The organism is Qipengyuania psychrotolerans, from assembly GCF_019711355.1.
Taxonomy (GTDB): Bacteria; Pseudomonadota; Alphaproteobacteria; order Sphingomonadales; family Sphingomonadaceae; genus Qipengyuania; species Qipengyuania psychrotolerans.
In genome coordinates this window covers 342972-400522 of sequence record NZ_CP081297.1, presented here as the reverse complement: position 1 = coordinate 400522, position 57551 = coordinate 342972, and the positions used below count along the sequence as shown (strand labels likewise).

Annotated in this window: 50 protein-coding genes, 1 pseudogene and 2 riboswitches (2 of these 53 cut by a window edge); of the genes and pseudogenes, 25 read left to right on the top strand and 26 right to left on the bottom strand. The window is 60.4% G+C overall.

Annotation, left to right across the window (positions count from 1 at the left end):
- The 3 genes from K3166_RS01930 to K3166_RS01920 form a co-directional block, all read left to right on the top strand.
- Window positions 1-148: the end of a PspA/IM30 family protein gene (locus tag K3166_RS01930; RefSeq protein ID WP_221423032.1), read on the top strand. 515 nt of this gene lie to the left of the window's left edge; the window shows 148 of its 663 coding nt (coding positions 516-663); its start codon lies off the left edge, out of view; its stop codon occupies window positions 146-148.
- Window positions 149-275: 127 nt separating this feature from the next.
- Window positions 276-1001, top strand: coding sequence for a CPBP family intramembrane glutamic endopeptidase (locus K3166_RS01925; RefSeq protein WP_221423031.1), 726 nt, complete (start codon window positions 276-278; stop codon window positions 999-1001).
- 156 nt (window positions 1002-1157) lie between these two features.
- Window positions 1158-2336, top strand: coding sequence for a sensor histidine kinase (locus K3166_RS01920; RefSeq protein ID WP_221423030.1), 1179 nt, complete (start codon window positions 1158-1160; stop codon window positions 2334-2336).
- A gap of 91 nt (window positions 2337-2427) precedes the next feature.
- On the opposite strand, the gene nusG is transcribed toward K3166_RS01920, so the two are convergent.
- Window positions 2428-2964 carry a transcription termination/antitermination protein NusG gene (nusG, locus tag K3166_RS01915; RefSeq protein WP_221423029.1) on the bottom strand — a complete coding sequence of 179 codons (537 nt, stop codon included), beginning with the start codon at window positions 2962-2964 and terminating at the stop codon, window positions 2428-2430.
- 47 nt (window positions 2965-3011) lie between these two features.
- Window positions 3012-3218: a preprotein translocase subunit SecE gene (secE, locus tag K3166_RS01910; RefSeq protein WP_221423028.1), complete on the bottom strand. Its 207-nt coding sequence runs from the start codon at window positions 3216-3218 to the stop codon at window positions 3012-3014.
- Window positions 3219-3457: 239 nt separating this feature from the next.
- Between secE and K3166_RS01905 the strand changes: the two genes are divergently transcribed.
- Window positions 3458-4981, top strand: coding sequence for an alanine/glycine:cation symporter family protein (locus K3166_RS01905; protein WP_221423027.1), 1524 nt, complete (start codon window positions 3458-3460; stop codon window positions 4979-4981).
- Between the two features lie 399 nt (window positions 4982-5380).
- Here the strand turns inward: K3166_RS01905 and K3166_RS01900 are convergent, their stop codons facing one another.
- Both K3166_RS01900 and K3166_RS01895 read right to left on the bottom strand, forming a co-directional pair.
- On the bottom strand, window positions 5381-7201 hold the full coding sequence (locus K3166_RS01900; RefSeq protein WP_221423026.1) for a DUF885 domain-containing protein: 1821 nt from the start codon (window positions 7199-7201) through the stop codon (window positions 5381-5383).
- Window positions 7202-7309: 108 nt separating this feature from the next.
- The gene (locus tag K3166_RS01895) at window positions 7310-8584 is read right to left on the bottom strand and encodes a metal-dependent hydrolase family protein (RefSeq protein ID WP_221423025.1); all 1275 of its coding nucleotides are present in this window, start codon (window positions 8582-8584) and stop codon (window positions 7310-7312) included.
- 121 nt (window positions 8585-8705) lie between these two features.
- Here K3166_RS01895 and K3166_RS01890 point away from each other — a divergent pair, with 121 nt between their 5' ends.
- Complete coding sequence (locus K3166_RS01890; RefSeq protein ID WP_247714691.1) at window positions 8706-10766, top strand: S9 family peptidase; 2061 nt, start codon at window positions 8706-8708, stop codon at window positions 10764-10766.
- A gap of 150 nt (window positions 10767-10916) precedes the next feature.
- Here the strand turns inward: K3166_RS01890 and K3166_RS01885 are convergent, their stop codons facing one another.
- The gene (locus tag K3166_RS01885) at window positions 10917-11783 is read right to left on the bottom strand and encodes a MipA/OmpV family protein (RefSeq protein WP_247714690.1); all 867 of its coding nucleotides are present in this window, start codon (window positions 11781-11783) and stop codon (window positions 10917-10919) included.
- Between the two features lie 138 nt (window positions 11784-11921).
- On the opposite strand from K3166_RS01885, the gene crtY reads away from it, so the two are divergent.
- From crtY to K3166_RS01855, 6 genes are all read left to right on the top strand, one after another.
- A complete protein-coding gene (gene crtY, locus K3166_RS01880) occupies window positions 11922-13106 on the top strand; it encodes a lycopene beta-cyclase CrtY (RefSeq protein WP_221423023.1) in 1185 nt (394 codons plus the stop codon).
- Entirely contained in the window at window positions 13103-14644 is a 1542-nt protein-coding gene (locus K3166_RS01875; protein ID WP_221423022.1) for a phytoene desaturase, read from the top strand. The genes crtY and K3166_RS01875 overlap by 4 nt, the downstream gene beginning before the upstream one ends.
- Window positions 14641-15222 (top strand): LOG family protein, encoded by a 582-nt coding sequence (locus tag K3166_RS01870; protein ID WP_221423021.1) that lies wholly within the window; start codon window positions 14641-14643, stop codon window positions 15220-15222. Before K3166_RS01875 ends, K3166_RS01870 begins: the two co-directional genes overlap by 4 nt.
- Before the next feature lie 14 nt (window positions 15223-15236).
- Window positions 15237-16238, top strand: a complete 1002-nt coding sequence (locus K3166_RS01865; protein ID WP_247714689.1) for a phytoene/squalene synthase family protein — start codon at window positions 15237-15239, stop codon at window positions 16236-16238.
- Between the two features lie 36 nt (window positions 16239-16274).
- Window positions 16275-18164, top strand: coding sequence for an acetyl-CoA carboxylase biotin carboxylase subunit (locus K3166_RS01860; protein ID WP_221423020.1), 1890 nt, complete (start codon window positions 16275-16277; stop codon window positions 18162-18164).
- A 112-nt stretch (window positions 18165-18276) separates the two neighbouring features.
- The gene (locus K3166_RS01855) at window positions 18277-19827 is read left to right on the top strand and encodes an acyl-CoA carboxylase subunit beta (RefSeq protein ID WP_221423019.1); all 1551 of its coding nucleotides are present in this window, start codon (window positions 18277-18279) and stop codon (window positions 19825-19827) included.
- Here K3166_RS01855 and K3166_RS01850 read toward each other — a convergent pair.
- Entirely contained in the window at window positions 19824-21089 is a 1266-nt protein-coding gene (locus K3166_RS01850) for a multidrug effflux MFS transporter (protein ID WP_221423018.1), read from the bottom strand. The genes K3166_RS01855 and K3166_RS01850 overlap by 4 nt on opposite strands.
- A 64-nt stretch (window positions 21090-21153) precedes the next feature.
- Between K3166_RS01850 and dinB the strand changes: the two genes are divergently transcribed.
- Complete coding sequence (gene dinB, locus K3166_RS01845; protein WP_221423017.1) at window positions 21154-22272, top strand: DNA polymerase IV; 1119 nt, start codon at window positions 21154-21156, stop codon at window positions 22270-22272.
- On the opposite strand, the gene K3166_RS01840 is transcribed toward dinB, so the two are convergent.
- From K3166_RS01840 to K3166_RS01820, 5 genes are all read right to left on the bottom strand, one after another.
- Window positions 22269-22739, bottom strand: a complete 471-nt coding sequence (locus tag K3166_RS01840) for an NUDIX domain-containing protein (protein ID WP_221423016.1) — start codon at window positions 22737-22739, stop codon at window positions 22269-22271. The two genes, dinB and K3166_RS01840, sit on opposite strands and share 4 nt — an antisense overlap.
- Entirely contained in the window at window positions 22727-23347 is a 621-nt protein-coding gene (locus tag K3166_RS01835; RefSeq protein WP_221423015.1) for a 6-phosphogluconolactonase, read from the bottom strand. Before K3166_RS01835 ends, K3166_RS01840 begins: the two co-directional genes overlap by 13 nt.
- 74 nt (window positions 23348-23421) lie before the next feature.
- Window positions 23422-23883 (bottom strand): Dps family protein, encoded by a 462-nt coding sequence (locus tag K3166_RS01830; RefSeq protein ID WP_221423014.1) that lies wholly within the window; start codon window positions 23881-23883, stop codon window positions 23422-23424.
- Between the two features lie 105 nt (window positions 23884-23988).
- Complete coding sequence (locus tag K3166_RS01825; RefSeq protein WP_221423013.1) at window positions 23989-24546, bottom strand: hypothetical protein; 558 nt, start codon at window positions 24544-24546, stop codon at window positions 23989-23991.
- A 10-nt stretch (window positions 24547-24556) separates the two neighbouring features.
- Complete coding sequence (locus K3166_RS01820; protein WP_221423012.1) at window positions 24557-25873, bottom strand: alkaline phosphatase PhoX; 1317 nt, start codon at window positions 25871-25873, stop codon at window positions 24557-24559.
- Window positions 25874-25950: 77 nt separating this feature from the next.
- On the opposite strand from K3166_RS01820, the gene K3166_RS01815 reads away from it, so the two are divergent.
- From K3166_RS01815 to K3166_RS01785, 7 genes are all read left to right on the top strand, one after another.
- A complete protein-coding gene (locus tag K3166_RS01815) occupies window positions 25951-26745 on the top strand; it encodes an SDR family oxidoreductase (protein ID WP_221423011.1) in 795 nt (264 codons plus the stop codon).
- Window positions 26746-26909: 164 nt separating this feature from the next.
- Window positions 26910-28124 (top strand): DUF819 family protein, encoded by a 1215-nt coding sequence (locus K3166_RS01810; RefSeq protein ID WP_221423010.1) that lies wholly within the window; start codon window positions 26910-26912, stop codon window positions 28122-28124.
- Between the two features lie 101 nt (window positions 28125-28225).
- Complete coding sequence (locus tag K3166_RS01805) at window positions 28226-29722, top strand: CoA-acylating methylmalonate-semialdehyde dehydrogenase (protein WP_221423009.1); 1497 nt, start codon at window positions 28226-28228, stop codon at window positions 29720-29722.
- A 28-nt stretch (window positions 29723-29750) separates the two neighbouring features.
- Window positions 29751-30251: a hypothetical protein gene (locus K3166_RS01800; protein ID WP_221423008.1), complete on the top strand. Its 501-nt coding sequence runs from the start codon at window positions 29751-29753 to the stop codon at window positions 30249-30251.
- Complete coding sequence (locus tag K3166_RS01795; protein WP_221423007.1) at window positions 30248-30550, top strand: I78 family peptidase inhibitor; 303 nt, start codon at window positions 30248-30250, stop codon at window positions 30548-30550. Before K3166_RS01800 ends, K3166_RS01795 begins: the two co-directional genes overlap by 4 nt.
- Window positions 30547-30936, top strand: a complete 390-nt coding sequence (locus K3166_RS01790) for a RidA family protein (protein ID WP_221423006.1) — start codon at window positions 30547-30549, stop codon at window positions 30934-30936. The genes K3166_RS01795 and K3166_RS01790 overlap by 4 nt, the downstream gene beginning before the upstream one ends.
- A gap of 49 nt (window positions 30937-30985) precedes the next feature.
- Window positions 30986-32131 (top strand): acyl-CoA dehydrogenase family protein, encoded by a 1146-nt coding sequence (locus K3166_RS01785; protein ID WP_221423005.1) that lies wholly within the window; start codon window positions 30986-30988, stop codon window positions 32129-32131.
- A gap of 43 nt (window positions 32132-32174) precedes the next feature.
- Here K3166_RS01785 and K3166_RS01780 read toward each other — a convergent pair whose 3' ends face one another.
- Together K3166_RS01780 and K3166_RS13545 are read right to left on the bottom strand one after the other, a co-directional pair.
- Entirely contained in the window at window positions 32175-36755 is a 4581-nt protein-coding gene (locus tag K3166_RS01780; RefSeq protein WP_247714688.1) for a calcium-binding protein, read from the bottom strand.
- A 12-nt stretch (window positions 36756-36767) separates the two neighbouring features.
- Window positions 36768-36875 (bottom strand): annotated as a pseudogene (locus K3166_RS13545) (hypothetical protein); the annotation flags it as partial.
- 193 nt (window positions 36876-37068) lie between these two features.
- Here K3166_RS13545 and K3166_RS01775 point away from each other — a divergent pair.
- From K3166_RS01775 to mmsB, 4 genes are read left to right on the top strand one after another with little or no spacing between them, the layout of a single operon-like run.
- Window positions 37069-38115, top strand: a complete 1047-nt coding sequence (locus K3166_RS01775; protein WP_221423003.1) for an enoyl-CoA hydratase/isomerase family protein — start codon at window positions 37069-37071, stop codon at window positions 38113-38115.
- A complete protein-coding gene (locus K3166_RS01770) occupies window positions 38112-38894 on the top strand; it encodes an enoyl-CoA hydratase-related protein (RefSeq protein ID WP_221423002.1) in 783 nt (260 codons plus the stop codon). The genes K3166_RS01775 and K3166_RS01770 overlap by 4 nt, the downstream gene beginning before the upstream one ends.
- The gene (locus K3166_RS01765; RefSeq protein WP_221423001.1) at window positions 38879-39139 is read left to right on the top strand and encodes a hypothetical protein; all 261 of its coding nucleotides are present in this window, start codon (window positions 38879-38881) and stop codon (window positions 39137-39139) included. The genes K3166_RS01770 and K3166_RS01765 overlap by 16 nt, the downstream gene beginning before the upstream one ends.
- Window positions 39140-39152: 13 nt before the next feature.
- The gene (mmsB, locus tag K3166_RS01760; protein ID WP_221423000.1) at window positions 39153-40019 is read left to right on the top strand and encodes a 3-hydroxyisobutyrate dehydrogenase; all 867 of its coding nucleotides are present in this window, start codon (window positions 39153-39155) and stop codon (window positions 40017-40019) included.
- Here the strand turns inward: mmsB and K3166_RS01755 are convergent.
- Window positions 40006-40740, bottom strand: coding sequence for an Nmad3 family putative nucleotide modification protein (locus K3166_RS01755; RefSeq protein WP_221422999.1), 735 nt, complete (start codon window positions 40738-40740; stop codon window positions 40006-40008). The genes mmsB and K3166_RS01755 overlap by 14 nt on opposite strands.
- Before the next feature lie 64 nt (window positions 40741-40804).
- Between K3166_RS01755 and K3166_RS01750 the strand changes: the two genes are divergently transcribed.
- Window positions 40805-41620, top strand: coding sequence for an NTP transferase domain-containing protein (locus K3166_RS01750; RefSeq protein ID WP_247714687.1), 816 nt, complete (start codon window positions 40805-40807; stop codon window positions 41618-41620).
- A 4-nt stretch (window positions 41621-41624) separates the two neighbouring features.
- Here the strand turns inward: K3166_RS01750 and gcvPB are convergent, their stop codons facing one another.
- The 9 genes from gcvPB to K3166_RS01710 all read right to left on the bottom strand — a co-directional run bounded on the left by gcvPB (window position 41625) and on the right by K3166_RS01710 (window position 53273).
- Window positions 41625-43232 (bottom strand): aminomethyl-transferring glycine dehydrogenase subunit GcvPB, encoded by a 1608-nt coding sequence (gcvPB, locus tag K3166_RS01745; protein WP_221422998.1) that lies wholly within the window; start codon window positions 43230-43232, stop codon window positions 41625-41627.
- Window positions 43229-44590 (bottom strand): aminomethyl-transferring glycine dehydrogenase subunit GcvPA, encoded by a 1362-nt coding sequence (gcvPA, locus tag K3166_RS01740; RefSeq protein WP_221422997.1) that lies wholly within the window; start codon window positions 44588-44590, stop codon window positions 43229-43231. Before gcvPA ends, gcvPB begins: the two co-directional genes overlap by 4 nt.
- Window positions 44591-44625: 35 nt before the next feature.
- The gene (gcvH, locus tag K3166_RS01735) at window positions 44626-44997 is read right to left on the bottom strand and encodes a glycine cleavage system protein GcvH (protein WP_221423911.1); all 372 of its coding nucleotides are present in this window, start codon (window positions 44995-44997) and stop codon (window positions 44626-44628) included.
- 5 nt (window positions 44998-45002) lie between these two features.
- Window positions 45003-46175, bottom strand: a complete 1173-nt coding sequence (gcvT, locus tag K3166_RS01730; protein WP_221422996.1) for a glycine cleavage system aminomethyltransferase GcvT — start codon at window positions 46173-46175, stop codon at window positions 45003-45005.
- Between the two features lie 53 nt (window positions 46176-46228).
- Window positions 46229-46333: riboswitch (glycine riboswitch) on the bottom strand.
- A riboswitch (glycine riboswitch) is annotated at window positions 46334-46429 on the bottom strand.
- 84 nt (window positions 46430-46513) lie between these two features.
- A complete protein-coding gene (locus K3166_RS01725; protein ID WP_221422995.1) occupies window positions 46514-47698 on the bottom strand; it encodes a serine hydrolase domain-containing protein in 1185 nt (394 codons plus the stop codon).
- Window positions 47699-47729: 31 nt separating this feature from the next.
- Window positions 47730-50354: a methionine synthase gene (gene metH / locus K3166_RS01720; protein ID WP_247714686.1), complete on the bottom strand. Its 2625-nt coding sequence runs from the start codon at window positions 50352-50354 to the stop codon at window positions 47730-47732.
- Window positions 50354-51394 carry a homocysteine S-methyltransferase family protein gene (locus K3166_RS13420; RefSeq protein ID WP_247714685.1) on the bottom strand — a complete coding sequence of 347 codons (1041 nt, stop codon included), beginning with the start codon at window positions 51392-51394 and terminating at the stop codon, window positions 50354-50356. Before K3166_RS13420 ends, metH begins: the two co-directional genes overlap by 1 nt.
- Window positions 51391-52296 carry a methylenetetrahydrofolate reductase gene (gene metF, locus K3166_RS01715; RefSeq protein WP_221423910.1) on the bottom strand — a complete coding sequence of 302 codons (906 nt, stop codon included), beginning with the start codon at window positions 52294-52296 and terminating at the stop codon, window positions 51391-51393. Before metF ends, K3166_RS13420 begins: the two co-directional genes overlap by 4 nt.
- Window positions 52297-52313: 17 nt before the next feature.
- Window positions 52314-53273 (bottom strand): ArsR/SmtB family transcription factor, encoded by a 960-nt coding sequence (locus K3166_RS01710; protein ID WP_221422993.1) that lies wholly within the window; start codon window positions 53271-53273, stop codon window positions 52314-52316.
- 321 nt (window positions 53274-53594) lie between these two features.
- Here K3166_RS01710 and K3166_RS01705 point away from each other — a divergent pair, with 321 nt between their 5' ends.
- Window positions 53595-55568 (top strand): glycoside hydrolase family 3 C-terminal domain-containing protein, encoded by a 1974-nt coding sequence (locus K3166_RS01705; RefSeq protein WP_221422992.1) that lies wholly within the window; start codon window positions 53595-53597, stop codon window positions 55566-55568.
- A gap of 1 nt (window position 55569) precedes the next feature.
- On the opposite strand, the gene K3166_RS01700 is transcribed toward K3166_RS01705, so the two are convergent.
- The 3 genes in view from K3166_RS01700 to K3166_RS01690 are tightly spaced (each overlapping or abutting the next) and all read right to left on the bottom strand, a layout consistent with a single transcriptional unit that may run on beyond the window.
- Window positions 55570-56559 carry a DUF2891 domain-containing protein gene (locus tag K3166_RS01700; protein ID WP_221422991.1) on the bottom strand — a complete coding sequence of 330 codons (990 nt, stop codon included), beginning with the start codon at window positions 56557-56559 and terminating at the stop codon, window positions 55570-55572.
- A complete protein-coding gene (locus K3166_RS01695; RefSeq protein WP_221422990.1) occupies window positions 56550-57500 on the bottom strand; it encodes a DUF979 domain-containing protein in 951 nt (316 codons plus the stop codon). The genes K3166_RS01700 and K3166_RS01695 overlap by 10 nt, the downstream gene beginning before the upstream one ends.
- Window positions 57497-57551 carry the end of a DUF969 domain-containing protein gene (locus K3166_RS01690; protein WP_221422989.1) on the bottom strand. Its footprint extends 617 nt past the window's final position, so only the last 55 of its 672 coding nucleotides appear in the window; the start codon falls outside the window, past its right edge; the stop codon is at window positions 57497-57499. Before K3166_RS01690 ends, K3166_RS01695 begins: the two co-directional genes overlap by 4 nt.

The following is a 57551-nucleotide window of genomic DNA, read 5'->3' as shown; positions in this document are numbered from 1 at the left end:
GCGCACCGATTTCGCGGCTGATGACCAGGATTTCCGTAGCCGCAATGCCTCGGTCGATCGCGAGATCGAGGAAATGAGCCGGGACCGCGCTGTCGACGAAGAACTTGCCGCGATGCGCGAAACAGGCACTGCGAAGAGAACGGCCTGAACCCTTCCGATTTCTGCGGCCACTATCCACCGAATCCCCTGCAAGAACTGGGGATTGGATCCTGCTTTGACTTGATGGCCTCTCATTCGCGGGCAATGCCGGTCACCTGCATTGGAGGGTTCGCGGAATGACTACTGAAAAGCTCGGCTCGCTTGGATGGGTCCGCTTCATCATCCAGTTCGTCCTGGTGATGCTGGTCTATTTCGCGGTCTCGATCGCGGTTGTTGTCATGTTCGGGATGACATCTGCAGGCCTTTTAGGCTCGGTCGCGGGCAGCATGGCCGCCGCCTTACTGCTCGCATGGTTCTGGCTCCGAAGAGATGGACATGTGGCCGAAGCGTGGAACCTGCGGGCGCCGGACAGCTGGGCGCGAACACTCTTGCTGGCTGCACTTGCCGCTGGCCTGATCATCGCCTGGTTCCAGATCGGCGCATGGATCGCCGGGCAACTCGGGATTTCAGCACCCGATGTTGTCGCGGTGATGGACTTCGTGACGGAAAGCCCGCTCAGCCTCTTGCTCTGGATCGTGGTTGTCGCGATTTTTGCAGCCGGGTTCGGAGAAGAGTTGCTGTGGCGCGGCTTTCTGTTCGACCGTCTCCAGCGGCTTCGCGGCATTGGCGACAAGACCTGGCTGGTGATCGTCGTCCAGGCCGTGCTGTTTGGCCTGCCCCATGCCTATCAGGGTTTGGGCGGGATGCTCATCACCGGCGTCGTCGGTCTGGGCCTTGGCTGGTTGAGAGTGCGCTGCGGCGGCAATCTGTGGGCCTGTATCATCGCTCATGCCGCAGTCGATGTGCTGATGATGAGCGTCGCCTACGCAGATAAGGTTGGCGCGCTGCCCGGCGCCGGATGAAATGACTTCTAGATTTGTAAACCGCTGGCGGTCTTGAGAGGACGCCTGTAAAGGCGCACGCCTGCAACAAATCGATGGGGTGGGCCGTCGGACCAGTTCAGCACTTTTAAAGTTTGAACGAGCTGCTGCGCGTGAGCTCACGCACATGGAGGGTCTATGGGTAATTTCGGCGATATCTGGCAGTATATGCCGCATGGCATGTGCCTGCTGTGGCAACCGTGGCTGGTGATCCTGTGGGCCGGCTCCGACCTGCTTATCTTCCTCTCCTATTCGGCAATTCCGATTGCGCTTCTGACGGTCCTGCGCAAGCGCAAGGACGTACCGCATTCGGGGCTGGTAATGCTGTTCGCATCTTTCATCCTGCTGTGCGGCCTGACACACCTGTTGTCGATCGTGACGCTGTGGATTCCGATCTATCCCTATGTCGGGTTGGTGAAATTGGCGACCGGGATAGTTTCGGCCGTTACCGCGATCGTTCTATTCGGCCTGATCCCCACCCTAGCATCGCTCCCATCGCCGGGCGAACTCAAGGAATCGAACGACAAGCTGAAGCTGGAAGCAGCCGCGCACAAAGAAACATTGGCCGAATTGCGCGCTGCCGGCGACAATCTGGAACAGCAGGTCGCGCAGCGCACTGCCGAATTAAGTGAAGCGAATTCGAAGCTTGCGGTGCTGACCCGGGAGGCCGTTCATCGCAGCAGCAACCTGCTGACCGTGGTCACCGCCTTGGCGCGGCAGAACGCCCGCGCGACCAATGATCCTGAACATTTCGTGGAAACGTTCGTGGGCCGCCTTGGCGCACTCAGCGACGCTACATCGTCTGTCCTGCGCGGCGACGACAGCGCCTCACAGGCGATTGAAACCATCATTCGCCGGCAGCTGGAACCATTGACGAATGTCGTGGCGGATCGGGTGTCGATTGGCGGGCCGACAATTGCGATCAGTTCGGAAGCTGCGCAACAGCTGTCCCTGGCTGTTCACGAACTGGCGACGAACGCACAGAAATACGGCATGCTGGACAATGAGGAATCGCGCATCCAGGTGACGTGGCACATCGCCACGGCCGACGATGGCGCCGATTACTTCGATCTCGTCTGGAACGAGGAATTGGTTGGCGAAGCCCCTAGGGACTTTGCCGTCAGCCAGAAAGAAGGTTTCGGCACCAAGCTGCTCACGCGGATCGTGCCTGCGGTCCTGCGCGGCAGGGCAGAACGAAAATTCGAAACCGATCGGTTTTTCTACCATCTTCACGCACCCCTGGACGCGATCCTGGCCGAAACGGATGAAAACTCACTTGCCGCGCGCATTGTCGACGAAACGTTCGGCATCGCCTGAGAGGCGCGGGGGCAAGCATTGCCTAAATGAAAAAGGGGCGCTCCTCGGCAATCGAGGAGCGCCCCTTTTTCATGCGGCCTTGCGGCGCGTCTTACTTGACCAGTTCGACCTGTTCGAATTCCAACTCGACCGGCGTTGCGCGGCCGAAGATGGAGACCGAAACCTTGACCTTCTGCTTGTCGAAATCAAGTTCTTCGACAAGGCCGTTGAAGCTGGCGAAGGGCCCGTCGAGCACCTTGACCTGGTCGCCGATTTCGTAATCGACACTGACCTGCTTCTTCGGAGCCGACTTGGCCTCTTCCACGCCGCCGAAATAACGTGCAGCTTCTTTTTCGGAGATCGCCTGGGGCTTGTTGTTGTTGCCGAGGAAGCCGGTAACCTTCGGAGTGTTCTTCACGAGGTGATAGACATCATCCGTCATGTTCAGCTTGGCGAGCACGTAGCCCGGCATGAACTTGCGTTCGACCTGAACCTTCTTGCCGCGCTTGACCTCGGTGATCGTCTCAGTCGGAACTTCGACCTCTTCGACACCTTCGGACAGACCGAGACGCTCAGCCTCGTGAATGATCGAATCGCGAACCTTGTTCTCGAAACCGGAGTAAGCGTGGATGATATACCAGCGTGCCATGTTAAATCTTTTTCCTGTCGAAGGGTCTGGTCGGGCTCAGGCGCCGATCAAGCGAGAGTCATCAGCCAGCGCACGACTGCGCCGAAAACCGAATCCACGCCGAGGAAGAAGAGCGAAAGGATAATCATCATGATGAAGACGAAGATCGAGATGCGGATCGTCTCTTCACGCGTCGGCCACACGACCTTGCGGCCTTCCGTCTGCACCTGCCGGATGAACTCGGCGGGGGATGTCTTGTCACCTTTGTCGGCCATGGCCTTATCACTTTCGCGCTTGAACTGCTCTTGCCTTCCGGGATGGGGGTTTCGCCGCCCCGGTTCAAGTCCGGGAGGGGCTGTATCCATCATCGATGTCGGAAGACGAAACTCATGTAGGCCGCGCGTCCGCAAAACGCAAGCGGGGGAGACAGGCACATTTGCCGCTTTCCAAGCGCCCCGCGCATCTCTAGCGTGCCCCGCCTGATATCTAGGGACGCAAGAGGGGTTTTCGCGACATGGCAACAAGCCAGGCACCAAGTCTTGGCGATCGGCTGGTTGAGCCGGTTACCAACATATCCGATTTTATCTGGGTTGGCACATGGAATGGGGCCGAAGTCATTCCCTTCCCGCCAATGACGATCATACTTCTGGGCATAGGCCTGTGGATCATGATCGGCCTCAAATTCTATCCGATCCTAAAGCTGGGCAGTGCCTTCAAGGGCTTGTTCGCTGGCCGCAAGAGCCAAGGCGAAGGCGAAATTTCACCATTCGCAGCGCTTTCGACCGCTTTATCGGGACAGGTCGGTACGGGTAACCTCGCCGGTGTCGCCACCGCGATCGCACTGGGCGGTCCGGGCGCAATATTCTGGATGTGGATCACTGCACTGTTCGGCATGGCGCTGGCCTTTGCCGAGGGTTCGCTGGCCATCCGCTACCGCGAGCGCACCAGCGACGGCGTCCTGCGCGGCGGCCCGATGACCTACATCATGATGGGTCTGGGCAAGAAGTGGACTTGGCTGGCCGTGGTATTCTGCCTCGGCACGCTGTTTTCCGCGCTCGTTACGGGCAATTCGATTCAGGCAAATGCGGTCGCTGACGGTCTGAACGAGCTGTTCGGGATTGAAGAATGGCTTGGCGGGCTGATCGTTGCGGTACTCGTCTTCATCGTCATCATTGGCGGGATCAAGTCGATCGGTAATGTTGCCGAAAAGGTCGTACCGTTCATGGCAGCCATGTATATTTTCATGGCGATGATCGCGCTGATCCTGAACTTCGGCGATCTGGGCGAAACCTTCGCGCTGATCTTCCACGGAGCCTTCAATCCTCAGGCAGCCAGTGGCGGCTTCGTCGGTGCAGCGATTATCATCGCCCTGCGCGCCGGTGTGGCACGCGGGCTGTTCTCAAACGAGGCAGGCCAGGGTTCGACAGCAATTGCGCACGCAGTGGCACAGACGAACGATCCGGAATCGCAGGGCCGTATGGCCATGCTCGGTACGTTCATCGACACCATCGTCATCTGTACCATGACCGCGCTGGTCATCCTGACGGTCCGCGGTGACTTCACCGGAGGCGGGGAATCGGTCCTGCACGCATGGCAATCGGACAAGGTTGGTTTCGAGATGACCAGCGGCGCATTTGCTGCGGCCTTCCCATTCACGCTGGCAGGCATCCCGATCGGAACGCTGGTGGCCTCTGTCGCGCTGATCCTGTTCGTGTTCACGACGCTGCTGACGTGGTCCTATTACGGCGAACGCGCGATCACCTTCCTCTACGACCGGATGAAAGGTTCAACCCGCTCGGGCGAGAAGAAGCTTCACATGGCATGGCGCGTGTTGTGGTGTTTCGTAATCTTCCTTGGCGCCGCCCAACCGTCTGAACTGGTATGGCGTTTGGGCGACATCTCGAACGCAGCGATGGCTTTGCCTAACCTGCTGGCGTTGGCGCTGTTGTCCGGCGTGGTGTTCAAGCTGGCCAAGGGCGAGAAGGATGCCGGGCCCACGCACACGGCGGAAACGCCTGAAGAGCCGGAGGAGTACTAAGCTTCTCCGCATCCACCACCGCACAAAGAAGGGGCCGGAAGTCTTGCGACTTCCGGCCCCTTCCCTTTTCAGGGTGTCCTGTAGACTGAACCGTTCAGCGAGCCCCGAACAGGCGGGCAAAAAAGCCCGGCTGCTCCATCGGGAGGATCTTGCCGTGTTGCTGATAGCGAAGGGACGCATCGCTATAAGCTTTCGGCTTCACCCACCGATCGGGGCGGCTGCTATGGAAGGACAAGCTCGGCATGGGTTACCTCCATGAAATACTTTCCCACCGTCCTGCCCGGTAATACCCCCTAGTCGGGCGTCGGGTTCCCGACAAAACGCATCGCCATACTGCGCTCGTCCCGATACGGCACACCTCGTCCGGGCAAGCCAGCAGCATAAGGCATCAAATTCCGGCTATTTCCCGCCCATCTCGATCCAACGATCGATCTTGGATTCGAGCACTGGCAGGGGAAGGCCGCCGCTGTTCAGCACCTGGGCGTGGAAGGTGCGGATATCGAAGTCTTCACCCAGAGTGTCTTCGGCACGTTTGCGCAATTCCTGGATTTTCAGCGCACCGACCTTGTAGGCAAGCGCCTGTGACGGGATCGCGATATACCGTTCAACCTCTGCCACGACTTCAGTGCGTGTCATGCCGCTGTTATCGAGCATGAAATCGATCGCCTGATCGCGGGACCAGCCCTTGGAATGCAGACCGGTATCAACCACCAGCCGCATGGCGCGAAGCTGTTCGTCCTGAAGCGTGCCATAGCGATTCCACGGGTCCTCGAAGAAGCCCATTTCATAGCCCAGCGTCTCGGAATAAAGCGCCCAGCCTTCGACATAGGCAGTGGTCCCGCCATAGCGCATGAAGTCCGGCAGGGATTCGTTTTCCTGCGCGAGGCTGATCTGGAAATGATGTCCCGGCGCGCCTTCGTGGAGGTACAGGGTGACATTGCCCGTCGTCAGCCTGCTGGGCAGGTCATAGGCGTTGAAATAGAATGTCCCGGGCCGCGAGCCATCGGCCGCGCCGCTCTGGTAAGAACCGCCCGCTTCGAATTTTTCGCGGTATTCCTCGTATGGCTTGATCTCCAGCGGCGTCTTGGGAGTCAGCGAGAAATAGTCATCGATCTTCTCGTCGACCTGCTTCCCAATATCGTAATATGTTTGCGTCAGCGCTTCGCGGCTTTCGGGGGTGAAGCGGGGATCAGTCCGCACGAAATCGAAAAACTCGTTGAGTGATCCCTCAAAGCCGACTTCCGCCTTCACCGTTTCGAGTTCGGACTTGATCCGGGCGACTTCGGACAGGCCGAGATCGTGGAGGTATTCAGGCGTCAGCGGAAGGGTCGTCGTACCTTCGATCAGGCGCCGGTAGAGCGCATCGCCGCCTTTCATCTGGGCCAGGCCCACGCTTTCGCGGGCGGCGGCGTAATATTCATCGCGCAGGAAATCACGCAAGCGCGCATGCGCCGCGTAAACTTCGCCAATGCTCGCGCGATACTCGGCCTCAAGGCGCGTCTTGTCGGATGCAGAGAAATCATCCGGAAAATTGGTCACCGGCATCCAGAACGGCGATTCCTCGATGTCCATGGCCAACTGCGTATCGAGCTGGCTGATGACATTGCCGATCGTCAGCTGTGTTTCGAGCACACCGCTGTCCATACCTTCGCGAAAGCGCGCGATCGAACGGTCGGTGATCGCGACATAGTCTTCGTGGCGCTTCAGGTTGTTCTCGTAATCCTCGACCGTGGCGAACGGCGCAGCGCTCTGCCCGCTGGCGAAGCTGGGATAAAACGTGTGAAAACCTGCGAAGTGATTGACCGGACGCACATTAGTGACAGCGAGAATTTCCGGTGTGAGATCCTTCAATGCTTCCTGCTGGTTGTATTCGAACACATCGTAAGCAATCTGGTCGGTCGATGACAGCGCGCTGCGATCAATTTCCGCCAGCTTTGCCAGGTTCAGCTGGGCATCGGCCCGGCTGGCATCATTGTACCGGTCAGTCAGATAATCGCCGAGCCGGTCGGCATACCGCATGTCGCCGCGAAACAGCGCCGACAGCGGGTTGAGCTTGAGGCTGCGCTCATTCCCATCGTCAAAAACCGCGAACAGCGCGTCATGAGCACTCACCTCATCGCTGACGGCGACAGGCGGGGTGTCGGCGACAGGCGCGTAATTCGCACAAGCTGCAAGAGAAAGTGCGGATGCGCCGGCCAGCGCAAGGCGGAAGAATGTCATGCTCGTGATCCCTGTAATACGTGCCGAGGCACCTATGCCTGCCCAGCCCCCTCGGCAAGCACCCATAATGACCGGCGCCATTCCCGCTTCGATCAATCGCCCGTTAAATCATTCCACGACGCGGCCGCGCACCATTACCCAGTCGGCATTTTCGAGCACGGTGACATCCTCCAGCGGATTGCCTTCCACCGCGACCAGATCAGCCGAAAATCCCGGCGCAATCCGGCCGATTTCATCCTGCATCCCGAGAACGGTAGCTGCATCGGTAGTGGCGCTGGCCAGCACTTCGCGGTTCGACATCCCGCCGCTGCGCATCAGGGCAAGCTCGCCCGCGTTCATGCCATGGGGAAATACGCCGGCATCCGTGCCGAAGGCGACTTTGACACCCCATTTGCGCGCCCGTTCGACAATGCTTTCGGCGTAAGCACTGACGGAGCGGATCTTGTCCTCGACCACAGGTGTGTAGAACCCTGTTCCAAGGTTCTCCTTGATGCCCTGGAAAGCCATCAATGTCGGGACAAGGATGGTGCCGTTTGCGCGCATCACCTTGGCCGCCTGCTCGTCAATATAGGTGCCGTGTTCGATGGTCTGGACGCCGGCTCGTGATGCCAGTTCGATGCCGCGCGCGCCGTGGGCGTGCGCAGCCGTATTCAGACCGAGCGATTTGGCCGTATCGACAATCGCGGTCATCTCCTCGAGCGTGAAGTGCGCCTCGAGGCCCCTGCCCTGCTGGCTGAGAACGCCGCCGGTGGCCGTGATCTTGATCAGGTCGGCGCCGTATTTGGACGCCAGGCGAACTTTCTCCGCGCATTCGACCGGGCCGGTACACGCAAAGGATGTTCCCAGCGCATCGTTCACCTCGCGGCGGAAGCCATTGATATCGCCGTGCCCGCCGACAATTGCGATTGTGCGGCCCGACGTGACGATCCGCGGACCTGGCAGGACGCCTTCCTCCGTTGCACGGCGAAGCGATTGCATGACCTGATCGCCCCGCGCGCCCAGATCGCGCACCGTGGTAAAACCTGCCTTAGCCGTCAGGTGCGCGTTCTTCGCACCGATCAGCGCGTACCATTCCGGCGGCTGCGTTGCGGCACGCCAGAATTCCCCGCTGGGATCGCCAGAAAGATGGGTGTGAAGATCTATAAGCCCGGGGACGAGAGTCTTGCCCTCGAGGTGGACCATCTCTGCGCCTTCTGGCACCGCCTGCCAGCCGTCCACCACGCTAACGATCCGGCCATCTGAAACTGTCACGGTAGCCTTGCCTATCGGCGCGCTGGAGGCATCGACGACGACACCGTCTGCGTGAATGACAACCGTTTGCGCCGCGAGCGGCGAAGCGGCGGCGAGCAGGCTGGCGGTGAAGCCGGCGATCAGTTTGCGCATGAAGTCCTCTCCTCTTGTTACAAGCCTGATGCCCGCGCGGTCCATCTCCGGCAAGCCCCGGTTTGCCCTTCGCGGCCTCATCGCTATGTAGCCCCCACGAGAACTAACAGGAGAGTCGCCCTTGAATACCCTTCGTCGCCTTGCAGTTGCCACCGGCCTGCTCGCTACCGCCTCCATCGCCGCACAGGCGCAGGCACGCCCGATGACCCCTGAAGATGTTGCCGCGCTCGAAAGCGTCGGCACTGTGGCCGTTTCGCCCGATGGAAGCCGGATCGCCTATACCACTGCCAGACTGCCGGACGTGACCGAAGGCGAGGAAAACGGTTCGACGTCACAGCAACTCAAGATGGCCTATGCGCCAATGAATGCCCGCGACTTCCTGCCTGACGACATGAGCGTTTCGGGCGTTGCATTCTCGCCCGATGGCCGAATGGTCAGCTTTACCTGGTCTGACGACGACGAAGACACTGCCGTTTGGGGCATCCCCGTGGACGGCGGCGCGCAGCGCAAGCTTGCAGCCGTCAAGGATTCCGATGTTCGTTCCTATGCATGGGCACCCGACGGATCTGCCATCTGGATGCTGGCTGCGGCAGAAACCGACAAGGACCGCGAGAAGCAGTCCAAAGCCGGTTTCAACGCCATCGTGTATGAAGAAGAAGCGCGCCTCAATCGCTTGTTCGCTGCGAAGATCGGCGCGGAAGTCGACGGCGAACCGACCAAAGTCACGATCCCCGGCTATGTCAGCGGCTTCAAGGTTGCCTCAAACGGCACAACGGGTGTTGTCGAAAGCGCGCCGACCCCGCAAATCGATGATGCCTATACCTCCAAGCGAGCGCATGTGATCGATCTGTCCAGCGGCAAGGTGCTCGCAGTGGTGAAAACACCGGGCAAACTGGGTGACATCGAAGTTTCACCTGACGGCCGCCAGCTGTCCATGATTGCCGGTGTCGACATGAATGACCCGGCAGACACCACGCTGCACCTCGTCGATGTGGCAAGCGGCTCTTACCGCGCGCTCAACGCTGGCGCGGCAGAGGCTGCGGTGGATGCCGAATGGCTTCCCGATGGCCGGCTCGCGGCAGTGATCCACACCGGCGTCCAGTCCTCTTTGCGGGTCTACAATGCCGACGGCAGCATCGACCACGAGCATGACGGCGGCGACCTTATCCTCAGCAGCGTCGAAGCAGGCGGCAACACGATTGCAGTCGAAGCCAGCAGCCCAAAGCATCCGACCGAATTGTTCGTCTGGAACAACGGTTCGTTCCAGCGCTGGACGCAGCACAACCCTTGGCTCTCTGAGATCGACTTTGGCGAGCAGCGCGCATTCACCTTCACTGCAACCGACGGTCAGCAAGTCGAAGGCGTGCTGATCGAGCCGGTTGGCGGCGCCCCTCGCGGCGGTGCCCCGCTGATCCTCAACGTCCATGGCGGCCCAGAAGCGCATGACAGCAATGGCTGGCAGACCGCTTATTCCAAGCCGGGACAGGTCGCTGCGGGTCAAGGTTACGCGGTGTTCCTCCCGAATTACCGCGGTTCGACGGGATATGGCACGGCATTTTCCAAGCAGCATCAGGGCCGCTACACCGATCCCGAATTCCGCGATCTGGTCGATGCCAAGCGGGCGCTGGTCGAAGCCGGTATTGCCGATGCTGACCGCGTCGGTGTGACAGGCGGATCATATGGTGGTTACGCAACCGCCTGGACCTCCACCTATTACAGCGATGAATTCGCAGCTGGCGTCATGTTCGTCGGGATTTCGAACCAAATTTCGAAATTCGGCACCACCGATATCCCGTACGAGATGTACAATGTTCACAGCCGCGCCTGGCCATGGGACAATTGGCAGAAGATGCTGGATGTCTCGCCGGTCTACCATGTCGACAAGGCCAACACGCCGCTGCTGATCATGCACGGTGCAGAAGACACGCGTGTCGATCCGGGCCAGAGCTACGAGCTTTATCGTTCGATCAAGGTGCGCAAGCCCGATCTCCCCGTGCGCCTGGTGCTGTATCCGGGCGAAGGCCACGGCAACCGCAAGGCGGCCGCACGCTACGATTACAACCTGCGCATGATGCGGTGGTTCGACACCTATCTGAAGACCGGGAACCGCGATGCCGCATTGCCGGCTCCGCGTCCGGAACTCGCCGACGGCACAGTCGGAACGAGTAAGTCGGACGACTGACGACAAGCCTGCGATTAGATCGCAAATGCAGAAGGCCCGCCATCCACCTCAAGGGGTAGATGGCGGGCCTTACGCATTTATTGAGACTTTTGCAGGCATGAGGCCTGCGCCGGATACATTCGGGGCTTGAGCGAGGCTCCCGGTTTTCCGCTAGAAGGTGTAGCCGATGCCCACCGCCACGAAGAATTGGTCATCGCTGCCGCGAATGCTGGTGAACGGCGTGTCCGCCGCATCGCCTAACAGCTTGGAATAACCGCCGAGCCCGATCAGCGACAATCCGCCATCGGTGACATCGCCGTTGAGGTCCTGCGCCAGCAACAGGTTGGCACCAACGCTCTGGAAGCCGCCTTCTGCCTGGAAGCCGGGCAACACTTCTGCTGCGGCAAGCAAGGTGTTGGTCGCCGGGACCGAGTAGTAATAATCCGCGAAATTATCATCGACCCACGTCGTGCTGAACGAAAGCGACGCAGCAGTCCCCCTGCTTAGCGGTGTGAAATACGTAAGGCTCGGCGTTACGCGCATACCGTCATGTGCCCCGGCAACATCCCAGGTCGCATCAACGTTGAGGCTCAAGCTGTCGTATCGGTTGAGCAATTGGGGGAATTTCACGCCAACAGACGGGCCGACTTCGATTGCGGTGTCGAGTTCGCCGTAAGCAGCAACGATATCGTCTTCGATATTGTCGATGTCGTTGCGATCGCCGTTGATGCGGAAAACCGGACCCAGCGAAAACGATACGCCCTCGTCCGGATCGGGAATAAAGTCGAGTGCCAAGCCTGCCGGACGGGGATTGATATCGACGCCGCCGAGCGAGCCCTGCACGATCGGCAGAACCTGGAAATTGTAATCATCCGAGCCGGAATAGCTCGGGCTGTAGGCAACGCCGACACCCACGCTAAGGAAATCGCCGTCGAACACTGTCTCTGGCGGGCCAGCGGGCATTACATCGCCTTCGCCCACATCCTGCGCGGAAACCGGCGTTGCCAGACCACAAGCGAATGCGGTGGCGGCGATCATGCTTCTAAAATTCATTGGTATTGCCCTCGTTTCGTCCAACCACGCCAACGGACAGGAGGCCTGCACGTTCCTCGAATAGATGGTGCTGAGGGTTAAAGCGATTGCGGGTGGGCGCTGTCATCCGTAAGCGATCTGTCCATGGGGCGCGCATTTGATATCGCGATTGTCGGCGGAGGACTGGCCGGAGGGTTGACCGCTCTTGCGATCCGCCGTGCACATCCGACCCTTTCCCTCGCATTGATCGAAGCTGGCGAAAGCTACGGCGGCAATCACCGCTGGAGCTGGTTCGAAAACGACCTGAGCGAAGCCGGAGCCGAGCTTATGGCACCTTTTGCCATGACCGCATGGAGCGGCGGCAACGAAGTCCGCTTTCCCGCACATACCCGCCAGCTTTCTGCCAATTATCGATCGCTGGACAGCAGGAATTTCGATACGAGGCTGCGCCGCGATCTTCCCCAGGAAGCCATTCTTACCGGTTCCCGCGTGACACAGCTTGCTGCCGACGGCGCGGAATTGGTCAGCGGAGAGAAAATCAGGGCCGGAGCGGTAATCGACTGCCGCGACGCCGTACCAAGTCCGCACCTCACTGGCGGTTGGCAGGTCTTCCTTGGACAGCACCTGCGCACAGAACGCCCGCACGGGATCGAGCGACCAGTCATCATGGATGCAACCGTCGATCAGCCGGGCGCGTACCGGTTTATCTATCTATTGCCGATGGGTCCCGACGAAATCTTCGTCGAGGACACGTATTATGCCGATAGCGCCACTCTCGACCCGGAGCTGCTGCGTGAACGCATTACCGATTATTGCCGGGACAAAGGCTGGGATGCGCACGTCCTGCACGAGGAAACCGGCGTCCTTCCCGTCATTACCGGCGGCGATTTCAGCGCATACCGGGCTTCTCTCGAAACTCCCGGAGTCGTTCTGGCCGGTGCGAGGGGCGGCTTCGTTCACCCTCTGACCAGCTATACGATGCCTGTCGCTGTCGAAAACGCACTCGCCATCGCTGGGGCCGCGGAAATGGGGGGCGAAGGCCTTACCCGGTTCGTCTCGAACCGCGCCGATCGCCATTGGCGTGCTACCGGTTTTTATCGCTTGCTGGGAAAGATGCTCTTCGATGCCGCTGTTCCCGAGGAACGATACCGCGTGTTCGAGCGCTTCTATCGGTTGCCGGAGCCATTGATCGAGCGGTTCTATGCCGCGCGTTCGACTGGCTTCGACAAAGTGCGCATCCTTTCCGGGAAGCCGCCCGTACCTGTTTCCCGCGCCGTCACCGCCCTGCTTGGCAAGGGCGCTCCGCTCGTCCATGAAAGTCCGCAATGAACGCCTCAACTCCCCCACCTGCTACAGCCGATGCCACTGAAGTTCCGCTGACCGGACGCAACGCCTGCGTAATCGGGTCCGGTTTCGGCGGCCTTGCGCTTGCAATCCGCCTGCAATCGGCCGGAATTGCCACGACCGTCATCGAGGCACGCGACAAGCCGGGTGGCCGCGCATATTATTGGGAAAAGGACGGCTTCACCTTCGACGCTGGCCCCACGGTCATCACCGATCCCGATTGCCTTCGCGAATTATGGGGCCTGACCGGTCACGACATGGCCGAGGACGTTGAGATCGAGCCGGTGATGCCGTTCTACAGGCTCAATTGGCCCGACGGTACGAACTTCGATTATTCCAACGATGAAGAACAGCTGTTCGCGGAAATCGCCCAGCTCAACCCGGCGGATGTGGCCGGTTACCAGCGCTTCCTCGAATATTCGGCAGGCGTTTACGAAGAAGGCTACGTCAAGCTTGGGCACAAGCCGTTCCTCGATTTCAAGTCGATGATCAAGGCAGCCCCTGCCCTTGCCAAGAAACAGGCATGGCGCAGCGTCTATTCGATGGTTTCCAGCTACGTCGAAAACGAAAAGCTCCGCGAAGCGCTGAGCTTCCATACTTTGCTTGTCGGCGGCAACCCGATGAAAACCAGCTCGATCTACGCGCTGATCCACAAGCTGGAGAAAGACGGCGGCGTATGGTGGGCCAAGGGCGGTACCAATCGCCTCATTGCCGGCATGGTGAAGCATTTCGAGCGCATCGGCGGCACGGTGCGGCTCCATGATCCCGTGGTTCAGGTGCATACGCTGGGTAACAAGGCGAGCGAGGTGGAAACGCATTCGGGATGGAAGCAGCGTTTCGACGCCGTGGCCAGCAATGCCGACATCATGCACAGCTACAGGGATCTCCTGACTGGCACCAAACGCGGTAAATCCTACGCCAAGTCTTTGTCGCGCAAAAGCTTTTCGCCCAGCCTGTTCGTGGTGCATTTCGGCATCGAAGGCACGTGGCCGGGCATCCCGCACCACATGATCCTGTTCGGGCCGCGCTATAAGGGCCTGCTGGAGGACATCTACGATCACGGCGTCCTGCCACAGGATTTCTCGATCTACCTCCACCATCCCAGCGTGACCGATCCCGGCATGGCACCCGAAGGAATGAGCACCTTCTATGCACTGGTGCCGGTTGCCCACATGGGCAAGCTGTCCGTCGACTGGGAGGAAATGGGACCGATCCTTGAGAAGCGCATCCTCGACGAGATCGAGCGCCGCCTGATCCCGGACCTTCACGGCCGCATCAAGACCAAGTTCCATTATGCTCCGCGCGATTTCGCGATGGATTTGAACGCCCATGTCGGCAGCGCCTTCAGCCTCGAACCGCTGCTCACACAAAGCGCATTTTTCCGCGGCCACAACCGCGATGACGTAATCGACAATTTCTATCTCGTGGGTGCTGGCACGCATCCAGGCGCCGGAATTCCCGGCGTCGTGGGCAGTGCCAAGGCGACCGCGGGACTCATGGTTGAGGATTTGCTCGCAGAATGAACCGTCTTGCCGTTTATTGCGGATCGGCTTCGCCCGAGGACCCGCGCTATATCCAGCTCGCTTACGACGTCGGCGCAGGCCTCGCAGAGCGCGGCATTGGCGTCGTCTACGGGGGCGGCAGGCTCGGCCTGATGGGCGCGACTGCGCGCGGCGCGCTCGACGCTGGCGGCGAAGTGATCGGCGTCATTCCGGAAGCGCTCGCCAACAGCGAAGTCGCGAACCACGATTGCACCGAACTGCACACGGTTAGCGGAATGCATGAGCGAAAGCAGAAATTCACCGACTTGTCCGATGGTTTCGTCACCATTCCGGGCGGCGTGGGGACCATGGACGAACTGTGGGAAGCGATGAGCTGGGCGCAGCTCGGCTATCACAGCAATCCGGTGGGCCTTCTCAATGCGTTCGGTTTTTATGACGAGCTGATCAGCTTCAACCGCAAGATGGCCGAGGTTGGGTTTGTCCGGCCTGTACATCAGAGCATACTCGTCCACGATACATCGCTGGGCGGCTTGCTCGACAAGATGGCAGCGTACGAACCGCACACTCCGATATTCCAGATGAAGGCTGACGAGCTCTGAACACTCCCCGCCCTTTGACGACGAGCAAGATCAGGTCGACACCGGCACGCGCCGGTGGCGGGCGCGAGCGTCACTTCCTTGTCGACAAGGCTCATGCAGCAATCGAGGAAGGTTCACACAGCTTTGCCGCCGCCTCCAAGCTCTTCGACCGCCGAACGCGTGAACGAAGCTGGCTGCTCTACGCCTGGTGCCGCAAGTGCGATGATATCGCGGACAATCAGGAAAAGGGCGGCCCCTTGGGTGAACAAGGCACTGCCAAGAATGCCGAAGACCGCATCCAGGCAATCCGGGTACTCACCAAGCGTGCGCTCGAAGGACAGCCCACGGCTGACTTCGCCTTCGATTCTCTGGGTATGGTCGCCGACGAGTGCGGCCTGACATGGGAAATGGCCAATGACATGATCGGCGGCTTCGCTCTGGACGCGGCACGCTGGCAGCCCAAGACCGAGGCCGACATGCTGCGCTACTGCTACCATGTAGCCGGATCCGTCGGCATTATGATGGCGGTGATCATGGGCGTGCCCAGGGATGATGGAGAAACGCTGGACCGCGCGTGTGACCTCGGCCTTGCTTTCCAGATCGCCAATATCGCGCGCGACATTACCGAAGATGCCGAAGCGGGGCGCTGCTATCTGCCTGCCACCTGGCTGGCTGAACTGGACTGGGAAGCGGGCGAACACGCCCTCCCTGAAAACCGATTCAAGCTGGCCAGCCTGATGCCGCGCCTGATCGCGCTGATGGAAAAGCACGAGGCGGCATCCAAGCTCGGTGCAAAGAAACTGCGTTTCCGGCAACGCTGGGCAGTACTCTCCGCTGCCAACATCTACGGCGCGATTGGCCGCAAGGTCCTCTATCGCGGCCAACTTGCCTGGGACAAGCGCGTACGCGTCGGCGGGCTCGAGAAAAGCTGGCACGTCACGACCGCGTTCTTCGAAGCGATCTGGAACCGGCCCAAGGGTCCGACTGAACCGATCATCTGGTCGCGGCACGATTTCCGGCCTGTTGCAGGCTGGTAGCTTGATGCAGCGCGATGCTCCGGCTAGCGCTGCGCCATGATCTCAAAGCTTCTCATCGCCAACCGCGGCGAAATTGCCTGCCGCATCATCCGCACTGCGCGCGAGATGGGCATTGCCACTGTCGCAGTTTATTCGGATGCCGACGCCAAGGCGCTGCATGTGCGCTCTGCCGACGAGGCGGTGCATATCGGCCCCTCTCCTGCAGCAGAAAGCTATCTGGTAGGCGAAAAGATCATCGCTGCGGCCAAGGGAACCGGCGCAGAGGCGATCCATCCGGGCTACGGATTCCTGTCCGAAAATGCGGATTTTGCGCAGAGCGTTATCGATGCCGGGCTGATCTGGGTCGGTCCAAAGCCTGAAAGCATTCGCGCAATGGGCCTGAAAGATGCCGCCAAGGAGCGGATGATTGCCGCAGGCGTGCCCGTCACTCCCGGCTATCTGGGCGCGGACCAATCGGTCGAGCGCCTCAAGAAAGAGGCCGACGCCATCGGCTATCCCGTGCTGATCAAGGCGGTCGCAGGGGGCGGCGGCAAGGGGATGCGTAAAGTCGATGCAGCGGGCGATTTCGAGGCCGCGCTGGAAAGCTGCCGGCGCGAGGCCAAGGCCAGCTTCTCCAACGACGAAGTGCTGCTGGAAAAATGGATCACCTCGCCCCGCCATATCGAGGTCCAGGTGTTCGGCGACAGCCACGGCAATGTCGTCCACCTGTTCGAACGCGACTGCTCGCTCCAGCGCCGCCACCAGAAGGTGATCGAGGAAGCCCCCGCCCCCGGCATGGACGAATCAACGCGCGAGGAAATCTGCGCCGCTGCCGTCCGCGCCGCCAAGGCGGTCGATTACGAAGGCGCAGGTACGATCGAATTCATCGCTGACGCCAGCGAAGGCCTGCGCGCCGACCGCATCTTCTTCATGGAAATGAACACCCGCCTTCAGGTTGAACACCCGGTGACCGAGGAGATCACTGGCGTCGATCTGGTCGAGTGGCAGCTGCGCGTGGCGAGCGGCGAACCGATCCCGCTGAAGCAGGAAGAGTTGAGCATCGACGGCTGGGCCATCGAGGCGCGGCTCTATGCTGAGGACCCGGCGAAGGGGTTCTTGCCGAGCACGGGCCGGTTGGATCACCTTAACCTCGAAGGTGATCGCGTCGAGACCGGGGTCGAAGAAGGCGACGAAATTTCGCCTTTCTACGATCCGATGGTCGCAAAGCTGGTCAGCTGGGGCGAAGACCGTGCGGAAGCCATCGATGATCTGCTCGATGCCTGCCTAGCCGTCGAGATCGAGCCGGTCAAAACGAATGCATGGTTCCTCGCCCGCTTGTTGGCCGAACCTGAGTTTCAGGCAGCAGAGCTCAGCACTGGCTTCATTGGCGATAATCAGGAGAGATTGATCGATCCGCCAGTAGTTAGCGAAGCACTGCTTGCCAGCGCGGCTGAAGACATTGCCTTCGATGGCATCAGGCACGGGCCAGCCGATTTCATGCGTCGCGGCCTCTTTGGCTTTCGCCTGAATCTCGAGGCGAATTCTACGGTGTCCATGAAGGTGGATGGTCAGTCTGCATCGGCCGAAGTCGGCGAAAAAGCGCTATGGGATGATTACGCTCGAACCATTGTAAAGGATGGTCAAGAGCGGACGTATTTCGAAGGCGGCGCAGCCTTCAAGATTGCCCCCGACCGCCACGACGCGGGCGGAGCAGCCTCCGCCGCCGATGGCGCGATCCTCGCTCCCATGCCGGGCAAGGTCATCGCCGTCGACGTGGCCGAGGGCGATGCGGTCAACGCAGGCCAACGGCTGATGGTGCTCGAAGCGATGAAGATGGAGCACGCGCTCACCGCGCCGTTCGACGGTACTGTGACCCAGCTCAATGCCACCGAAGGCGGACAGGTGCAGGTAGAGGCGGTGCTGTGCGTGGTGGAGCCGTCAGAGTAATGGCCAGCGGCGCATACCAAACGGTTGCGCAGCAACCGCAAGGGCGACCGCCCGCCCGCAGCGCCGCCAGGCGCGAGGATATCGCGCGTCGGATGGCGCGCGTAAAACACCAATGACCTGGGAACGCGAACTCGAAGAACTGCGCAAGCGCGAGGAGTTCGCCAACCAGATGGGCGGCCCTGAAAAGGTCGGCCGCCAGCACTCACGCGGCAAGATGGACGCCCGTGCGCGCCTCGCCGAGCTGTGCGATGACGGGACATTCCGCGAAATCGGCAAGATTGCTGGCAAGGGTCACTATGACGATGATGGCAACCTGACCGGCGTTACACCTGCCCCGTTCCTGTTCGGCAAGGCGCTGATCAATGGCCGCCCGGTTGTCGCCACGGCAGACGATTTCACCATTCGCGGCGGCGCGGCAGATGCCGGGATCAGCCGCAAGATGGTGCAGGCCGAGAAGATGGCGCACGAACTAAAGCTGCCCATCATCCGCATGATCGACGGCACCGGTGGTGGCGGGAGCGTCAAGACGCTGGAGCAGATCGGCGCGACCTATATCCCAGCGGTCCCCGGCTGGGGCGACGTGGTGCAAAACCTCGACACGGTTCCAGTCGTGGCGCTCGCACTAGGCCCCACGGCAGGCCTCGGCGCAGCGCGGACGGTGGCGAGCCATTACTCGATCATGGTCAGGGGACTGAGCCAGATTTTCGCCGCCGGCCCTGCTGTGGTGGACGGCCTCGGCGATGCCTACAAGGGCCCTGCCGATCACCAGCAAGCCAAGGAAGACCTCGGCGGTTCCGAAATCCACACGCGCAACGGCGTCGTCGACGATGAAGTCGGCAGCGAGGCGGAAGCTTTCGCACGCGCGCGGCACTTCCTTTCCTTCATGCCGGAACACGTCGGCCAGCTTGCCCGCCGTTCGCTGTGCACCGATCCGGTCCACCGGCGCGAAGACGCGCTCATCGATCTCGTCCCGCGCGATGCCAAGGCGGTCTATTCCATGCGCCGCTGCATGGAGATGGTGTTCGACCAGGGCACCGTGTTCGAAATCGGCAAGAACTGGGGCCGCGCCTGCATAACCGCACTGGCACGGTTGGATGGCTGGCCCGTCGCGGTTCTGGCCAGCGATCCCAGCTATCTGGGCGGCTCGTGGGAGGCCAAGACCAGCGAAAAGGTCGAACGTTTCATAAAGCTTGCCGACCAATTCCGCCTGCCTGTCGTCCACCTCGTCGACAACCCCGGTTTCATGATCGGACGCGAAGCGGAAATGGCGGGCACGATCCGTTACGGCGTGCAGGCGATGAACGCGGTCTATAAGGCCACCGTGCCGCTCGCCTCGATCGTTCTGCGCCGCGCCTATGGAATAGCAGGCAGCGCCATGAGCAATGCCGAACGGTTCCAATATCGCTATTGCTGGCCCTCAGGCGACTGGGGCAGCCTGCCAATCGCTGGCGGCCTGGAGGTTGCCTACAAGTCTGACCTTGAAGCCGCCGAGGATCCGGCCGCCGAGCTTGAAGCTATCCGGGCGCGGCTGGACAAGGTCACCTCGCCTTTCCGCAGCGCTGAACGCTTCAATGTCGAGGACATTATCGACCCGCGCGACACCCGGCCCCTGCTTTGCGAATTTGCAGATTTGGCGTGGCGCAAGCTTGCGGCGGAAGCCTAGCCGTCGTCTTCCATCGTGTCGCCGAATAGCGCTCCGCGCTCGGAAAACAGCACGAATACCAGGGTCAAGACGGCAGTGATGAGCAGCGCAGTCGCCAGCGGGCGAGCAGTCCCGTCATAGGCATAGCCGACATACGCACCGAGCAGGGCGCCACTGGTCATTCGCAGGAAGCCCTGAGCCGAAGATGCCGCGCCTGCGATATGGCGGAACGGCTGCAACGCAATCGAGCCGAAATTCGCCCCGATGAAACCGAGCAGGCTCATATTGAGCGCCATCAGCGGCACGAAAGTCCACAGCGTTTCATCCGGCTGGTTGGCGAAATAGAGCTGCGCTGCGGCCACCGCGATAAACACAAACAGGGCCGTATGGCTGACCTTGCGCGCGCCGAAACGCTCGACGATGCGGCTGTTGGACCAGTTGGCGATTGCCATACACCCGGCGCAGATCGCGAAGATCAGCGGGAAGCTGTCGCCTGCACCGAACGCTTCTCCGATAAGCTGCTGCGATGAATTGATGAAGCCGAACAGACCGCCAAAAACCAGCGCACTGCCCAACGTATAGCCAATGGTTTCGCGCAAGGTGACCGCGCTCTTCATATTGCGCGCGATAGGCCCGATGCGAATTTCCTGCTTGTCTTCCTCGTGGAGGGTTTCCGGCAGGCGGATATACACCCACGCACTCATCGCCACGCCTGCCACAGCCATGGCGGCGAAAATCCAGCGCCAGTCACCCAGAAGGATGAGGACGCCCTGGCCGATGCTTGGCGCGACGGCCGGAACCAGCAGGAAGATGACGAAGATCAGGCTCATCATGCGCGCCATCTTATCGCCGCCCACACGGTCGCGAATGATTGCCGGCGGCAGTGCGATAATCCCGGCTGCGAAAAACCCCTGGGCTGCGCGAAGGAATACGAGTGCATCGAACGTCGTCGCCAGCGCGCAGGCAATCGACAGCACGATGTAAAGGAACAGGGCGACAAACAGCACCGGCCTGCGGCCATAGCGGTCGGCAAACGCGCCGGGGACCAGCGTGCCGATGCCTGCCGCAAGCAGATAGGCACCGACCACGAACTGGCGATTATTACCCTCGGCTCCCAAATCAGCAGCCAAAACGTCGAGCGCGGGAAGAATGGCATCGATACCGAAAGCGTTCAGCGCCATCAGCAATGCCATCATCCAGATCAGCTCACGCTCGCCGATGGGCGCGCGTTTCGCGGCGCTTGAGGGCGGGCGTTCGCCCAAGGCTGGCTGATCGTTTCGCATGTGCACAAAATGGCGGTTGAACCACAAGGTTCCGGTTTGCAACCCATGTCGCTATCTATTGCGCATGAGTGACCAGGCAGACAGCGATGACGAAGGCGAGGCCGATGGTCTGCGCAAGATCATCCACGTCGACATGGATGCCTTTTTCGCCAGCGTGGAACAGCGCGATAATCCCGAGCTGCGCGGCAAGCCTGTTGCCGTGGGCGGATCGAGCGGCCGCGGCGTAGTTGCTGCCGCCAGCTACGAAGCCCGCAAGTTCGGCGTGAAGAGCGCCATGCCATCGGTCACCGCCAAGCGGCTGTGCCCGGACCTCATCTTCTGCAAGAGCCGCTTCGACGTCTACCGTGAAGTCAGCCAGCAAATCCGCGCTGTATTCTCGCATCACACCGAACTGGTCGAACCGCTCAGCCTCGATGAAGCTTATCTCGATGTGACCGAGGACCGGCTCGGCATCGGTTCGGCAACCCGCATCGCCGAACTTATCCGGCAAGAGATCAGGGCCAAGACCAGGCTGACCGCCAGCGCGGGTGTCAGTTACAACAAGTTCCTGGCCAAGCTTGCGAGCGACCAGAACAAGCCCGACGGGATTTGCGTGATCCGGCCCGGCCAGGGGGCCGAGTTCGTCCAGTCCTTACCGGTTCGGCGGTTCCACGGTGTGGGGCCGAAGGGCGCAGAAAAGATGGCGCGGCTCGGTATCGAGAGTGGCGCAGACCTTGCGTCGAAAGATATCGAGTGGCTGCGCGCGCATTTCGGCAGCTTCGCCGACTATCTTTACCGCGCATGTCGGGGGATCGACCTGCGCCCGGTGCGGGCCAGCCGGACACGCAAATCGGTCGGCGGAGAGCGCACCTTCAGCCGCGATATTTCCTCGGGCAGCGAACTGCGCGAAACACTCGAAAACATCATCGATATCGTGTGGGAGCGTATCGAACGCGCGGAGGCCAGCGGAAGGACAGTCACGCTCAAGCTGAAGTATACCGACTTCCAGATTTTCAGCCGGGCAAAGTCGGTGTCGCGGCCGATCACGGACAAATCCGACTTCGCTGAATTGTCGCGTGCCCTGCTCGAAGATGTGTTGCCGCTACCCATGCCAATCCGGCTTATGGGGCTGACCCTGTCGAAACTGGAAAGCGGCGGCGAAGACGAGCCGCCAAGACCTGACGCGCAGCTCAGCCTGCTTTAACCGGTCCGTTTCTTCCACATTTCGAGGCGCTCGCGGGTGCGCGGGCTGAGCGGTTCTGGAAGCGAGTGGGTTGGAAAGAACCGTGCCTCGATGATCTCTCGCCCGTCTGGTCTGGGCATCTCATTGATCACCCCTGAAAAGATGTGCGCTGTGTGCGCTGCACCGGACAATTCCTCGTTGACCGTACCGATGAGTTTCAGGCCAGCAACATCGCAGCCAACTTCCTCGCGCACTTCGCGCCGGGCTGCGTCTTCCGGGTCTTCGCCCCTGTCGATGCCGCCGCCGATGAAATACCAGCCCTCGGGTCCGTAACTATGGCGCACGAGCAATATTTGCCCGTCGAAATCTTTCGCGATGACACTTACCCCATCACGCGTCGCGCCGGTCTGCTGGCGCAAGATTGCGCGCAAACGATAGGCGACGCGCAATGAAGCGCGGTGCAGCGGTGCCGGGATCAGGTGAAACATGTGACCGGCTGATCCGCTCCGGAAAGAAGCCGCGCGACTGGCAAGTCGCTCTGGCCGGCAACCGCCTTGTCCAAGACGGCGCGTTTCTCGGTCCCGCGAATGACGAAAGCGATCTGGGCGGAATTGAGCAGCGATGGAAGCGTCAGGCTGATCCGATCGTATGGCGCTTCCGGCGGTAGCGGATCGGGGGTTAGCCGCATGATCTGGCGTTGATCCCTTAGCTGGGGATCGGTGTTCGGAAACAGCGAGGCAATGTGTCCGTCAGCGCCCATCCCGAGCCATGCCAGGTCGAAACGCGGCACTGCTTCCATGATGGTCAGCGTGACGACCTCTGCGCCTGCAGGCTCGAGCAATGCGCGCAATTTGCCGGTGTTCGAAGCCTCATGATCTTCGGGCACGATCCGGTCGTCATTCGGCCAGACAACAAGGCGCGAGAAATCGAGATCCTTCTCGAGCAGCTCCTTGATGATCGGGAACGGGGTCGAACCGCCGGGGACCGTGATCGTGACGGGGCCATCGCCAGCCGCCATCACTTCACCAATCCGCGCAGCGAGCCAGTCGGCAATTGCGCCGTCTCCCGCATTTTCAATAATTGTCACATCAGCCATGCATCACCCATACAACAAACCCGCCCACACCCAAGGTGCGAGCGGGTCATGAATTGGTATTTTTGCAAAGAAGCTTACTTGCTGGTCTGGTTGAGGAACCAGATACGTTCTTCGCACTGGTCGATCCAGTCATCGACAATCCCGCTGGTCGCATTGTCGCCAACGCTTTCTGCTTCTTCCTTCACCTTGCCAAGCCGGTCGTGAAGCTTGCGGTTGTCATCGCGCAGTTCAGCAACCATTGCGTCGGCCGTTATGGTTACATCGTCCTGGTCGGCGATCTTGGTTTCGCCGGCGATGGAGCCAATCGAAGTCAGCGTATATTCGCCGTTCTTGCGAACACGCTCGCCGATGGCATCGACGGTCGCGATGAGTTGGCCAGCCTGCTCGTCGAAGAGCAGATGGAGGTCGCGAAAACGCGGGCCCGCAACGTGCCAGTGGAAGTTCTTGGACTTGATGTAGAGCGCCATCGTATCGGCAAGTGCGCCGTTCAGCGCCGTTACCAGTCCGGCTTTGGAGTTATTGCCAAGTTCGGCCATGAATTTTCCCCTTTGGAAATCGAATTGATCGTTACCCATTCAACGGGGAACACGCGGGGGAGTTTCATGGTGTTTGTCGGACGCATAAATCGATTTTTCCGATGTCTAGATAATCCCTCGAACTGCTATTCCGATCACCACACCGAGCAGGGCCATGACGAACGCAAGTGTCAGCCTGATCTTTCGCAGCGGTAGTTTCAGCAATTCGCCGCTTACGAAATAGCCAACGCAAATTGCGGTCATCCCGCCCAAGGCCCCGCCGATTGCTGCCAAGGCAGGTACCGCTACAGCGGCACCGATTGCGAAGACCACAAACCGCGCAGCATCGGTGATCTGTCGCATAAACAACGCCGAACCGACTGCGAATAGCGAGCGGGTTGGCTCCTCGGGGAGCTTACCTCGATTGGGCCATGCGAGTTCCGCCGCCGAAAGCAGCAAGGCAATGGCGACGAACATTTGCGCGGTATTGATCGACAGCAAATCGGCAAAGCGCCCGCCAGCCCAGCCGGCCAGCCCGCCGGTGACAGCGGCACTGGTCAGCCCCACACCCAGCAGCCAATTCTGAGGTCCAAGCCGCTCCTTGAGATGCGCCACCAATATCTGGTCGCGCGACCCGGTCGACAACAGGAAGCTGGCGATCAGCGCAAAGAGGAGGCCGCTCATCGCCCCTGTCTCAGCCCATCCACGGGCCTGTAATCGCGATCGTACGTGTTGGCGAATAAGCGTTCACGAAGAACCATTTGCCGTCGGGCGAGAAACAGCCACCAGCCAGTTCGGTCTGCATGCGCAGACGGCCGAAATCATAGGCTTTGCCGTCAGGCGTAATCCCGCGCAGATGGTTGTCGACGATCGGCGTGTATTGATCTTCGCACACGATCAGATGCCCGTTCGGACCGACCGTCAGATTATCGCCGTAGTTGAACTGGTGTTGGCTTTCGCTCTCGAAAAACAGTTCGAACCGGTCGGGAGCCACGCCGCGACCTGGCACCAGTTTGAAGACCTGGCCGAATTTCGCCGCGCCGCCGTTGGTCGAACATACAAAAAGTTCGTCCACTCCCATGTGTATACCCTCGCCGCGCGAGAAGATCGAACAGCCCATGTCGGCAGCTCGCTTGCGCAGGTCGTCCTGGGGCGCCTCGACGTTGTCGAGCGGGACCCATTCCACGGCATAGCTCTTACCGACCGGCATCGATACCGCGTCCCAATTACGCGTGTCGCTCAGGCCAACAATCCGCATCGCCTGCAGCTGGCCGCCCTTGGCAAGGTCGCCCGGGACCTTCGGTGCGAAGCGGTAGAGAACCGAATCCCCGCGATCTTCCGTCAGGTAGACCAGTCCGGTTTGCGGATCGACACAGGCAGCTTCGTGATTGAAGCGGCCCATCGCCTTGAGTGGCTGGGCATCAACCAGACCTGTCGCGCCAGCAGGGACTTCGAATACCCAGCCATGGTCGCGTCCAAGCTTGTCGGGTGCGATATCCTTGGCCTCACTTACGTACTCTTCGCAGGTCAGCCAGCTGCCCCACGGCGTTACCCCGCCCGAACAATTGCGGATTGTCCCGGCAAGAGAGCGGAATTCGCGTTTGGCCTCCAGCGTGTCAGCGTCGAGCACCAGCGTTGTCGTACCGCCGGGCAGCACGAACTGGCCCGCCGCCTTGTCGTAGCCGTTGGGAATATTCCCGCCTGCACCATCGGTCGGGATGAGTTCATGGTTTCTGACCAGTGCCAATTCGCCGCCTGGCAGCGGCACGCAGCCCATACCGTCAGCCTTGTCGGGCACGGTTCCCCCGTCGCTCATCGCATCTCCGAGGCTGGACAGGAGGCGATAGGTAAAGCCTTCTGGCAGATCGAGCAGGCCATTGGGGTCGGAGACAAGTTCGCCATATCCGGCAATCTTCGGGGCGCCGCGGGTCATGCAGCCGCTCAGGCTCAGCGCACCGAAAGCAGTAGCGGTTGCAGTCAGGAACTGGCGGCGGGCGAAGTCGGCGGTCATCAAGTCTCTCCATTGGCCATGCGGCCTTGCCATGCGATAGCATCGTGTCAGCTAAAAGACAGCAGGGAGAAGCCGTGATGAAATTGACCGAGGGAATGGCAGCAGTGGTGACCGGCGGCGCGTCGGGATTGGGCCGCGCAAGTGCGAGCGCACTGGCTGAAGCGGGCCTCAAGGTGACGATTTTCGACGTCAACGAAGAAGCTGGCGAGGCACATGCCAAGGACATCGGCGGTCACTTCGCCCGGGTCGACATTACGAATGAGCAATCGGTAGTAGACGGCTTTGCCGCCGCGCGTTCCGCCCACGGACAGGAGCGCGTCACGGTGCACTGCGCCATGACCAGCAGGCGCGGCAAGACACTGGGCTGGGACAAGGAAAACGGCTGCTACAAGCGCCTTCCGACAGAAGATTACGCGTTCGGCGCAGAAGGCATCCTCGTGTCGTCCTACAGGATTGCCAGCCACTCGGCACTGGGAATGGCCAACAGCGAACCTCTGAATGAAGACGGGGAACGCGGCGCGATCACCCTGACGGCCAGCGTAGCGGCGCAGGACGGACAGATCGGCCAGGTCATCTACGGCAGCTGCAAGGCCGGTGTGAACGGCCTCGTCCTGCCGATGGCCCGCGACCTGATGGACATGGGCATCCGCGTGAACTCGGTCATGCCGGGCATCTTCGCCACGCCGCTGATGCTGGGCATGAAAGATCGCAATCCGCAGATGTGGGACCAGCTCAACGCCAGCGTCCCCTTCCCCAAACGACTGGGTCATCCCGAGGAATTCGCTTCGCTGCTCCTCGAAATCGCGCGCAATTCCTACATCAACGCCCACCAGTTCCGCCTCGACGGAGCGATCAGGATGCCGCCGAAATAGTGCTGGGGCCATCCAGGGTGGAGCCCGGCGCGGGATAACGGGGGGAGACGGGCTTTCGCTTCATACGGCACTGGGTACAAGGGCCTGATTGACCACGCGGAGTGAGGGGCGGGAGCAGCCGGTTCGCGGCCTGATGGGCAGACAAGGATCGAAAGAGGGAAGCAATGATCACCGACGACCGGATTATTCTCGGCATACTTGGCGCGGTGCTCGCCTTTGTTTTCGTGACCCGTGACCGGCCGGGCTGGCAGAAATTCTACACCTTCGTGCCGATCATCCTCGTCTGTTACCTGGTACCATCGCTGTTCGTCACTTTCAGACTGATAGATGTGAGCGAGAGCAATCTATGGACGATTGCCAAGGACTTTTTCCTGCCCGCCGCGCTGTTCCTGATGACGCTCAGCATCGACCTCAAGGGCATTCTGGGCCTTGGCAACAAGGCGATCATCATGTTCCTCACCGCGACCATCGGTATCGTTCTGGGCGGCCCGTTGGCGCTCTATATCGTGGCCCAGTTCGATCCGTCCATCATTGGCACCGGTCAGGATGCGGCATGGCGCGGTCTTGCCACATTGGCGGGAAGCTGGATTGGCGGCGGAGCCAACCAGACAGCCATGCTGGAAGTGTACGGTTTCAATATCGAGCGGTATTCTGCCCTGATCGCGGTGGACATCATTGTGGCCAATATCTGGATGGTCTTTCTGCTCTATGGCGCAGGCGCGAGTGAGAAGGTCGACAAATGGCTTGGCGCAGACAGCAGCGCCATCGACGCCCTGCGCGACAAAATGGCAGAATACACCAGCTCGGTGGAACGTGTGGCCAAAGCCAATGACTACGTCCTGTTGTTCGGTGCAGGCTTGGCTGTCGTGGGCATCTGCCACCTCGTCGGCAATTTCCTCGGCGGGTTTTTCGCAGAGTTGCAGGGCGAAGATGCGACGTTGGCCAGCAGCTTTTTCTGGGTTGTCGTCACCGCGACGACGCTCGGCCTCGCCGCCAGCTTCACCCGTGCACGCGATCTTGAAGGTATCGGCGCAAGCAAGTTCGGCACGCTGTTCATCTTCCTTCTGGTGGCCATCATCGGCACAAAGATGGATGTCACCCAGCTGAGCGATGCCCCGGGCTTCATGGCCGTGGGACTGATCTGGATGCTGTTCCATGTAATCCTGCTGCTGGCCGTGGCCAAGCTGATCAAGGCGCCGTTTTTCTTTGTTGCCGTGGGCAGCAAGGCAAACGTCGGCGGTGCGGCCTCCGCACCTGTTGTCGCCGCTGCATTCCACCCTGCGCTTGCACCGGTTGGCGTGCTTCTGGCAGTGCTCGGCTACGCACTCGGCACCTATGGCGCGATCCTGTGTGCGCAAATGATGGCGGCTGTCGGATAGGGGGTCGTTCTGGCGCACTTGGCGGCGGTTTCATTTGAAACCGGTTGATTTCGGACCCCTCGCTTGCCAAGGCCGTTGGCAATACAAGAGAGGAATTTACAATGCGTCAGGTCGACCATTTCATTGCCGGCGGAGCCAGCGGCTCCGCATCCCGTACTCACCAGATCTGGAACCCGTCTACGGGCGAGGTCCAGGCCGAGGTAAAGCTGGGGGATGCGGCCCTCCTTCAGCAGGCGGTCGACGCGGCCAAGAAAGTCCAGCCCGAATGGGCAGCCACCAACCCGCAAAAGCGCGCGCGCGTGATGTTCGAGTTCAAGCGGCTGGTAGAAGCGCACAAGCAGGAGCTGGCCGAGCTGCTTTCGAGCGAGCACGGCAAGGTCGTCGATGATGCGCACGGAGACGTCCAGCGCGGACTTGAAGTCATCGAATACGCCTGCGGCATCCCGCAAGCGCTGAAGGGCGAATACACGCAGGGCGCAGGCCCGGGGATTGACGTTTATTCCATGCGCCAGCCGCTCGGCATCGGCGCGGGCATAACGCCGTTCAACTTCCCTGCCATGATCCCGATGTGGATGTTCGGCATGGCAATCGCTGCGGGCAACGCCTTCATCCTCAAGCCATCCGAGCGCGATCCCAGCGTTCCGGTCCGCCTTGCCGAACTGTTCCTGGAAGCGGGTGCGCCTGAAGGCCTGCTGCAAGTCGTCCACGGCGACAAGGAAATGGTCGATGCTATCCTTGACCACCCCGACATCCCGGCGATCAGCTTCGTCGGTTCATCCGATATTGCGCAGTATATCTATTCGCGCGGATCGGCGAACGCCAAGCGCGTGCAAGCTTTTGGCGGCGCGAAGAACCACGGTGTGGTCATGCCCGACGCCGACCTTGATCAGGTCGTCAACGATCTTGCAGGCGCGGCTTTCGGCTCCGCGGGCGAACGCTGCATGGCCTTGCCGGTTGTCGTCCCCGTCGGGGAAGACACTGCAAACAAGCTTCGTGAAAAACTGATTCCGGCCATCAACGCCCTGCGCATCGGTGTGTCGAACGATCCCGAAGCGCATTACGGTCCGGTCGTGACGCCCGAGCACAAGGCCCGCGTGGAAGGCTGGATCGATACTGCCGAGAAGGAAGGCGCCGAAGTCGTAATCGACGGCCGCGGCTATTCACTGCAGGGCCATGAGAAGGGCTTCTTCGTCGGCCCCACCCTGCTCGACCATGTCACCACCGATATGGAAAGCTACAAGGAAGAGATCTTCGGCCCGGTCCTCCAGATCGTGCGCGCCAAGGATTTCGAAGACGCCCTGCGCCTCCCTTCAGAACATCAGTACGGCAATGGCGTCGCCATCTTCACCCGTAACGGCCACGCCGCGCGTGAATTCGCCAGCCGAGTCAATGTCGGCATGGTCGGCATCAATGTGCCGATCCCGGTGCCGGTCAGCTATCACAGCTTCGGCGGCTGGAAGCGTTCGGGCTTCGGTGATATTGACCAGTACGGCATGGAAGGCCTGAAGTTCTGGACCAAGGCCAAGAAGGTTACCCAGCGCTGGCCCGACGGCGGCGGCGACGGTTCGAACGCCTTCGTCATCCCGACCATGGGATAGGAATTTGGAGCGGGGCGTTGGAGAAAGCATGAAAAAGACCACTCTCCTTCGCTCCGCCCTGCCCCTCGCTCTGCTCGGACTTTCGGCCTGCGCCGAACCCATCGGCGATCGGCCCGAGGCAGAAGAGACCATGATGCCCGTGGAACCTGACGGCGGCATCGGCGACGGGGCTGAGCCACTTCCCGAAATTCTGGGCACCGAGATCCCGCCAGCCCTCCACGGACGTTGGGGACTGGTCGCTGCAGACTGCACTTCCACGCGCGGCGACGCCAAGGGCCTTATCAACATCGATGCCGAGGGCATCCAGTTCTACGAATCCCGCGCCGTCGTCGACGAAATCGCGGATAAGAGCGCTACGATGCTCAGCGCGCGCTTCGCTTTTACCGGCGAAGGGCAGGAATGGACACGCGGCATGTTGTTGAGCCTGTCGGATGATGGTTCGCAGCTTGAGCGATCCGAAACAGGCGAGGATGCTATTGCCGAACCGCTGATCTACACCAAGTGCGAACCGCAAGGAGATGTAACATGAAGCGCTCCCTTTTGGCCCTATCCACGATCCCTCTGGCTGCCTGTACTTCGGCGTATGGCGGCAGCGATGCACCCGCCGCCCCTGCTGCGCCCAACGGGGCCTGCGATGCAGCACCAGCGCAATACCATGTCGGTCATGACGCCACGGCTGCCATGGGCGCGGCGATTTTGAAGGATACTGGCGCCCAGACGCTGCGCTGGGGTCCGCCCGATTCCGTCTGGACGATGGACTACCGTGTAGAGCGCGTGAACGTGCGCTACGATCGCGACATGAAGATCACCGAGATCACCTGCGGGTGAGCACGTGCCAGCGCGCCTTCTCGGGCTCTCCCTACGAAACGCAGTTCGGCTTCGCCCGTGCTGTTCGCGAAGGCGATCGCATCATCGTTTCCGGAACCGGTCCGGTCGAGGACGATGGCACCAGTACGAACGGCGATGCCGCTGCGCAGGCCGCCCGGTGCTGTGAATTAATCGTCCGCGCCATCGAGGAGCTTGGCGGTAGCGCGACCGATGTCGTGCGCACCCGTATGTTCCTCACTGATTTTGACGATCAGGCCGCCGTGGGCGAAGTTCACGCGCGCTTTTTCGGCGAGGCAAAACCTGCCGCAACAATGGTCGGCTGCGCCTGGCTTTGCCGCAAGGAATGGAAAGTCGAAATCGAGGCCGAGGCAATCGTTCAGGGCTGACCACGCCCGCCCCTTCCCTTGCCCCCAAGAGAGGTTTAGAGCGCGCCCCATGACAGGACAATTTCAGCTAACCGAAGAACAGCTCGCCATCCAGGACATGGCGCGGCGCTTCACCGCAGACAACATCACGCCCTTCGCAGGCGAATGGGACGAGAAAAGTCACTTCCCCCGCGATGTGATCCAGAGCACCGCCGAACTCGGTTTCGGGGCGATTTACGTTTCCGAAGAAAGCGGCGGCATCGGCCTTGGACGGCTGGAAGCGGCACTGATCATGGAAGCCATGGCCTATGGCTGCCCCACCACCAGCGCCTTTATTTCGATCCACAATATGGCCAGCTGGATGATTGACCAGTTCGGCGGTCAGGACGTCAAGGATCGCTACCTGCCAGATCTCGTCAGCATGGAGAAGATCGCCAGCTATTGCCTGACCGAACCGGGCAGCGGATCGGATGCGGCAGGCCTCAAGGCAAGCGCCGTTCGCGACGGTGACGACTATGTTCTCAATGGTACCAAACAGTTTATTTCCGGCGGCGGCGTCAATGACGTCTATGTCACGATGGTCCGTACATCTGACCACAAGACCAAGGGCATCACCTGCTTGGTGATCGACAAGGACACCCCCGGAGTTTCGTTCGGCAAGCCCGAAAAGAAACTTGGCTGGAATGCCAGCCCGACTGCGCAGGTGATCTTCGAGGATGCTCGCGTCCCTGTTGCCAACCGCGTCGGCGACGAAGGTGAAGGCTTCCGCTTCGCGATGATGGGCCTCGACGGCGGACGGCTGAATATCGGTGCCTGTTCCCTGGGCGGTGCGCAGCGATGCCTCGACGAGGCTGTTGCCTACACCAAAGATCGCAAGCAGTTCGACACGGCCATCGCCGACTTCCAAAACACGCAGTTCATGCTGGCCGATATGGCGACCGACCTCGAAGCGGCGCGTGCGCTGCTCTATCTCGCGGCAGCCAAGGTCACCGACGGTGCGCCTGACAAGTCGCGCTTTTCAGCGATGGCCAAGCGCCTTGCGACAGACAACGGCAGCAAGGTCGTCAACGACGCCCTCCAGCTGTTCGGCGGATATGGCTATCTCAAGGAATACCCGATCGAACGGTTCTGGCGCGACCTGCGCGTCCATTCGATCCTCGAAGGTACGAACCAGGTCATGCGCATGATCGTCGGACGGGATTTGCTGCGCCAGTGATTGCCACGCTAGGCGAGTTTGCGGTCAAAACTGCGCGCTGGCGTTAGGCTACCATAATCATATCCGCGGTAAGTTCATGCAATCCATCGACACGGATAGCTGAATCGGTTGCACCGTCGCCGTCAACGTCGACGAAGATCATTGTGAAGGTGCTTGCCTGCACGTACCGGACTTCACCGACGCCACTTGCGCTGAACGCTCCTGATCCGATGAAAGATAGTGGTACGTAGTTGTAATTTTCGTCCTCGTAAATCAGCGAGATCTGATCGCCCTGCCCGGGATCGAAATCAAAAATACGGTCCGAGGTGGCAGAGGTGGCGCCTGTTTCTTCGGCCATGTTGAAAAAGAAAATGTCGGCCCCGCTACCGCCGGTCAGGAAATCTCTTCCCGCCCCGCCCCAGAGATAATCATTCCCCCCACCGCCGTGCAGTCGGTCGTTGCCATTATCACCGTTCAATGCATCGGTACCGCTACCTGCGCGCAAATCATCATTGCCTTCACCGCCACTCAGTCCATCGTTGCCATTGCCACCAATAAGCAGGTCGTCGCCGCTCTCGCCAAACAACGAGTCGTTGCCAGAACCGCCCTCAAGCACGTCGTCTCCCGCGCCCCCATTCAACAGATCGCCTCCTCCGCGGCCAACCAGTCTGTCTTCACCATCGCCTCCGAAAAGAGTGTCCCCAGCGTCGCGGCCGAACAAGACATCGTTTCCTCCCAACCCATGGAGTTCGGAGCTGATAAAATTGCCGACAATCACGTTGTCGGAAGCGTTGCCGATACCGCTCGTGGCGTCACCTGAAAGCTCAAGTCGTTCAACTTGATCGGGCAAAGTGAAGTCGACCGAGGTTCGGATCGTGTCATAACCTTCGTCGACATTCTCGATGACGACATCGAACAGTTCGTCCACGATGTAGATATCGTCTCCCCGACCGCCAATCATCATATCGGCAAAATCGCTAACGGTTGCGTCACTTGAATTGCCAGTGAAGAAGTCTGCCCCTTCCGACCCGAATAGCTGATCATCGTAGCCATCGCGCCCATCAATCGTTTGCCCGGTTGCACTGGGTAGCATGACGAAGTCGGGAATAATCCGATCCTGTAAAGGTGCAACCGGAGCGCTAGGTGCCACCGGTGCATCGGGAGTTTCGACCGGCACGAAGCGGGGCGCGTCGAAGATGAAATTCGAAGGATCGATGTCGTCCAAGACACGGTCTTTGAGAACAAGCTTCAGTCCCGGAGCAAAGATCACAACGACGTTACTGCCGACCTGTGCGATGCTTTCCCAACCGGAAAATCCGCGGACCAGAATTCGGTCACCAGACAGACCATCAAAATCGAGGATCGTGTTGGTGCCATTGCTACTCATGAAATAGAAAGTGTCGGCTCCGCGGCCGCCGTGCAGGATATCGTTGCCGCGTCCGCCCCAGAGGAAATCGTCGCCCTTGCCCCCGTAGATGCGTTGGCGGCCATCGCCCGTAATCAACGTATCGTCGCCATCATTCCCATAGATATTTCCGACCAATTCGCCGCTGCGGCCTTCGAAGTGATCATCGCCGCGACTAAATGCGACATTCCCGACAATCAGACCCGTATTTACAAAGGTGTAATTGGTTAAATCCTCACCCGGGCCTTGGAAAAGGTCAACTTCGCCTTGCATGGTTCCAGAATTGTAAATTCGACCTATTGACGGATAGATACCCGCACCAGAGAAGTATTCATTGCCCAGAATGGCATATTCGGCAGTCAGCGTCCCGCTGTTCCAGATCGCAAAATCACCACTGTTTGAGATGCGGATAGCTGCGCTGAAAGAATTTTCGGCGTCTTCGGTGACAGTAACCGTGCCGGAATTGACGATGAAGTCGAAGCCGCCGTAATCATTTCCACCTCGCCAGTCGATCCCGGTTCCGACCTGGCCTGCATGAACCGAAATTTCGCCGGCATTGAAAATGGCCGGCGCAGCCACACTTGTTGAGGGCAACAGCCCGAGCCCGCTGGCGGTCAATCCACCATAAACCTCAATCGCGCCGGAATTCACGAATAGAGTGTTTACTTCGGAGACGCCCGATGCATTTGCATCGCTTTCTGCAATGATCGTCCCAGCATTCCACACCTGCTGCATACCGAACAGGGACGTCACATCACTGCTTTGGCCCGATATGCTCAAAGTCGCGCCAACGTCGTTTACTGCCGAATGGAACCGATCACCATAGGTGGCACCGAATGTAACCAGCGCATAGAGACCAGGCCCCGAACCAACATCGGTCACCGTCAGTGACAAGGATCCTTCATTCCAAAAGTCGGGTCCAGTGACGTTATTTCCGCTGCTGACCATTTGTATAGCCGCCGTAACGAAGGTCTGATCGGCCGCCGAAAAAAACGGATCTCTGAACGCAAGTGTGTCGTTCGCAGCGATCACGATCGCTTCGTCGCTGACGATCGATTCCGCAACCGCGCTGTCGAACTCCAGCGAGAGCGGCGCAGCGTTGAACCGCGAAGCTGCGCTCACGGTTGCCGCCAAAGCGGCCATGACTGTTACGCTGTCTCCATTGGCAAAACTGACAACGGTATTGGCACCGACTTGGGTAAAAGTAGCATCGGCTCTTACGTGACCATAGAATTTCAGTGAATCGCCTGTAGCGAAATCGAAAATTATGTCATCTCCGTCGCCGGCCGTGAATTCGAAGCGGTCGTCGCCCAACCCACCCCGCAGCGCATCATCACCCCGATTGCCCAGAATGACGTCGTTGCCACCACGCCCGTTAATGACGTCATTGCCGGACGCGCCGAACAGGACATCAGCGTTCTTGCTGCCAAAAATCCTATCGTCATAAAATGAACCGATGACGCTTTCGAAATTGCGCAAATTGTCTGAGGTGAACGCAGAGAAAGCTGTGCCCGCCGAAAGATCGATTTCTACCGCGGATACTGCGGTGACATAGGATACGACATCGTAGCCCAGCCCGCCGTCCAAGGCGTTGCGACCCAAGCCGCCTTCGATGTAGTCATCACCGCTGTTGCCAAAAATACGATCATTTCCAGACCCTCCGAAGAAGCTCTCTTCGTAGAGACCGCCGACCAGCGTATCATTGCCGGATTCACCAAAAATATTGCCGGTCGCGGTTCCTAACATCCCAAGATAGATGTCATCTCCTTGACCGAGCACGACGGCCCCGGAAATATGCCCTTCATTCACAACAGCTTCGGCCATATCGCCGAGTACGACTGCCCCATCGAGGGTTCCGGTGTTCAAAACCGCGATTGCATCGCCAATGCCAGTATTGATCGTCGGAGCGTAAATTGCCGTATCAGCTTGGATCAGTCCCGAATTGTATATGGGCGTGACGTTCGAATCACGAACGCGAGGGACATTGCCGACAAATATCCCCGTCGTGTCCCCATTGATCGAGGTGACGATCAGATCGCCGTTGTTATAAATCTGGTCTGGGCCGCTGCGATTGAAGTACATGCCGATGGCGCCATTGTCGCCGTGAATGTTCATCGCTCCATTGTTGATCCAGATGGGACCGACATTGCCTTGGCGAAAGCCGACCGCGAAACCGGTCGTATGGATGTCGATCGTACCTTCGTTGCGGATCTCGATGAAATCTCCGTTTGCGTAGGAAAATACCCCATACGAAGTACCGTACCCCAGAGCGCCATCGGAGAAAATTTGGATCAGGCCTTCATTCAGGACATTTCCATTTGCGACGATCCCGGTAAACTCGGAGCCCGGTAATGTCTCGGCATTGTTGACGACCCGTAAGACGCCAGTGGCAGTAATATGGATAAGTCCATTCTGCGTAGCGATGTCATATGGAACGTGTACTATCGCTGTTCCGCTGGGGACGCCCTCAGGTATGAACCGCTCGATTGTTCCGGAGACAGTAAGAACATTATCCCCGCTGCGATAAATGATGGTCGCGCCCGGGACTGCGTACGGATCGGTTGTCGTCAGCGAATAGGTGACATCTGCGGCGATCAGGAAATCGCCTTCAATGACGGTTGACGCCACAGTCTCGGGAAAGGGTTCGAAACCAGCAAAGTTAAAGCTGGAGAAATCCGCAAGCGTCGTATTCTGGAAGACGATGACAACGTCATTGCCAGCAGCGGCCAAGCCGCTCGAACTGAAGACCAGTTCAACATCGCTGCCATTCTGACGCAATGCAGCATGACCGGTCGCGAATGGATTTTCACCAGGCTCCCAAGAGAGGAAATTATCAGTCACTTCGTCGAGCCGCTCAAGATAGGCGATGAAATCGATGACATCGCCGCCATCCCCAGCTTCGAAATCGCTAATCCGCAGGGGTGCGGCGGAATTTTCGCCCATGCGCCGGGTCAGGACCACACGATCGGAGCCTTCTCCCAGCGTCACATCCGTGCGCCCATACAAAAGCCCGATCTCTAGCGTATCGTTTCCCGCGCCAAGATCGATAGAATACGTGGTCGAATAGCTGGTTTTTTCGAGGATTACGCGGTCATTTCCGCTGCCTGCGTCTAGGGAGCCGTGCGGCGTGCCGGCCCAAGAATCAGTAACCCGCACATCGATGAAATCGTCGCCTTCGCCGGCATCGATAATATCAAAGCCGCCTGCATCACGTATCGAATCGTTGCCCGCTCCGGCCAATACCGTGTCTGAACCGCCCCGCCCGTGAATGACATCGTCGCCGTCGAGGCCCTCGATTACATCGTCACCGTTCGTACCGTCGAGGACGTCATTACCGCCCGTCCCAATAATATTAGCCAAATTAAGACCCTTGACCTGCGGAACCCGTCCGCGACCAACCCCACTATGAACGGGACCCCGCCCATTCTACGACATTTACCGGAGTACTATCTCCTCTGCTACAAAAACTTATCGGCTTTGCTTCGAAACTACCCGAGGGGATTCTGGCTCTTCGGCCTTCCCCATAGGTTGTTGCGGCGTTAGGAGGCTGGTGATGACGCAGGAACTCAACATCCACCGCCACGGTGCGGTCGGCCATATCTCGCTGAACCGTCCGAAGGCGCTGCACGCGCTGACGCTCGACATGTGTCATGCGATGAGCAAGGCGCTGACGGATTGGGCGAAGGACGATGACATCGAGGCCGTCTTGCTCGATCACTCGGAAGGGCGCGGCTTCTGCGCTGGGGGCGACATCAACTTGCTGCGGCATTCGGCATTGAACGATGACGGCAAATCGGGCCGTGCGTTCTTCCACGATGAATACCAGCTCAATCACCAGATGATGACCTATGCCAAGCCCATCGTGGCTTTCATGGATGGCATCACCATGGGCGGCGGAGTGGGAATCGCGCTGCCGTGCAAATACCGCGTTGCGACCGAGCACACGCGCTTCGCCATGCCGGAAACCGGTATCGGCCTGTTCCCCGACGTCGGCGGCGGCTGGCATTTGTCGCGCCTGGGCGGCCGGCTCGGCCAGTTCCTTGCGCTTACCGGCGCGCGGCTGGACGGTGCGGAATGTGTCTGGGCAGGTATCGCCACGCACTACCTGCCATCCGAAAAGCTGGCCGAAGCGAAAGCGCGGATGATCGAACATTCGGGCCGTATCGCCGGTATTCTTTCCGAATTGTCGATTACGCCGCCAGAGGCACGGATCGAGAATAACGCCGACAAGATTGCCAGGCATTTCGCGTCCGACCGCTACGAGGACATCCTCGCCAGCCTCGAAGCGGAAGACAGTGACTGGGCGGCCAAGGAACTCGCCACGCTCAACACCAAGAGCCCGCAGACCTGCAAGGTCGCGCTGCGCCAGCTTGCGACCAGCGCGAAGCTTGGCGATTTCGCGGACAACATGATTATGGAATACCGCATCGCGAGCCGCGTGCTGACCCGCCCTGACTTCGCCGAGGGCGTGCGCGCGGTGATCGTGGACAAGACCAACGACCCCAAATGGGATCCGGCAACGCCCGAGGGCGTGAGCGAGGAACTGCTCGACAGCATCTTCGCCCCGCTTCCCGCCGATGAAGAATGGAAACCCCTATGAGTTTTGAAACCATCACCGTCGAACAGCGCGACGCAGTTACGCTGATCACGCTGAACCGCCCCAAGGCACTCAATGCGCTGAACAGCAAGGTCCTCGAAGAGCTGATCGAGGCCTTCGCTGCCTACCAGGCCGACAACAGCCAGCTGTGCGCGGTCCTGACCGGTTCGGGCGACAAGGCGTTCGCCGCCGGTGCCGACATCAAGGAAATGAGCGAGAAGGCGGCTGCCGACTTCTATCTCGAAGATTTCTTTTCGCCTTGGACCAGCGAGATCGTCAAGAAAACCCGCAAGCCGTGGATTGCTGCGGTGAACGGCTTCGCACTGGGCGGCGGGTGCGAGCTTGCCATGATGGCGGACTTCATCATCGCTTCGGAAAACGCCAAGTTCGGCCAGCCCGAAATCAAGCTGGGCGTCGCGCCGGGCATGGGCGGATCGCAGCGCCTGACCAAGGCTGTCGGCAAATCCAAGGCCATGGAAATGTGCCTCACCGGCCGCATGATGGGCGCCGAAGAAGCCGAGCGCAGCAACCTCGTTGCGCGCGTGGTGCCGCATGACGAATTGCTCGACGAAGCAATGAAGACCGCCGCGCAGATCGCTTCGATGCCGCCGATGGCCGCCATCGCAAACAAGGAAATGGTCAATGCCGCCTTTGAAAGCAGCCTCGACCAGGGCTTGATCATCGAGCGCCGCATCTTCCAGATCCTGACCGCGAGCGAGGACAAGAAGGAAGGCATGGCTGCCTTCGTCGAGAAACGCGAGGGCAAGTGGACTGGGAGGTAATCCTCAAGGTCTTCGGCCTGATTACCTTCGGTACACTCTTCGTGTGGCGCGGCATTGATGCGTGGCGTCACCGCCGCGAAGAACGCATCAATCTGATCGAAGCAGCGATCCTGAAGGTTGGCGGAGAGGAAGAACCACTCCCTCGCAACCGTTGGGACCGCATGATGGCCGATGTTCAACCGATCCTGATGCTGCTTTTCGGTCCGGCGATGATATTTCTGGGCTTTGTAATTCTATTCGTGTGACTGGAGAGAGAACATGAAAATCGCCTTCATCGGCCTCGGCAACATGGGCGGCGGGATGGCCGCGAACCTCGTTAAGGCGGGGCACGAGGTAAACGCCTTCGACCTTTCGGAAGAGGCGCTTGAGACGGCCAGAAACAATGGCTGCGCGACTTTCACCGACGCCAGTGAAGCCGTACAGGGCGTCGACGGCGTGGTCACCATGCTGCCCAATGGCGGGATCGTGAAATCGGTCTACGAAGGCAGCGTGATAGGCAAGGCCCCCGCAGGCGCGGTGCTGCTCGATTGCTCGACCATCGACGTCGCCACCGCCAAGGAAGTGATTGCGAAAGCCGAAGCTGCCGGATACGACATGGTCGATGCCCCCGTTTCCGGCGGGATCGCAGCGGCCAATGGCGGCACGCTCACCTTCATGGTCGGCGGGACCGACAAGGCCTTCAAGCGCGCCGAAGAGGTGCTGAGCGCGATGGGCAAGGCCGTGATCCACGCGGGCGATGCAGGCGCGGGGCAGACCGCAAAGATCTGCAACAACATGCTGCTCGCCATTTCGATGATCGGCACGGCGGAAGCCATGAAGATGGCCGAGAGGCTCGGCCTCGATCCGCAAAAATTCTACGAAATTTCCAGCCAGTCGTCCGGCTATTGCTGGTCACTCAATGCCTATACGCCCATGCCGGGTGTCGGCGTCGAGAGCCCTGCGGACAACGACTACAAAGGCGGTTTTGCCACTGCCCTGATGCTCAAGGACTTGCGCCTTGCGATGGAAGCTGCACGCAATGTCGATGCGACCACCTTGCTTGGCGCAAAAGCCGCTGAAATTTACGAAGCACTTGCGCAAGAGAGCGGCGATCTCGACTTTTCTTCGGTGATCAGGACGCTTTGAGTTCTGCCAGGATCCGCACGAGCCACTCGCGCGGAGCCTTGCGGCGACCGATGTCCGCGACAAATTCCTGACCGCGCGCGACGCTTTGCAGGCGGCTGGCAGGCAGCCACCGGTCTTTGCGATCATGATAGCTCAGCCCACCAGGTTTCAGCCATTCCGGCCGCCTCCATAGCGATGGCGGCCCGTCTGGAACGGTAAGCCGCAAGGCATCCGAAGCGCGCTGGGCAACACCTCCCGGGCCCGCATAAATGCAATCGTTGGAGCCGTGCATCTTGATGGCATGGGGATGGCCATGAGCTATGAGCTCCTGCCTCCTTTGCTCGTCGCAATCGGCAAGATGGACCATGCTCTCGATTTGCAACCACCCGAAGAACCGGTGATGCAGTTCGCCGGTCTGCTCTTCGCGGAACAGGCCGAAGAACAGGAAGACATCTCCCACACCCACCCCCTGATTGGCGAGATGGGTTTGCGCTGCGCCAACCTGCCCGAACAGGCAGGTGCCACCGGGCAGGAACATCGGGTCATGATGGCAGGCGTCGTCTTCGCTCACCCTCCCCTTGCTCGCCAATTGGGCGTGCACACCAAGTCCAAGGTCGCGGTAGGTGGTGCTTGAAGCGGCTCCTGCCGGGATCGGCAGGCTCAAGGGCACACCCTCGACTATCGGCGAGGCGCCTCCGCCTGCGGCGCTGTCGAAACCCTTCCTGCTGAATATAATCCGCATTTTTACTTCGCTGCACACTGAGCGTGGTCATGACAAGCGTGCATATATTTATTACACGGCCGCCATGAGTATGAATACTACTGGAAAAGTCACTGCGTTGCTGCTCGCCGGCAAACGCTCTGGAGCCCTTGATCCTCTGGCGGAACACGCTGGTGCAGCGCAAAAATGCGTAGTGCCCGTGGCTGGCAAGCCGCTGATCGAGCATACCGCGCTAGCTTTATCGGAATGCGCAAATGTCGGCGAAATTCGTATCGTCGCCCATGAGGCGGACGAAATTGCAGCCATTCCCCTGATCGCCCGCTTGGTGGCCGAAGGGCGGGTTACGTTCCATTCCGGTGCCCACAATCTGGTCGACAGCATCTTTGCAGGCGCAAGGGGCGCGGCCTTTCCCATGATCGTGACAACCGCTGACAATTGCTTGTGGAAGCCTGCCGACTACGCCGAGTTCATCGACCACGCGCTTGCCGCCACGGCCGATGCAGGTGCCGCATTGGCACGTAAAGAAGATGTCCAGGCCGCCGATCCTCGCGGGCAAGCGAAATTCTATCAGTTTGCCGACGGGGGATTTTCCAACTGCAACACGTATTGGGTTGGCAATGAAAACGCGCTTAGGGCGGCCGAAGTCATGCGCGGAGGTGGCCAGTTCGTGAAACACCCTGCGCGTATCGCGAAAGCATTCGGAGTCATGAACCTGGTCCGGTTCTACCTCGGCAATGGCACCCGCGAAAAACTGTTCGGCCAGGTCGGCAGGCGCATGGGCCTGCGGATGGAGCCGGTTGTCATGAGCAATGGCTATTGTGCCATCGATGTCGACAACCAGCGGACCTGGGAAGTAACCGACCGCCTATTGCGCGAACGTGCCCCGAGCGAGGCGGGCTGAGCGGTTAGCGCCCGCCCTGCTCGCTCATGGTGGGCTGACCCGACGGGGCGACAGGCTCCTGATACGCCAGAACCGGCTTACGCGCAGCGAGCGTTTCGTCGAGGCGGCGGCGCGGGGCATAATGCGGCGCGGTCTTGAGGCTTTCATCCCCGGCGCGCGCACGTTCCGCCACACTGCGCAATGCGCTGACGAACTGGTCCAGAGCCGCCTTGCTTTCGGTCTCGGTCGGCTCGATCAACATTGCGCCATGGACGACCAATGGGAAGTACATCGTCATCGGATGATAGCCCTCGTCGATCAGGCCCTTGGCGAGATCGAGCGTGGAGATATCCTGTGCGAACCCCTCGTCCGAAAACAGCGCTTCATGCATGCAGGGCCCGCTCGGCCCGAAAGGTGCATCCAGCAGGTCATCAAGGCTGCGCAGCAGATAATTGGCGTTCAGCACCGCGTCTTCGGCAACCTGCTTGAGGCCGTCCGCACCGTGGCTGAGAATATAGGTCAGCGCGCGGGTGAACATGCCCATCTGTCCGTGGAATGCAGTCATGCGGCCGAAAGCCTCCGTATGACGGAACTCGGCTGCGTTTTCTTCTTCGACCAGCTGCACGGAGCCATCATCGGTGCGCACGACATAGGGGAGCGGACCAAAAGGCGCGAGCGCTTCGGACAGGACGACCGGACCTGATCCCGGACCGCCGCCGCCGTGCGGGGTCGAGAACGTCTTGTGCAAATTGATGTGCATGGCATCGACGCCAAGATCGCCCGGGCGCACTTTGCCAACGATGGCGTTGAAGTTCGCGCCGTCGCAATAAACGAACCCGCCGGCTGCATGGACCGCATCCGAGATCGCTTTCATATCGCGCTCGAACAGGCCGCAGGTGTTGGGGTTCGTGATCATCACCGCAGCGACATCGGGCCCAAGGCGCGCCTTCAGCGCTTCGAGGTCCACGCGTCCTTCCGACGTCGCGGGAATGTCTTCAACCTCGTATCCGGCGAAAGCAGCCGTTGCAGGGTTCGTCCCGTGCGCACTTTCGGGCACGAGCACGACCTTGCGCGCATCGCCCCGCGCTTCGAGAGCGGCGCGAATACACAGGATACCGCACAATTCGCCGTGAGCGCCCGCCTTGGGGCTCATCGCGACGCCGTGCATACCGGTGAGATCGATCAGCCAGTTTGCCAGCTCGTTCACCACTTCCAGCGCGCCGCGCACGGTGTCTACCGGCTGCAACGGATGAACATCGGCAAAGCCGGGCATCCGCGCGACCTTTTCATTGAGGCGCGGATTGTGCTTCATCGTGCAGCTTCCCAGCGGGAAGAAGCCGAGGTCGATACCGTAGTTCTGGCGCGACAGGCGCGTGTAGTGACGCACGGTTTCCGGCTCTGAAAGACCGGGCAGGCCAATTGCTTCACTTCGGTCCATTCCGCCGAGGCGGTTCGGGCCGCCCGCCGGTTCTGGCAGGTCAACCCCGGTCGTATCGGTCTGACCGATCTCGAACAGCAGCGGCTCTTCAAGCATCAGCGCGCGATTGCCGGTGACGGTGTCCGGGCCGCTCATGGCGTTGTGATCCTGGACAGGTGTGCCGGGCTTCCAGCCGGACTGGTTCGGAGCGTTCACGACAGCACCTCCTCAAGCGTGGAGGCAAGCGTTTCGATGTCCTCCTCGCTGGTAGTTTCAGTAACAGCGACGAGCAGGCCGTCGGCCAATCCGTCCGCGTCGGGGAACAAGCGGCCAAGCGAAACCCCGGCGAGCACGCCCTTGTCTGCCAGAGTGCGCACGACCTCGCGGGCATCCCGACCGATCCGGATCGTAAACTCGTTGAAGAAGCTTTCGTTGAGTACGCTGACGCCGGGCATCTTTGCCAACCGGTCCGCAGCAATGCAGGCGAGCCGGTGGTTTTCCATCGCCAGCTGGCGCAGGCCCTTCTCGCCCAGCAGCGTCATGTGGACGCTGAAAGCAAGCGCGCATAGGCCGGAATTGGTGCAGATGTTCGACGTGGCTTTCTCGCGGCGGATATGCTGTTCGCGCGTGGAAAGCGTCAGGACGAAACCGCGCTTGCCCTCTGCATCGACAGTTTCGCCGCACAGGCGGCCCGGCATCTGGCGCACATGCTTCTGGTTGGTCACGGCGAACAGGCCGAGATAGGGGCCGCCAAACTGGAGGCCTACGCCGATCGACTGGCCTTCGCCAACGACGATATCCGCGCCCAATTCTCCGGGCGAAGTGATCGCGCCCAAGGCTACAGGTTCGGTGTTCACGACGATCAACAGCGCGCCCTTTTCATGCGCGGCATCGGCGATCTGGCGAAGATCCGGCAGGCGGCCAAGGATGTCAGGGTATTGCACCACGACGCAGCTCGTCTGATCGTCAATCCGGGAAATCAGACCATCATTGTCGGGTTGCGGCTGAAGTGCGAGCTTCGCGTGCGCAATCTCGTCCTCGGTGAACTTCGCCATCGTCTTCACGACTTCGGCATAGTGCGGGTGCAATGCGCCAGAGAGAACTGCGCGCTTCTTGCGCGTGACGCGGCCTGCCATCGCCACCGCTTCCCAGCAAGCGGTCGAACCATCATACATGGACGCATTTGCCACGTGACAACCGTAGAGCCGTGCGACCTGGCTCTGGAATTCGAACAGCATCTGCAGCGTGCCCTGGGCGATTTCCGGCTGATAGGGCGTGTATGCGGTCAGGAACTCGCCGCGCTGGATGATGTGATCGACGGATGCCGGGACGTGGTGGCGATAGGCACCCGCACCGATGAAGAATGCCGCATCTGCTGCCGCGAGGTTCTTCTTCGACAGCTTTCGCATATGCTTTTCGACCGCCATTTCGCTGGCGTGCATGGGCAGGCCGTGGATCGGGCCAGTCAGCCGCGCCTCTTCAGGCACATCGGCAAACAGTGCATCGACATCGGGCGCGCCGATAACAGCGAGCATTTCCGAACGGTCGGTGTCGGTAAGCGGCAGATAACGCATCAAAAAACCCCTAGCGCCCGTGACGGGCGATCAGATTACAGCTCGTCGCAGAAGCTCTTGTAAGCCTTGGCGTCCATCAGCCCTTCGAGTTGGGACTTGTCGGAAACCGTCATGCGGAAGAACCAGCCATCTTCTTCGGGCGAGGTGTTCACCAGCGCCGGATCGTCTTCCAGAGCGGCATTAGCTTCGGTTACTTCGCCATTGATCGGAGCGTAGACATCGCTCGCTGCCTTCACGCTTTCGACCACAGCAGCATCCTTGCCCTTTTCGAGCATGGTGCCGCTTTCCGGCAGTTCGACGAACACGATATCGCCCAGTTGTTCCTGCGCGAAATCGGTAATGCCTACCGTCGCAGTGTCGCCTTCAAGGTCGATCCATTCGTGTTCTTCAGTGAAATAACGGGCCATCTTTCTCATTTCCCTCTGTAGTAGCGATGGGGAACGAAGGGCATGGATGCGACCTTCGCGGGCAGTCTCTTGTTACGAACCTCGACTTCGATCTCGGTTCCCGGTTCGAGGTAGCTTTTTTCCAGATACCCCATGGCAATCGGGTGACCGAGCGTGGGCGAAAAGCCGCCGCTGGTGATCCGGCCGATTTCCGTGTCGCCGTCGAACACCTTGGCCCCTTCACGGGCTGGCAAGCGGCCTTCCAGCGTCAGGCCGACGCGCTTTTGGGCAGGCCCTTCGTTGAAGACGCGCATCACTGGCTCGTGGCCCATCCAGCCGCCTTCCTCGCGGCGGCGCTTGGTCAGCGCAAAGCCGAGATCAGCGGATACCGGGTCGGTTTCAGTGGTGATATCGTGACCGTAAAGCGGCAGGCCCGCTTCGAGGCGAAGACTGTCACGCGCACCAAGTCCGCACGGGCGAACCTCGATTTCGGCGCACAGGCGGTCGCACAGCGATTCAGCAAATGCGGCAGGAACCGAGATTTCGAAACCGTCTTCGCCGGTATAGCCTGCGCGAGTGATGCGGAGCGGCCATTCGCCAAAGTCGTGCACGACGCTTTCCATGAAAATCATGTCGTCGATCACGTTGCGCATCACACGGTTCAGCGCGGTGGCGGCATTGGGACCTTGCAGCGCGATCAGCGCCTGTTCGTCCATGTGCGTAAGGGTGATTTCGTCGGGCAGATGCTCGCGCAGATGGGCGATATCGTCCCATTTCATCGCACCGTTGACCACCAGGTAATAGGCTGGATCGCCCCAGTGCCCCTCTGTACCGGCTTCCTCGTCGGCTTCGATCCACGGGGTGGCATTGGTGACCATCAGGTCATCAAGAATGCCGCCATCTTCGTCGATCAGAAGCGAATAGCGCACTTTGCCCGGCTTGAGCGTCGTGATGGCGCCGGGCAGCAGCTTCTCGAGCTCCTCGGCGACATTTTCGCCGGTCAGCATGAGCTGGCCCATGTGGCTCACGTCGAACAGTCCCGCCTGGCTGCGGGTCCATTCGTGTTCCACGACGATGCCGTCAAACTGGATCGGCATCTCGTAGCCCGCGAAGGGCACCATGCGCGCACCCTTGCCGCGATGCCAGGCATCAAGCGGCAGCTTTTCAATTTCCGGCGGTGTATCGTTTTCGTCGCTCAAGACCCGTCCTTAGTGGCAAGCATGGCGGCGCCCGGATAGGCGCCGTACAAACGCATGCCCCCTCTGTCGGGTGACCTGAGAGACTGGCCTGCAAATGAGCAGGCTTACCCCTTCGGTGGCCCGCCGCGAGACGCGAAGGGCGCTTTCCAGAGTGTCGATGGCAGCGCACGGTCCCTTGGCCTGAGAGTTTCCGGGGCGGTTGCTCCTTCGGCGCTGCGCGGACTTCCCCGCGCAGTCTCTCCCATGCGCGCCTGCCGCAGAATCGCTTCCGTGGCCGACGGATCGGCGATGCGCGATTCGGGCGGTGCGGTCAATTGCCTAGAACAGGCGAAATGCGCTTATTTCCCCGCTTTGGCGGTCATTTCCTGCGCGCGGCGCACGAGCGCCACTTCTTCAGGTGCGAAACCGCCTTCATCGGGTGCGGTCCGGTCGGGCACAGCAGTCACGAAATAGGCGATGCCCGTGCCCCCTTCGTGATCGAGCCACAGGCCTGAGCGCAAACCGTATGCTTCACCGGCGTGCCCGATGCGAGGTTTCCCATCGCCGAACAGGGCATCGTTACATCCATGGTTCGGCACTTCGATCATCTGGATACCAGCGCCGTAACCGCAGAAAAACTCGACATTCTTCGGGGCGGCCATCATCGAGAAGATCAGTTCACCCAACACCCTCTCGGAGAAAAAACTCTGCTCCGCCGGCTTGAGGAGTTCCTGGCCGATTTTCGCCAGGTCCTCCATACCGATCCGTACGCCGCCCTGGGGTGAGAAGATGGAAGCATTGGTGCCCGGTTGGTAGTTTTCGAGACTGCAATCCTCCCCATCGCCGACAGGGATGGTGCAGTTCGGTGGCCGGTCTGCCGCATCATCTCGTGCCACTTCGCCGCCACTGCGATAAAGCACGACGGCACTATCGGCGAACCCTTGCGAGCAGCCTATCCAGTTGAGACACGCTTCGATCCCGAGCGGAGCAAATAAGGTACGATCAATCAGACGATCATAACGCTCACCGCTCGCCGCTTCGAGTACCGTAGCTACCAGCGGTGATCCAAGATTGGCATATTCGAAAGGAGCATCGCCCGGAGGGGCGCCGCGATACCATGCTTCCGGCTCCGCCAGCCGGGTTTCCAGGCTTTCGCCCAAAGGCACGACATAGCCCGCATCGTCCCGCAGGCCCGAACGGTGCATCAGCAATTGCGCAAGCGTAACCGGCACATCCGGATAATCGGGGTGGCGTACCTTCCAGCCAAGATAGTCCGATACGTCCGCGCCTAATTCGACCTTGCCTTCATCGACAAGCTGCAAGGTTGCGAGCGCCATGATCAACTTCGAAATGCTGGCAATTCGGACGGGGTCGTTGGCTTCGACCGGCCTTCCTGTGCCGCGATCGGCGACACCCTCGATAATGGGTCGCGTCATAGTTTCGCGGTCAAAAACCACTGCCACGCTGGCGGGAGGGGCGGGCTCGCTCGTCACGGTCGAACACGCGGCAGCAAGCGGGGCGAGAACAAGGGCAATGGCACGCATGGCCGCACGCTGCGCGAGCGCGCCGCGCTCGTCAATCGAGATTGGGCCGAAGCCACCGTTCAGCCGTTTCCAGGTCTACCCCGCGACGCGCCGCATAATCTTCCAGCTGGTCGCGTCCGATCCGCGCCACGCCGAAATACTGGCTTTCGGGGTGGCCGAAGTAGAAGCCGCTGACCGCAGCGGTGGGATACATTGCGAAATTCTCGGTCAGCGAAATGCCGGTGTTGGCTTCTGCATCAAGCAAGTCGAACAGGACCGGCTTCAGGCTGTGGTCGGGGCACGCGGGATAGCCCGGTGCTGGGCGAATCCCGCGGTATTTTTCCTTGATCAGGCCGTCATTGGTCAGCTGTTCCTGCGGCGCATAGCCCCACAGATCAGTGCGCACATGTTTGTGCAAACGTTCCGCAAATGCCTCGGCGAAGCGATCTGCCAGCGCCTTCAGCAGGATGTCGGAGTAATCGTCCTTGTCGGCAAGGAAGGCTTTCGAATGGTCTTCGATCCCGTGAATGCCGACGGCAAATCCGCCGATCCAGTCACCCGCCGGATCGATGAAGTCGGCAAGGCACATGTTGGCCCGGTCACGCGATTTCTTCACTTGCTGGCGCAGGAACGGGAGCGACACATGCTCGCTGCCATCGTCATTGTAGATCGTCACGTCATCGCCGTCGCGGGCGCAGGGCCAGAAACCTGCCACACCCTTCGCGGTCAGCCACTTCTCCGCGACAATGCGGTCGAGCATGGCGTTGGCATCATCGAACAATTGCCGCGATGTTTCACCGACAACTTCGTCAGTCAGGATGGCGGGATAGTTTCCGTGCAGTTCCCACGCGCGGAAGAAAGGGGTCCAGTCGATGTACTCGCGCAAATCGGACAGGTCCCATCCATCGAAGGTATGGATGCCCGGCTGCAGGGGCGGTGCCGCCTTGTCTGACAGGAAGGCGTCGTAATAGTTTGAACGCGCTTCATCGAGCGAAAGCAGCACGCTTGGCGATTTGCCCGCACGCGCCTCGCGGACCTTGACGTATTCGGCGGCAGTTGCCTCCACGAACTCGTCGCATTGGGTATCGGATAGCAGCCGGCTGGCGACGCCCACGGCACGGCTAGCATCGAGAACGTGGATCACCGGACCGTCATATGCGGGATCGATGCGCAGCGCGGTGTGCACTTTGCTGGTGGTCGCGCCGCCAATCAGCAGCGGCATGGTCATCCCGGCGCGCTGCATTTCTTCTGCGACGGTCACCATTTCGTCCAGCGAAGGCGTGATCAGGCCGGACAAGCCGATCATGTCGGCGTCCGCGTCCTTGGCTGCCTGCAGGATTTGCGACCACGGGACCATGACGCCCAGGTCGATCACTTCGTAGCCATTACACTGGAGGACCACGCCCACGATGTTCTTGCCGATATCGTGGACGTCGCCCTTTACCGTCGCCATCACGATCTTGCCCTTGGACTGGTTGGCAAGCCCGGATGCTTCCTTCTCCGCTTCGATGAAAGGGATGAGGTGCGCTACCGCCTTCTTCATGACGCGGGCCGACTTGACCACCTGCGGCAGGAACATCTTGCCGCTGCCGAACAGGTCGCCAACGACATTCATGCCGTCCATCAGCGGGCCTTCGATAACCTCGATTGGGCGTCCACCGTCCGCCTCCACTTGCTGGCGGGCCTCCTCGGTGTCGGCCACCACATGGGCATCGATGCCTTTGACCAGTGCATGTTCGAGCCGCTTGACGACCGGCCAGCCGCGCCATTCCTCTTCGGCCTTCTCGTCCGCCGCGGTCTTGCCCTTGTAGCTTTCGGCAAGATCAATCAGCCGCTCGGTCGCATCCGGGCGGCGCATGAGGATCACGTCCTCGACCGCTTCGCGTAATTGCGGATCGATTTGATCGTAGACGTCGAGCTGTCCGGCGTTGACGATGGCCATGTCCAGCCCGGCAGGTATCGCATGGAACAGGAAGACCGAATGCATCGCACGGCGTACAGTCTCGTTCCCGCGGAAGCTGAAGGACAGGTTCGACAGTCCGCCGCTTGTCTTGGCATGGGGGCAGCGCTGCTTGATTTCGGCAACCGCTTCGAGGAAGTCGAGACCATAGCGGTCGTGTTCCTCGATCCCCGTGGCCACAGCGAAGATGTTCGGGTCGAAAATGATATCTTCAGGCGGGAAGCCGATGCCGGTCAACAGGTCATAGGCGCGAGAGCAGATCTCGACCTTCCGCTCTTTCGTATCGGCCTGACCTGTCTCGTCGAATGCCATCACCACTGCGGCAGCGCCATAATCCATGCAGATGCGGGCATGATCGAGGAATTGCTCCTCGCCTTCCTTCATGCTGATGGAATTGACGATCGGCTTGCCCGATACACATTTCAGCCCCGCCTCGATCACCTCGAATTTCGAGCTGTCGATCATGACCGGTACGCGCGCGATATCGGGTTCCGCAGCGATCAGCTTGAGGAAGGTCGTCATGGCATGAACCGCGTCGAGCAGCCCTTCGTCCATGTTCACGTCGATCACCTGCGCGCCGTTTTCGACCTGCTCGCGCGCGACCTCAACGGCCGTTTCGTAATCGTCCGCCATGATCAGCTTCTTGAAGCGGGCCGACCCGGTCACATTGGTGCGTTCGCCGATGTTGACGAAGCGGGCGGTTGTCAGGTCACTCATCAGGCAGCAATCGTAAATGGTTCGAGACCGGCGAGGTGCATGTCGGGGGCAATCACCGGCAATTTGCGCGGTGCCAGCCCCTCTACTGCCTTCGCCATGGCAGCGATATGGGCCGGAGTGGAGCCGCAGCACCCGCCGAGCGCATTGATACGGCCGTTCTCCGCCCATACGCGGGTGAGCGCAGCGGTGGTTTCCGGCACTTCGTCATATTCACCGAGATCGTTCGGCAGGCCCGCATTCGGGTAGGCCATGAGATACGTGTCGGCGATATCGGACAATATCTGCACATGCGGCCGCAATTGTTCTGCACCGAAGCTGCAGTTCAGCCCGATGGTCAGCGGCTTGGCGTGGCGGACAGTGTACCAGAATGCCTCGACCGTATGGCCCGACAGATTGCGGCCCGACAGGTCGGTCAGGGTCAGCGAAATCATCAGCGGTATATCCCGGCCAAGTTCACGCTCGACCCGCTTCACCGCCATGATTGCCGCCTTGCAATTGAGCGTATCGAACACGGTTTCAATCAGGATGAAGTCCGCTCCGCCTTCGATCAGCGCAGTACACTGCTCACGGTAGACATCGACGATTTCATCGAAGGTGACCTCGCGGTAACCGGGGTCTTCAACATCGGGTGACAGCGATAAAGTCTTGTTGGTCGGGCCGACCGCACCGGCGACAAAGCGCTGCACGCCGTCGTCACGCGCATCGATCGCCTCGCGAATGATACGCGCGGCCGAAACATTGATGTCGCGCACCAGTCCTTCGGCGCCGTAGTCGGCCTGGCTGATGCGGTTCGCATTGAATGTATTGGTGGCAAGGATGTGCGCGCCTGCGTCGATATAACTATCGCAAATGGCCCGAATGACCTGCGGCTGGGTCAGGTTCACGAGGTCGTTATTACCCTTCTGGTCGGCTGCCAGACCGGTATCGCCTGCGTAATCCTCTGGCGCGAGTGCAGCGCGCTGGATTTCCGTTCCGTAAGGACCGTCCTTGATCAGGATGCCTTTGCTGGCGGCAGCTTCAAACTCTTCGCGCTTGGTCATTGCCTGGCCTCCGGACGCAGACCGAGCATGTGGCAAATCGCATAACTCAATTCGGCGCGGTTCAACGTGTAGAAATGGAACTGGCGGACACCGCCAGCATACAGCCTGCGGCACATTTCAGCCGCTATGGTGGCGCTGACCAATTGGCGCGCCTCGGGTTTTTCGTCGAGCCCCTCGAACAGGCCTTCCATCCAATCGGGAATGCCGGTGCCGCACAGACCGCTCATGCGCTGAACCGCGCTGAAGCTCAGCACTGGCATGACGCCGGGTACGATCTCCCCTTCGATGCCCGCTGCGACGGCCTTGTCGCGAAATTCGAAGAAGCATTCCGGATCGAAGAAGAACTGCGTGATCGCCCGCGTCGCTCCGGCATCGAATTTGCGTTTCAGATTGTCGAGATCGGCCTGCCGGTCGGGCGAATCCGGGTGAACTTCCGGATAGGCAGCTACCGAAATTTCGAAATCGGCGACCTTCTTCAGGCCCGCGATCAGCTCGGCTGCATTCGCGTAGCCACCCGGGTGCGGGGTGTACGCGCTGCCGCCCTCCGGCGGATCGCCGCGCAGGGCGACGATGTGGCGCACACCTTCTTCCCAGTACTCGCGCGCGACGGCATCGACCTCTTCGCGCGTCGCATTGACACAGGTGAGGTGCGCAGCGGCAGGCATCTGAGTTTCGTTGACGATCCTGCGAACAGCCTCGTGGGTCCGTTCACGGGTCGAGCCCCCGGCGCCATAGGTGACCGAAACAAAGCGCGGCGACAGGGGCGAGAGCGTTTCCACGCTGTGCCACAAGGTCTGCGCCATCTTGTCCGTCTTGGGCGGAAAGAATTCGAAGCTTACGTCGATATCGCCCGCTAGGCCTGAGAAAAGCGGTGCTTCGAGTGCGCGCTGTGCTTCGCGCATCTGATCGAGTGTCGGGCTCAAGACGCTTTCCTTCCTTCCGCCATCCGGCGACGTGCAATCCAGATTTTCACGGCCAGTTCGCCATCTTCAAGCGCCACCGGATCAGCAGGCACAAAGCCTGCATCTTCAAGCAATCGCGCCATGTGGTCGTCAGCAAAGCCAAGCCGGGCGTGGGCATGACGTTCGCGCAGCTCTTCGCGCTGATGCGCGGCGAAATCGACGATCGCAACCTGCCCGTTTTCGCGGGTGACCCGGGCCGCCTCCGAAAGGACCAGCGCCGGGCTCGGCGCAAAATGCAGGACCTGGTGAAACAGGACAGTGTCAAAGCTGCCCGAAGGGAACGGGAGCGATGCGAAATCGCCCTGTATCAACTCGACCCGGTCGGTGGGCAAATGCTGCAACTTGGCCCGTGCAACGCGCAACATCGCGAGGCTTTTGTCCAGCGCGACAATGTGTTCGGCACCTTCGGCGAAAAGCTCGGCCATGCGTCCGGTGCCCGTGCCGATATCGAGCAGGCGGCCAAGGTTCAGGTCGCCGAGCGATGCGCGCAAGGCGGCTTCCACCTCGTCATCCGACGAATGAAGCCGGCGTAGTTCGTCCCAATCGTCGGCGTGATCTGCAAAATATTGTTCGGCCTGCTGTTCACGCGCCGAGCGGATTTCTGCCAGCTTGCGGCGATCCCCTTCGCAAAGCTCAGCAAATACGGGATCGGCGATCTCGGCTTGTTTGAGCAAGCGCAGCACATCGTCGCACAGCGCGGCATCGCCGCGCGCCCGCAGGAATATCCAGCTGCCTTCGCGGCGACGTTCGGCAAGACCGGCATCGCACAATATCCCGATATGACGTGAAACGCGCGGCTGGCTCTGCCCGAGAACCTGAGCCACTTCGCCCACGGCAAGCTCCATCGAACCCAGCAAGCGCAAAATACGCAGGCGGGTAGGATCGGCAAGCGCGCGAAAGATGGCTTCGGTCCGCATGGACAGAACATATAAAGATATTTTTATATCTGTAAATGCGCCAAAATAGGTAGGCCCAACCGTGTGTCCCGAGCGACCGATAACCGTTTGCCGCTAACGGGAAATTTACCAGTTTCCGTCAGACATCTTCTCCTGAACCGCCTGCAGGGCCCTGACCCTGCGCAAAGTCGCGTCTGCGAGAGGACCAATGTTCCAACGCTGCACCTTACGGCCATCGATGGCCCGGCCCACCGCGGCAGGCGACACCTCCGGTGCAAGGTTATGATTCATAACCTGCCGGACCCAGGTTGCGAACGCGTCGTTTCAGACCTCCTCTCTTACATGACCACTGCCGAAAAGGCTGGGCAACTGGCGATTGTCGCTGCCCCAGACCCGCAGGACCGGGGCGAGACCGAGGCTTTTTCGCGTGCGCTGCGTGAAGGCCTGGTCACCGCAGTCGAGGGGGTCGCGTCCAAGGTCCAGGCCGAAGCATTGCAGCAGATGGCCATCGAAGAATCGCGGCTTGGCATCCCGCTATTGTTCCCGTTTGAAACCGGAACAGGTGTCGAAACAATCTTCCCGACCCCGATGGCCGCAGCCGCCAGCTGGGACATGGACGCTATCGAGGCCGCAGAAAGCGTCATCGCAGGTGAAGCGATCGCTCGCGGTGTGAACTGGGCCATGGCACCCGAAGCTGGCTACCTGGCTTCTGCCGCACGCAAAAGTTTCGGTCACGCCGCCGAGCAGGTTCATCTGTCGGCCGCGATCGCTGCCGCCCGGGTCAGGGGCCTGCAGGCTATGAAGCAAGGGGCCGAGGAAGGTGTCCTCGCCTGCCTCGATCTGACGCGCCTGTTCGGTCACGCAAGCGGCGGGAGTGCTTCCAGCAGAGATATTGGCGATGCTCTTTCGGTTGCAGCTACCGTCGTAGGCCAGGGTTACCTTGGATCAATCAGTTTCGGCGGCACCGATGGCTTCCAGAACCGCGAAGCCCAGCGCTCCTTTGGCTTTCTACAGGCGCCCGGTGCTTTCGACGGCATCATCCTGTCAGAGTGGAAAGCCCTGGCCGCTGCCGCGCGAGACAGCGAGCATATCGAAAGCGGCAATTTCCTGTCGGTAGATGCGCTGGTAGCGGCAGTCGAGAAAGGCACGATCCCGTTGGCGCGCCTCGACGATGCGGTGACGCGGGTCCTGCGGGCGAAATACGCCCTCGGCCTGTTCAGCGCGCCGCTTGGCCGCGAGGCCGTGCGACGCCGCGGATCCTTGCCAACCCCCGTTCAGAACCGCGAAAACGCGCTGGCATTGGCACGTAAGTCAGTGGTGCTGCTGCGCAATGAGCCCGCTCTCCTGCCGCTTGGTATCGATTCGAACGACATCCTCGTGATCGGCAATGCGGCCAATGATCGCAGGCTACCGCTGGCTGGCCGCGAAGGCCTCGCCGCGAGCGTGATCGACGGGCTCGAACAGCTCGGCATCCCGCACAAGTTTGCGCCAGGCCTCGCGCTGCGCCAGGAAAACTCGCCGGTCGGCCGGATGATCGAGGCTGACAGCATGGCGATCGGCATGGCCTGCGAAGCTGCCAAGCGTTCGCACACGGTCATTGTCGTGCTTGGCGAAGGTGCGGGTGCCACGCTGGCAGAAGCCCAGAGGCAGTTGCTATCGTCGCTACGCACGGTGACTGACAATATCGTGCTCGTCACGATGGGTGCCGTACCGCTCGATCCGGTCATTGGCGCAAGCCCGCTGGCGTGTGTCGTCCATGCCGGCCAGCTCGGCACGATGAGCGGGCATGCCATTGCGGAAATCCTGACCGGCGAATTTGCGCCAAGCGGGAAATTACCGATGGCTCTACCTGCAACGGATGAAAGCCACGGCCTGCCGTTCGGGCACGGCCTGCATTACGCCGATTTTGCGTTGACCGATTGCACGCTCGATCTTGCGCCCGACCACCTTGTCGCCACTGTCCAACTGCGCAACGCCGGCGAATTCGCAGGCGAAGAAACAGTCCAGCTGTTCCTGCGCCGCTTTCGCGGACGCCATCTGCCCAGCCGCCCGAGTTTGCGGGGGTTTCAGCGAATTTCGCTCGCTCCGGGCGAGCGCGCGACTGTAACGTTTGAACTCGGCAGGGAAGAGATCGGCCAGTACCGCGAGGACGGTCGGTTCATCGTCGAAGGCGGCCTCCTCGATATCAGGGTCGGCCTGTCATCCGAGCGCACGCTGGGCGGAGAAATCGAGCTGCCGGAAGCTGTGGCAAAGGCCATGAGCGGCTTCGTTCGCGGTAGGTCCCGGGAAGCGGCCACCGGTCTGCGCCGCGCCTGAACTAACCTTTTTCGAGCATTGCCAGAAGAGCGAAACTGGCAAGCCAGTGTTCGCCGGCGTAGTCTCCTGCCACATGCGGTAAAGCCGCAGCCAGATGGTCCTCGGCGCGCCTTGCAATGAGTGATCCGGCGTGATCGTCGCCGAGCGCATTGCCGATGGCGCGCAGGTTCCACGCACGGCTCAGGTTCAAGCCGTCGAGATGGGCGATCTTGCCATCGCTGCGGTCTGACACGGTGACAGGGCGGCACTCGCTTTCGAGCCATCCGTTGGCGATCACCAGCTGGTCGAACCACGGTGCGAACTGGGTGTACGGCATGACACGGCTCATCAGCATGGCCGCCGATAGGACCGGCGAAAGGAACTCGTCACCGCCCGGTTCCCACCCGACATAGGCGCCCTTGGCGGCAAAGGCGGCAAGCGACCACTCGTCGATCGTGGCAATCAGGACCGGATCCCGGCTTTCCGCCCATTCGCGGGCCAGGCACAGCGCAAAACTGGTGTTGAAATGCGTCCCGACGGTGATGGGATAGGTCAGGACCTGAAGATACGCGCTCAAACGCTTGGCGAATGCTTTGGCGAGCGGCTCGATCCGCGCGCCCCATTGCCTGTCCTGATGCCGCTCGGCCTCGTGATGCAGATAGAGCAGCCAGGCCCAACCATAGGGTCGTTCAAATCCGCGCGCATCGGGCCGGTCCAGATAGGCCAGCTCGGCAGCCAGCTTGTCCGGTGTGAAGGTGGCTTCTGCCAACTCCTCGATTTGAGCAGCCTCGGGCATTTCGGGAAAGAGCCGCCGCAATGTGAGCAAAGTCCACCACCCGTGCACGCAGCTGTGCCAGTCAAAACTGCCGAAGAAACACGGGTGCAGAACGCGCGGTGGCTGCACGTCGGCATCGCTCGCCATGACATGGTCGAGCTTGTGGGGATATTCGCGTGCAACATGGCCGAGCGCGATTGCGGCAAATTTGCTGGCGGTCGCTTGCGTCAATTCCACAGCAGGAACGCTCCGATATAGATGATCGCCACATTGCAGATCCACAGCGGTACGGCAGTGCCGATCTGCTGGCGGATCACGCCGTTCTGGTCTTTCAGCTCGAGCAGGGCAGCTGGCACGATGTTGAAGTTGGCCGCCATGGGCGTCATCAATGTGCCGCAGAAACCCGCCAGCATTCCGACCGCGCCAATGACGGCCGGATTGCCGCCGTAATCCTCGACCAGTAGCGGGATGCCGATGGCCGCAGCCATGACAGGGAATGCGGCAAAGGCATTGCCCATGATCATCGTGAACAGCGCCATGCCCAGCGCGAAGACGACCACGGTCAGGAACACGCTGCCATCGGGGATCACCTCACCCGCCAGCCCGCCGATAATATCGCCGACACCTGCCAGCGCGAACACCGCACCGAGCGCTGCCAGCATCTGCGGGAGGATGGCCGCCCAGCCGATCGAATCGAGCAATCGCCGCCCCTCTTCAGCCGGGGCGATGGCAGGCGGCCGCAGCCATGCCATTGCAGCGACCAGCGCCAGCAGCACGCCGATGCCGAACAGTAGCAACGTCTCGCGCCGCTCCTCGAACAGTCCTGTTTCGCTTAGGGGTGTGAAGTTATACAGCAGCGTGCCAGCGACCGCCGTGATCGGGACGATCAATGCGGGAATGAAAAGCCGATTGCCGAAAAGTTTCGCATAATCGAATCGCTCCTGCGGGCTGGTGGTCTGGGGATCACTGCGTTTGAGCCCGCCGATGCCCGCAATGCCAACCATCGCCAGGACAAGCACACCGTTCACGAAATCGGAAACATGACTGCCGAGGAAGAAGCTGGCGGCCAGTAGCCCCCAGAATGCGGCATTGCCCCAAAGCCGGTCACGCAGGCTGAGCAGCGACCAGATCGCGAAGAAAGCGCCTGCGAGGATATAGAGCCATTCGTAAGTGATCACGATGCAGCCCTCCCCAGCCGGCGGTCCAGTGCCGAGATGCGCCAACCGTGG

What these genes read in the sequence shown, in the direction of transcription:
- K3166_RS01925 (WP_221423031.1), top strand. Translation starts at nt 276, where the DNA reads ATGACTACTGAAAAGCTCGGCTCGCTTGGATGGGTCCGCTTCATCATC.
- K3166_RS01920 (WP_221423030.1), top strand. Translation starts at nt 1,158, where the DNA reads ATGGGTAATTTCGGCGATATCTGGCAGTATATGCCGCATGGCATGTGC.
- nusG (WP_221423029.1), bottom strand. Translation starts at nt 2,964, where the DNA reads ATGGCACGCTGGTATATCATCCACGCTTACTCCGGTTTCGAGAACAAG.
- secE (WP_221423028.1), bottom strand. Translation starts at nt 3,218, where the DNA reads ATGGCCGACAAAGGTGACAAGACATCCCCCGCCGAGTTCATCCGGCAG.
- K3166_RS01905 (WP_221423027.1), top strand. Translation starts at nt 3,458, where the DNA reads ATGGCAACAAGCCAGGCACCAAGTCTTGGCGATCGGCTGGTTGAGCCG.
- K3166_RS01900 (WP_221423026.1), bottom strand. Translation starts at nt 7,201, where the DNA reads ATGACATTCTTCCGCCTTGCGCTGGCCGGCGCATCCGCACTTTCTCTT.
- K3166_RS01895 (WP_221423025.1), bottom strand. Translation starts at nt 8,584, where the DNA reads ATGCGCAAACTGATCGCCGGCTTCACCGCCAGCCTGCTCGCCGCCGCT.
- K3166_RS01885 (WP_247714690.1), bottom strand. Translation starts at nt 11,783, where the DNA reads ATGATCGCCGCCACCGCATTCGCTTGTGGTCTGGCAACGCCGGTTTCC.
- crtY (WP_221423023.1), top strand. Translation starts at nt 11,922, where the DNA reads ATGGGGCGCGCATTTGATATCGCGATTGTCGGCGGAGGACTGGCCGGA.
- K3166_RS01875 (WP_221423022.1), top strand. Translation starts at nt 13,103, where the DNA reads ATGAACGCCTCAACTCCCCCACCTGCTACAGCCGATGCCACTGAAGTT.
- K3166_RS01870 (WP_221423021.1), top strand. Translation starts at nt 14,641, where the DNA reads ATGAACCGTCTTGCCGTTTATTGCGGATCGGCTTCGCCCGAGGACCCG.
- K3166_RS01860 (WP_221423020.1), top strand. Translation starts at nt 16,275, where the DNA reads ATGATCTCAAAGCTTCTCATCGCCAACCGCGGCGAAATTGCCTGCCGC.
- K3166_RS01855 (WP_221423019.1), top strand. Translation starts at nt 18,277, where the DNA reads ATGACCTGGGAACGCGAACTCGAAGAACTGCGCAAGCGCGAGGAGTTC.
- K3166_RS01850 (WP_221423018.1), bottom strand. Translation starts at nt 21,089, where the DNA reads ATGCGAAACGATCAGCCAGCCTTGGGCGAACGCCCGCCCTCAAGCGCC.
- dinB (WP_221423017.1), top strand. Translation starts at nt 21,154, where the DNA reads ATGAGTGACCAGGCAGACAGCGATGACGAAGGCGAGGCCGATGGTCTG.
- K3166_RS01840 (WP_221423016.1), bottom strand. Translation starts at nt 22,739, where the DNA reads ATGTTTCACCTGATCCCGGCACCGCTGCACCGCGCTTCATTGCGCGTC.
- K3166_RS01835 (WP_221423015.1), bottom strand. Translation starts at nt 23,347, where the DNA reads ATGGCTGATGTGACAATTATTGAAAATGCGGGAGACGGCGCAATTGCC.
- K3166_RS01830 (WP_221423014.1), bottom strand. Translation starts at nt 23,883, where the DNA reads ATGGCCGAACTTGGCAATAACTCCAAAGCCGGACTGGTAACGGCGCTG.
- K3166_RS01825 (WP_221423013.1), bottom strand. Translation starts at nt 24,546, where the DNA reads ATGAGCGGCCTCCTCTTTGCGCTGATCGCCAGCTTCCTGTTGTCGACC.
- K3166_RS01820 (WP_221423012.1), bottom strand. Translation starts at nt 25,873, where the DNA reads ATGACCGCCGACTTCGCCCGCCGCCAGTTCCTGACTGCAACCGCTACT.
- K3166_RS01815 (WP_221423011.1), top strand. Translation starts at nt 25,951, where the DNA reads ATGAAATTGACCGAGGGAATGGCAGCAGTGGTGACCGGCGGCGCGTCG.
- K3166_RS01810 (WP_221423010.1), top strand. Translation starts at nt 26,910, where the DNA reads ATGATCACCGACGACCGGATTATTCTCGGCATACTTGGCGCGGTGCTC.
- K3166_RS01805 (WP_221423009.1), top strand. Translation starts at nt 28,226, where the DNA reads ATGCGTCAGGTCGACCATTTCATTGCCGGCGGAGCCAGCGGCTCCGCA.
- K3166_RS01800 (WP_221423008.1), top strand. Translation starts at nt 29,751, where the DNA reads ATGAAAAAGACCACTCTCCTTCGCTCCGCCCTGCCCCTCGCTCTGCTC.
- K3166_RS01795 (WP_221423007.1), top strand. Translation starts at nt 30,248, where the DNA reads ATGAAGCGCTCCCTTTTGGCCCTATCCACGATCCCTCTGGCTGCCTGT.
- K3166_RS01785 (WP_221423005.1), top strand. Translation starts at nt 30,986, where the DNA reads ATGACAGGACAATTTCAGCTAACCGAAGAACAGCTCGCCATCCAGGAC.
- K3166_RS01775 (WP_221423003.1), top strand. Translation starts at nt 37,069, where the DNA reads ATGACGCAGGAACTCAACATCCACCGCCACGGTGCGGTCGGCCATATC.
- K3166_RS01770 (WP_221423002.1), top strand. Translation starts at nt 38,112, where the DNA reads ATGAGTTTTGAAACCATCACCGTCGAACAGCGCGACGCAGTTACGCTG.
- mmsB (WP_221423000.1), top strand. Translation starts at nt 39,153, where the DNA reads ATGAAAATCGCCTTCATCGGCCTCGGCAACATGGGCGGCGGGATGGCC.
- K3166_RS01755 (WP_221422999.1), bottom strand. Translation starts at nt 40,740, where the DNA reads ATGCGGATTATATTCAGCAGGAAGGGTTTCGACAGCGCCGCAGGCGGA.
- K3166_RS01750 (WP_247714687.1), top strand. Translation starts at nt 40,805, where the DNA reads ATGAGTATGAATACTACTGGAAAAGTCACTGCGTTGCTGCTCGCCGGC.
- gcvPA (WP_221422997.1), bottom strand. Translation starts at nt 44,590, where the DNA reads ATGCGTTATCTGCCGCTTACCGACACCGACCGTTCGGAAATGCTCGCT.
- gcvH (WP_221423911.1), bottom strand. Translation starts at nt 44,997, where the DNA reads ATGGCCCGTTATTTCACTGAAGAACACGAATGGATCGACCTTGAAGGC.
- K3166_RS01725 (WP_221422995.1), bottom strand. Translation starts at nt 47,698, where the DNA reads ATGCGTGCCATTGCCCTTGTTCTCGCCCCGCTTGCTGCCGCGTGTTCG.
- metH (WP_247714686.1), bottom strand. Translation starts at nt 50,354, where the DNA reads ATGAGTGACCTGACAACCGCCCGCTTCGTCAACATCGGCGAACGCACC.
- K3166_RS13420 (WP_247714685.1), bottom strand. Translation starts at nt 51,394, where the DNA reads ATGACCAAGCGCGAAGAGTTTGAAGCTGCCGCCAGCAAAGGCATCCTG.
- metF (WP_221423910.1), bottom strand. Translation starts at nt 52,296, where the DNA reads ATGCGCGAAGCACAGCGCGCACTCGAAGCACCGCTTTTCTCAGGCCTA.
- K3166_RS01710 (WP_221422993.1), bottom strand. Translation starts at nt 53,273, where the DNA reads ATGCGGACCGAAGCCATCTTTCGCGCGCTTGCCGATCCTACCCGCCTG.
- K3166_RS01705 (WP_221422992.1), top strand. Translation starts at nt 53,595, where the DNA reads ATGACCACTGCCGAAAAGGCTGGGCAACTGGCGATTGTCGCTGCCCCA.